This window comes from Kribbella sp. VKM Ac-2566, from assembly GCF_004366005.1.
Classification (GTDB): Bacteria; Actinomycetota; Actinomycetes; order Propionibacteriales; family Kribbellaceae; genus Kribbella; species Kribbella pratensis.
Window position 1 is genome coordinate 113,346 of the sequence record NZ_SODT01000002.1, and the last position, 56,750, is coordinate 170,095.

Consider the following 56,750-nt stretch of genomic DNA (forward strand, 5'->3'; position numbering starts at 1 on the left):
GGCTGGTGCTGGCCGTCGTACTCACAGCGCTCGAGCAGATCCCCGGTGCGGTCGGTGCACTCGCCGGAGCCGTCGCCGGCCGGATCACCACCAAGACCGCCCGCGCACTGCTCCGCTCCGGTCTCGGCGTCGCCGCCGTCACTCCCCTGACCGTCGGCGCCGCCCACGCAAGTCCTGGCGACACCGCCCACGTCAGCCAGTGGACCCAGCCGTCCTCGACCACCCTGTCCACCGACTACCGCGCCACCGACTACCGCGCCACCGAGCCCCGCTCCACGGTCCAGCTCGGCGGCACCGACACGTCGTTCCGCGCCACCGAGCCCGCGTCCACTGTGGAGATCGGTGGCACGGAGACCGCGCTGCACCGCACGAGTGCCGACAGCACGGCTCCCCGTCAGCGCAGCAACGACTACCGTGCGACCGAGCCCCGCTCGGCCGTAGAGCTCGGCGGCTCCAAGAGCGCGCCGCAAACGCCGCAGACGCAGAGCGACTACCGCGCCACCGAGCCGCCCTCCCAGGTCCGCCTGACCAACCTCACGCCAGGCACACCGGCCCGCCCTACCCCCAGCACACCGACACCGACCACCAGCACCCCGACGCCGACACCGACACCGACGAGGCCCATCACCAGCACCCCGAACCATCCGGCCGGCCACGGCAACCCGGCCACCGGCCGCCCCTCCGCCGAGCGGAAGGCCACTGACCGGCCCGCTGGTTCCAGCGGACCCGTGGACGCAGACGCAGGACAGAAGGGTGGGAACGACCTGCCCGCGGGTGGGCGTGCGCGGGTGGGTGTGCCGGATCGGCCGACCGCCGGTGCGCCGACCCGGTACACGAACCTGCGGCCATCCGTGCCGGTGCGGGTCGTCGTACGGAAAGGCGACTCGCTCTGGAGCATCGCCGCCCGCGAACTCGGCCCCCGCGCGACCGCCGATGCGATCGCCGCCCGCTGGCCGGACTGGTACACCACGAACCGCCAAGTGATCGGGAACGACCCCGACCGCATCCTCCCCGGGCAGGTACTCCGCATCCCGCCCGCACCCACCGGCGACCACCTCACGCCCCACCCCGAGGAGCAGTGACATGAGCCAGCCCCACAACTTCCGGCCGGAAGACCTCCCGCTGGAACACCTCCAACCCGCTGCTCCTCTCACCGCCGTCCCCACCCGTACGACGGCCCGCACCGGAGCCCGCGCCGCTCAAGAAGACCCCGCCCCCACCCACCCGGACGCAACGGAGGCTCCCATGGCCGCCCCAACCCCGACCTCACCATCACCCAAGCCGACTCCTCAGCCCGAGCCGAGCACCACGCCGTCAACTCCCACGGGTACGTCGTTCCCGACTGCCGCAGATGCCGCTACGCCGTCAGCGGCCGCCGAAACCCCCGGCACACCCGCAGCTACAGCAGCAGAAACCACACTCGCTAGCACCGCGGCTGCTGGAGCTGTGGCTGCTGGAGCTGCGGTTACTGGGGCTGCGGCTGCTGGCTCCACGGTTGGTGGAGCAGCGGCTGCTGGCTCCACGGTTGGTGAAGCAGCGGCTGCTGACTCCACGGTAGGTGGCTCCGCGGTGGCTGGAGCTGCCGCTGGTGGAGCTGCGGCTGCTGGCTCCACGGTTGGTGAAGCAGCGGTTGCTGGCTTCGCGGTAGCTGGAGCTGCCGCCGGTGGAGCTGCGGCTGCTAGCTCGACGGTTGGTGAAGCAGCGGCTGCTGACTCCACGGTTGGTGAAGCAGCGGCTGCTGACTCCACGGCTGGTGGAGCAGCGGCTGCTGGCTCCACGGCTGGTGGAGCTGCGGTTGGTGGCTCTGCGGTTGGTGGGGTGGATGTCGCGGGGATGTTGGCTGCGGTGGCTCGGCCTCGGTTGGCGTCGGTTGGCGGTGGGTCGGGTGAGCACACTGTGCCGGCCACCGCCCGGTACGCCGGGGAGCTGACGGACGGGGCGTTGGCGCTGCGGCTGCAGGCGATCACGCGGCTGGGCGTGGTGTCCGCGCCGCGGCACCTGTCGAGCATCGACGCCGCTGCCACCCCCCAGCCCCACCCCGCGCCTCCCGCGGACGGTGGAGTGACGAAGGAGAGCCGGAAGCTCAGCGTGGTGCCGCCAGTTGCAGGCGCCACACACACGGTCGCGGCGCCTGGGCAACCTGACGGGGCCCGGGCGTCGCTCAAGGCAGCCAACACCAACCCGACCGACACCACCCCCACCACCACCCCGACCGACACCGCCATGCTGGCCGCAGCGCCGTCCGGCAGCACACCGGCCAGCGTCCGCTCCACCACCACGCCAGCCACCACCGGTGCCGGCACCACGTTGGCTGCAGCCTCGTCCAGCAGCACACCGGCCAAGGTCCGCTCCACCACCACGCCAGCCACCACCCGTGCCAGCACCCCGCTGGCCGCGGCCCCTTCCAGCAGCACACCGGCCAAGGTCCGCTCCACCACCACGCCAGCCACCACCGGTGGCAGCACCACGCTGGGTGCAGCCGCGTCCAGCAGCACGCCGGCCACCGCGGGTGGCGCGGCGGCTGTTGGGAGGCGGGTGGGTGGGCGTGGCGGGGACGGGCGGGTGCAGGGTGGGGTTGGTGGGCGGGAGGGGCGGCCGGGGGCGGCTCCGGTGTTGCCGGAGGTTCGGGTTTGGGGGGCTCGGTTGGCTCAGGCGGTTTCGGAGGTGCTGGCGGGGGATCGACCGATCTCGCAGCTGGTGCGGTTCACCGACGACGTGGTGTTCACGGAGCTGAATCGGCGGGTGCGGATGCTCGGGATGAACTCGACCGCGGGTACGCGTGGGTCGAAAGAGAAGAGCACCGTGCGTTCGGTGCGGGTGTTCATGCCCCAGCCGTGCATCGCCGAGGTCGCCGCGCACGTGCGGCACGGGGAGCGGTCGCGCGCGGTCGCGTTTCGCCTGGAGGTCCGCCGCAACCGCTGGGTCTGCACCGCGCTCGAACTCGGTTAGAGCGAGACGCGGCGAACTCTCGGCCGAGGTTCGGCGTCTCAACAGGCGCAATTCGATTGTGCTGCGTCTGTCACGTAGTTGGAGGCGGGGCGGCGTACGTTGGCCGAGGTCTTCTTGTTCGGGGGAATGGGATGTTGGAGAGTGCAGCCGCCGAGGCGGCGTGGCAGGTCGATGTTCGAGAGTTGACCGCGGCCGAGCGGGCGCGGGTTCTTCCGGCGGTACGTCGCCGGAGGTGGAGCGAACGCGTCCGCCTGCTGTATCCGTTGGCAGTGCGCTACCACCGTGGCGCCAAGCGGCTGGAGTGGATGAGGTCCAGCACGCCGTACGCCGGGACGCGCGACGTCAACGACCTACCGGTGCGCATCAAACGGCACAAGTCGTTGCTGTTGCGGCAGCTCGGTGAGACCGAGATGTGGATGCAGCACAACAAGGTGACGAACCTGAAGCTCGCCTGCGCACAGGTCGACGGGCTGGTGATCCGGCCGGGTGAGACGTTCTCCTTCAACAAGGTGGTCGGCAACGCGACCCGCCGCAAGGGGTACGTGAAGGGCATGCGGCTGTCGAACGGGCAGGCCAAACCGGGCGTCGGCGGCGGTATCTGCCAGCTGGCGAATCTGCTGCACTGGATGGTCCTGCACTCGCCGTTGACCGTGACGCAGCGATCCACGCACAGCTTCGACCCGTTCCCCGACAACGGGCGGGTGCTGCCGTGGGGTGTGGGCTGCAGCATCGTCTACAACTACGTGGACCTGCAGTTCCGCAACGACACCGATCAGACGTTCCAGCTGCATGTGCGCGTCGGCGATCGCTATCTCGAGGGCGAGATCCTGGCCGACGTCCCGGCGGAGTCGTCGTACCGGGTGTTCGCGAAGGAGGAGCGGTTCCTCCGGGTCGGCGCGGACTACTTCCGGCGGAACGAGATCTGGCGGACCGTGATCGATCGCCGCACGGGTACGGCGGTCCGCGACGAGTTGATCCGCGAGAACGTTGCCCTGGTCAAGTACCTGCCGGTCGACGTACCGGTGCTGGACGTCGTACTCCCGGACTGATCACCCGAGCAGCGAGCACCCGTACTTCTCGAACAGCGCCGCCACGTCCCCCGAGAACCCGCCGTGCAACTCGCGCAGCATCGCGTGGGTAGTGGACGACATCACCAGCACATACCGCGCCGGTTCCTCGCTCGGGTTGCCGAACGTGTGCGGCACGCCGCGCGGCCCGACGATCCCGGACCCGGCCGGTACGTCGTAGTCCTCGCCGTCGATCCGCATCCGCATCGTCCCGGACAGCACGTACCACGCCTCGTCGTCGGTGTGATGCACATGCAGCGGTGCCTGCCACGCCACCTCGTCCGACGTACGACCCGCCGCCTCCCACTCGGCGAGGACGAGGCCGGATCCCTCCGGCGCCACCGTCCGCCCGAGCAGCGGAACCCCTGACAGGTCGTCGCGACGTGCCACCAGAATCTCCTTCTCACCGGCGAATTCCCCATCCTGGCCGCGCGAATCCAACGATGCAACAGGAAGCGACGCCACCGAGAAGCAGTGCAACTGGAACTGTCGGCGGGACGTAGCAGACTGGAGGTGTGACTGTGGTCCTCGTCGAGCCGTACCGGGAGCGCCCCGCGCGCATCGCCGGCGCCGACCTCTGGACGCGGACGGCAGCGGGCGGTGAGTACCGGATCCTGCCCGACGGCTGCATGGATCTGCTGCTGATGGACGACGATCTGATCGTCGCCGGACCGGACAGCCGCGCCTGGACGGGCAGCGCGCCGCGGGGCACGCGGTACGCCGGGATCCGCTTCGCGCCAGGCGCCGCGCCGGGCTTCCTCGGCGTACCGGCCCGCGAATTGCTGAACCAGCGGGTCCGCCTCGCCGATCTGTGGTCGCCGAACCGGAGCAGGCGCCTGCTGGATCGGATCCGGTCAGCGCCGGACCGCGCGACAGCACTCGACCTCGAGGTCGCCAAACTGGTCGAGGAACCGACCGACCGCCTGACCGCGCATGTACTGCGCAGCGTCCGCGGCGGCCTGCTCCGCGGCACGGCCGGCGTCTCCCGCCTCGCGGCGACGATCGGCCTCAGCGAGCGGCAGCTGCACCGGCGCTGCCTGGACGCGTTCGGCTACGGCCCGAAGACGCTCGATCGGGTCCTGTGGATGAACGTTGCCCTCGACCACGCGCGTACCGGCGTCCCGCTCGCCGACGTCGCCGTACTCACCGGGTACGCCGACCAGGCCCACTTCACCCGCGATGTGAAAGCTCTCACCGGTCTGCCACCGAAGATCCTCTTGGGCTGACAAACTGCTCCTCATGACCGAGGTCGGTACGACGGCGTTGCGGCACAACCCGCTCAACGCGGTGACGGCGAGCGTCGAGCGGGTGACGTACGCCGACGGCCGGACCGCCGTACGCAAACAACTGCGGCGGCCGAGCGACACCCCAGCAGGAGTTCCAGTGCCGTGGGCCGCCTCGACCGAGCCGCGACACTGGAACTACTGGCGCCGCGAACTCGAGGTCTATCGCGACGACGAGCTCCGCGAACAACTCGCCGACGCCGGACTGGTCCTGCCCACCGCGCAGGTCGACGAGAAGCCCGATGGCGCCGTACTGCTGATGGACGACATCGCCGGTACGCCCGGCACACATTTCAGCCTCGCGGAACATGCAGCCCTCGCACGCGCCTGCGGCCGCTGGCAGGCCCGTCCCGCACCGGAACGACCCTGGACGTCGACGGGCTTCCTGCGCGACTACTCGACGACCCGCGAGGTCCCCTGGCAGCTGATGACCGACGACGCGGCCTGGCAGCAACCGCTGATCCGCGAGACCTGGCCGGCCGAACTGCGCGAGGCCTGGACCGGCCTCCTGGTCCATCGCAACGCGTTGCTTGACCTCGTCGCGTCCCTCCCGCGCGCCCGCTGTCATCTCGACTTCTGGGTGTCGAACGTGATCCAGCGCCCGACCGGCGAGCTCGCGCTGTTCGACTGGTCGTTCCTCGGTGACGGCGCGCTCGGCGAGGACATCGGCAACTACATCCCGGACGCGGTGTTCGACCTGTTCTGGCCGGCCGAGCGCCTTCCTGAGCTGGCCGAGACTTGCATAGCCAACTACCTCGACGGTCTGCAGGAGGCGGGCTGGCGCGGTGACCCGGACCAGGTGCGTCTGGCGGTGATGGCGTCCGGTGTGAAGTACGCCTGGCTCCTGCCCGGCCTGCTGGGCCGGGCCTCGGACACGACGCACAACGCCTACCACCGCCAGGTCGACAGCAGGTACCTGTTCCACCAGCGCGGCCAGGCCCTGCTGTTCGTTGCCCGCTGGTGTGCCGAGGCGTTCAGCCGAGCACGACGGTGAAACCTCCAGGTACGACGAGTGGCTTGCCGCGGGCAACCAACTGCCCGGTGGAGTCGTACGTGTAGGCGTGCCCGCTGGCGGTGGACACGCGCGGACGGGTGTCGACGCTGACCAGCAACGTCGCTGCTCCGATCCGCAGGCTGCTGATGGTCGGGAGCAGCAGTACGGCGTCCAGCTGAGCCGTGCCCGTTGTCTGCGCGTTGAGCGTGGTCGCGTTGGCAGGGAGCGGGTTGGCGAGTGTCAGCGGTTGAAGCGCGCCGGGTGCAGCCGAGATGCCTTGCGGACCGCAGGTATGGACCAGCGTGCCGAGGGTGCGGCCGCCGCTCGTCCAGGTGCTCCGGGCCGGTGTGGGTGTGTCGACGAGGTTGACGACCGGGAGCACCAGCCGCGGCTGTGGTGACGGTGGCACGGTCCACGTCGCCGTACCATCGACGGAGAGGTAGGAGCCGTTCCTCCATTGGGATTCTCCGGTCCATGCGGATGGCGGTGTGACGACCGCACCGCCGGTGGCCGTCTCCGCCTCGACGATCTGGAGCCCGTCGTACGCCGATGCGCCTGACAGGCGGGCGATGTCCGGGTGGGCGTCGAGGGCGAGCATCGAGAGTTGCCCGTGGATCGTGGACTCGGCACCGGAGTTGCGGTTGATCACACCGTCGCCGGAGATGCCGTCGTACGTGCGGCCGGTGGTGGCGTCGTACATGGGTTGACCGGCGCGGTTGGCGCCGAAGTACCAGGTGGCGACGAAGGCTGCGAGATGTTTCTGGCCGGGGCGATCGATCGCGAGGAGTGCCTGCAGGCGGGCGTCGACGCCGTACGCGATCTGGGAGCGGTCGATCGGCGTCGGGAGCCAGCCGTTGTCGGGGCCTCCGGCGGTCAGCAGGAGCGGCGTGAAGCCGGCGGTGTCACCGATCGCCGCAGTCAGGAAAACGGTTTCGTCGAGCGCGGCCGAGGCGGCGGCGAGGGCCGAGGGCATCTGGGCGCCCCAGGCGTGCCAGTCGGAGATCGACTCGCCCCAAGGCATGAGCGCACGGAAAGGCCACTCACGGGTCGAGCCCGCGGGCATCTGGGCGATGCCCTCGGCGAACCGCGTGAGGGCTCGACGGGCTCGGGGCGATCCGCCGGCGTCGACGTACGCCGAGAGCCCGAGGACTGCTTCCGACGTCGCGTCCGCGCCGTTCACGATCAGCCACGCGGGGAGACGGCGGCCGTCGACGACGTTGTACTGGCCGTAGCGGATCAGGACCTGGCGCTCGAGCGCAGCGATCGCCAACTCGAGGCGGTCGCGGAGGAACGCGGCGAAGGCGCGGTCCGTCCGGCGGAAAACGCTGTACCCCTCCCCGAGCGCCCAGACGGTGCGGGCCAACCAGTACGACGGCCCGGAGTCGGAGGGGTCAGGGAGCTCGACCGGCTCGGCGCTCGGGTTGAGCGTTCCGTCGGGCTGCATCCAGAGCACGACGTTTCCGTTGGGCGACTGCAGGAACGTGAGCGCTCGCAGCAGGTCGCGGGCGGTCTGCAAAGAGGTCGCCTGGTGGAAGAGTTTCCAGTGCCGCAGGTAGACGACGGCCGCCCGCGCGATGTCGTCGGCGTTGTAGGCGCCCTGCCCATAGGTGTTCGTTGCCGGGTCGTAGGACCCACCACCGATTCTCCGGTACGAGCCGTCCGCCTGATGGTCGGCGTACGTCCACAGAACGCCCAGCGGGCCGGACCCGAAGGTGGTGTGGCCCGCGGCGGCAGGAGGTGAGACCGAAGCCCGGAGGAAGTCGAGGTGGGCGAGATTGGACAGGCGGCTGGAGGCAGCAGCGGGAAGGGCGACCGTGGAGGCGGCGGCCACCGCGAGTGCTCCGCCGAGGACGGTGCGGCGGGTCGGGTTCATGGCAGGCGGTCCAATCTGGCCACGCCGATCGCGGCGTCGGCCATGCCGTAGAAGACGTAGTGCACGCCTTCGACCTCTTCGATGGCGGTCGGGAAAACGACGTTTCCTACCGTTCCGACTTTTTCCTCCTCGGTTTCCGGGACCATCAGAGGTTCGGTGGTCCGGGCGACGACCCGGGTGACGTCGTCGGGGTCGAGGATCAGCGCGCCGGCCGCGTAGCAGACCTTCTGGGTGGTGGGGTCGAAGCCTTCCGGCTGCTCGCCGGTGACGCCGTGGTGGATGACGAGCCAGCCTTCGGGGACCCGCAGCGGCGCCGGACCGGCGCCGATCTTCAACTCCTCGAAGGGGTACTCCGACATCGCGACCAGCCGGTGCTGACGCAGGTGGACGAGGTTCCGCAGGTCGTCCTCGACGGCGGCCACCGGGACGAACGACACCCAGATCCCCGGCCGGTCGTCGGTGACACCCGCCGGCAGATGCACGCCCTCGCCCTCGCGGAACCATCCGAGATCCCACATCGGCCGGTGCAGCATCGCGTACGACAGTTCGCCGTCCGGACCCCGCACCGGTTCGGGGAAGAAAACGGTGTCCTTGTTCGGGAACAGGTTCAGGTCGGTGTCCAGGTCCGGCTGGTACTCGAAGTGCAGCGGCCCCAGCCGGCGCCAGTACCGAAGATCCGACGACACGGCGAGCGCCGGCTTCGGACCGAGCGGACCGTAGGCGACGTACGTCATCACGTGCAGCCCGAGCGACGGGACGAACGTGACCCGTGGATCCTCCACGCCCGCGTTGTTCTTGCCCCGCTCCCAGCCCTCGTCCGGCGCGAGCACGACACCTTCCCGCCGGACGCCGACCGGTACGCCGTCCGCCAGCTCGACAGCGGCCAGGCCGACCCGCGACACGTTGCCGTCAGCAACCAGCCGGGGCAGCAGGTACAACTGCCCGTCGGGCGTGTGTCCGGTCGCGGGGTTCAGCACCCCCTCCGCCTCGAGTTCGTTGCCCGGCTCGGCCGTCATCAGGACGCCGACGCGAGTAAGGGTGTAAGGAACAGTCACGGAAAAAGCCCTTCAGAGATTAGCCTTTGACGCCCGACGACAGGTTCGTCGAGATGAAGCGGCGCTGGAAGACGATGAACAAGGTCACCGCGGGCGCGGCCAGCACACACGCGCCGGCGAGCACGGCGCCGAACGGGTTCGCGGCCCGTGCCGAGACGGTGGTGAGGTAGTTGGACAGCGAGACCGCGAGCGGCTGCAGGTCCTGCTGCTTGGTGATCAGGAAAGGCCACAGAAACTCGTTCCACGGCCCGATGAACGTGAGCAGAACGCCGGTCAGCAGAGCCGGCCGCACCAGCGGTACGGCGATCCGCCACAGGATGCTCAGCTCCGACGCCCCGTCGATCCGGGCCGCGTCGAACAACTCGGCCGGCAACTGCAGGAAATACTGCCGGAAAACGAAGACCGCGGTCGAGTTGATCAGGAACGGCAGGATCATTCCGAGGTAGCTGTCGGCGAGCCCGTAGCTGCGCACGATCAGCACGTACAGCGGGATCGTCAGCAACTGGAACGGCACGACCTGGATCAATAGCATCAGGTTGAACACCAGCCCGCGCCCGCGGAACTGCAACCGCGCCAGCGCGTACCCGGCGAGCACCCCGAACACGAGCGTCCCGAGGATCACGCCGCCGGTGAAGATCCCGGAGTTGAGCAACGAGCGGCCGAGATGGATCGACTGGTTGATCTCGGCGTAGTTGTGGCCGGTGAGGTTCCCCGGCGACGGAAACGCGCCCCCGACCGACGGATCCGGCTCGGCCTGCAGCGAGCCGATCAGCATGTAGTAGAAGGGAAACAGGAAAACGAAGGCCCCGATCAGCAGGCCGACGAACTTGAGCTTCACGACTCCTCCCTCCCCACGAAACGCCTTTCGATCAACGCGAGCGCCAGCACTCCGATCACGAGCAGGACGCCGATCGCCGAACCCACATCGGGGTTCCCCTGCTCGATCCCGCGCTGGTACATGATCAGAACCGGAGACGCAGAGGCTCCGTCCGGCCCGCCGCCACCGGTCAGCAGGTAGGGCTCGGTGAAGAGATTCGCGCCGGTCACCGTGGCGACCAGGACGACGAGCGTCGTCGCCGGCCGCACACCGGGAACTGTCACGTTCAGAAACGACTTCCATCGCCCGGCACCGTCCATCGAGGCGGCCTCGTACAGATCCTTGGAGACGTTCTGCAGCGCGGCCAGGTAGAGCAGGATGAAGAAGCCGAGCTGCTTCCAAGTGACGTAGATGGCAACTGTCGGCATGGCCAGCGACGAGTTCACCAACCACGACGGATCGGGCGCGAGCGGGCCCAGGACGGAGTTGACCAGGCCGTTGGAGTTGAACAGGAACAGCCAGACCCCGACGACCGCGACCGAGGCCGTGACATACGGGACGTAGTACGAGACCCGGAAGAACGTCCGCCACCGGATCGCCGCGTTCAGCGCGTTCGCGAGCAGCAGCGACAGGACGACCGTCAACGGAACATTGATGACCAGAAACACCAGAACGTTTCCGAACGCCCGCCGTACGGCCGGATCCGACAACACCGTCACGTAGTTGTCGAACCCGACGAACGGCCGCTCCACGATCGCACCCGGCGCCGCGAAGAAGTAGTCGTGGAACGACATGTACACCGCGAACCCGAGCGGATACGCGAACACCGCGGCCAGGAAAACGACGTACGGCGTGACGAACGCGGTCCCGACCGGATGCTCACCGAGAACCCTGGCCACGAATCCGCGTCTCATCGGATAGCCCGCTCGGCGGACCTGTCGTGCGCGGTGAGAGGTAACCACGACACCCTCCCTTGCGAGATTGGGAACTGTCGGTGCCGACTGATTGGATCTGATGCATGTCCAGGTTCCGGATGTACCCGACTCCGCAGCAGGAAGCCGCGTTGCTGGAGCACTGCGGACACGCGCGGTACGTGTGGAACCTGGCGCTGGAGCAATGGTCGATGTGGACACGCGACAAGGGACCGACGCCCAGGTATCTCGAGCAAGCCCGGCAACTGACCGAGGCGAGAGCGGTATTCAGTTGGCTGCGGGCGGGGTCGCAAACCGTGCAGCAACAAGCGCTTCGGGACTTCGACCAAGCCACCAGGAACTTCTACGCAGGCACCCATCGACGTCCGACCTGGCGGAGGGCTGGGCAGCACGAGGGATTCCGCATCGTCGGCGGCCAGGCGACCCGGGTCGTGAAGCTGAACCGAAAGTGGGCGGCAGCGTGCGTACCCAAAATCGGATGGGTCCGGTTCAGGCAGTCCCGCGCCGTACCTGACGCGAAGTCTTACCGGATCACCTGCGACCGCGTAGGCCGCTGGCACATCGCCTTCGCCTCCATCCCACCGCTGGTCCCCGCGCCGGCAACAGGTGAGGTCGTCGGCGTCGACCGCGGCGTCGCCGTGTCGGCAGCCTTGTCGACCGGTGAGCTCTTGCTCTGTCCTCGTCCGCGGACGACCGAGCAGCGGCGCCTCAAACAACTGCAACGGCGTATGGCCCGCTGCCACCGGGGTTCCAACCGTCGACGTCGTGTGAAGGCCGCGATCGCGAAGCTGTACGCGCGCGCTCGTGACCGGCGCAGAGACTGGGTGGAGAAGGTCAGCACCGACCTGGCCCGCCGATTCGACATAATCCGCGTAGAGGACCTCCGCGTTGCTCAGATGACCAAGCGCCCGAAGCCGAAGCCCGACCCCGGGCGGCCGAGTAGGTACTTGCCGAATGGTCGCAGAGCCAAAACTGGGCTGCACCGGAGCATTCTGATCAATGCTTGGGGCGCCTTGGTACGTCGCCTGGCGGAGAAGGCCCCAGGGCGCGTCGAGAAGGTCCATGCTGCGTACACATCCCTGACCTGCAGCTCCTGTGGGCATTGCGCACCGGAAAACCGCGAGAGCCAAGCGGTATTCCGATGCGTTGCCTGCGGTTATCAGGCCAACGCGGACGTGAACGCAGCGGTCAACATCGCGGCCGGACGGGCCGTCAGCGCACGCCGAGAGACGTCTCCATGGGTCTCGCTGAAGCGTGAACCTCAACTCCCTACCTCCGCGTAGAAGTTGGAATCCCCGTGCGTCATCGTGCGGGGAGGACGTCAAGACTGCTTGGCGAGTTGGTCGACCTTCTGGGCGGCGCCGTCGAGGGCTGTGCCGATGTCTTCCTGCCCGAAGATCACCGACTTGGAGTAGGCGTCGCGGAACGTCTGCCAGATCGTGATCGAGTTCGGCACGTTCGGAACCTCGACGGTCCGCGACGCCTGGTCCGCGAACGTCTTGTACTCGGGGTTCTTCGCGAAGTAGTCGGCGTACGTCGACGCGACGTCCTTGCGCAGCGGCATCTGCCCGGTCGCGGCCAGGAACTTTCCGTCCTGTTCCTTGCTGGTCGCGAACTTCAGCACGTCCGACGCGGTGCCGCGGTTCTTGCAGGCGGAGTACATCGCAACGTTCTTCGCGTCACTGAACGTGTGGATCTCCTCGGGAGCCTTACCCGACGACGTCGGCACCGGTACGACGCCCCAGTCGACCTTGCCCTTGTACGTCGCGATCGCCCACGGACCGACCACGGCCATCGCCGCCGTACCGTCCACGAACGCGTCCCCGGTGTACTTCTCCGGCGAGGCGAGCTTGTCGGCGTACATCGTCCGCCAGAACTGCGCGACCTTCTTGCCCTCGTCGGACGCGAACGTCGCCTTGCCATCGGCAACCAGCTGCTTGCCGCCGGTCTCGGCCGCGTACAACGGGTAGAAGTCGAACCAGGACTGGTAGAACTCGTTGCTCGGCGCCGGGTAGATCGCGAACTTCGCCGCCTTCGACGCCACCACCTTGCGCGATGCGGCGAGGAACTCGTCGTACGTCTTCAGCGAGGGATCGGTGATGCCCGCCTTCGCGAAGATCTTCTTGTTGTAGAAGATCATCACCGGGTTCGACTTCCACGGCAGCTGGTAGTACTTGCCGTCCGGCGACTTGTACTGCTGCGCGACGTCGCCGGACCGCTCCTCGATGTAGGACGCGTCCAGCGGCACCAGACCGCCCTGCTTCTGGAACTGCGAGACCGACGCCGGCGAGGTGTTGAAGATCAGGCAGGGTGCGTTGCCCGCGGTGATCGCCGCGCCGATGACCTCCTCCGACGACTTCCCGGTCGGGATCTCCTGGGCGGTGACCTTCTGGTCGGCGTGCTCGGCGTTCCAGGCCGCGACCATCTGCTTGCCCCAGGCCACTTCCTCGGCGTTGTTCGAGTACCAGATCGTGATCGGTCCGCGGGCCTGCGCCGCGGCGTCGGCGTCACCAGAGCCGCCACCGCCGCTCCCGCACGCGGCGAGCGAGCCGGCCAGAACCACGGCCAGCAGTCCAGCTTGCAACTTCATCAGAGTTCCTCCTACAAAGGGGGTGCGGCGGTGGAGCGCCGTACGACGAGTTCGGCGGGCGGCAGCTCGACGTCGGGTACGTCGGTGTCGCCGTCGACGACCCTGTTGAGGGTCCGGGCCGCCGCCTCGCCGAAGCGGAACGGGTCGGCGCGGACCGTGGTCAGACCGGGATGCACGTACTCGGCGAGCTCGCTGTCGTCGAAGCCGGCGATGCTCAGGTCGTCCGGCACGTTCAGGCCCGCGGCCTGGGCGGCGCCGAGACCCGCGATCGCCATCCGGTCGTTCGCGTAGAAGATCGCGGTCGGCGGCTCGGGCAGCGCGAGCAGCCGCCGGGTGGCCTCGATCCCGCCGGCCGCCGTGAAGTCGCCGGTCTCGACCGCGACCGGTTCCAGGCCCGCGGCGGCCAGCGTGTCGGTGAAGGCTGTGGACCGCGCTGTGGCGTGCACGAACGCGGGCGGACCGGCGACCTGCGCGATCCGGGTGTGTCCGAGTCCGACGAGGTGCTCGACGACCGCCACCGTGCCCGGCCGGTCGTCGAGGGTTACAGCCGGGAACGGCGAGTCGCCGTCCGGACGGTTCAGGGTGACCGCGGGCAGGCCGAGCTCGACCAGCAGGCCGATCCGCGGATCGTCGTGCCGGAGGTCGGACAGGAACACCCCGTCGACCCGGGCGTCCTGCGCGAGCCGCCGGTACCCGTCCTCCTCCGACTCCCCTGCCGTCACCACCTGCAGGACCAGAGCCTGCCCCCGCGTCGACAACACGCTCTCGACCCCGGCGATGAACGCCGGGAAGAACGGGTCCGACGACAGCACGGCCGGGTCACGGGTGATCACCAGGCCGAGCGCGAACGCCTTCGAGACCGACAGCGACCGCGCGCGATTGCTCGGTCGCCAGCCGAGCTCGTCGGCGGCCGCGAGGATCTTGTCCACGGTCGACTGCGCCAGCCCGGGGCGCCCGTTGAGCGCGAACGACACCGAGCCCTTGGACACGCCGGCCCGGCGCGCCACATCCGCGATCGTCGGCCGTTTGGTCACTCGAACTCCTCATTAAACCGGTTTAAAGAGGAGTTAAACCGGTTTAAACCGCGCCTGTCAAGATCTCGCGGTGTGCGCAGTACCGCAATCTCCGGCGAGTTCCGCGCACTCGTTTGCAGCCGATCGCTTGACGGGCCCGGTCGGCGGTGGCTTAACTGGTCGGCAGTGACGCACCCAGCCGGTACCAGGCCGACGGCCTGAAGTCCGGTTTCCCGGCGCCAGGGCGGTGAGAAGCCCGAGGCGGGGTCGCGTCCCCGGGACCGATGGAGCCGATCGTGTCCAGACTCGTCCGCCGCCTGCTGGTAGCAGCCGCGGCCATTCTCACGCCAGCCCTCGCAGTCACCACCTCCACCCTCACCCGAAATCCCGCCGACGCGGCTGTCACGCTCCCGCCGTCGCACGCGAAGTTCGACTACCAGATCGGCGGCGCGTACACCCCGCCCGCCGGTGTCCAGGTGGTCACCCGCGACCGGACCGCCGCTCCGGCGTCCGGGCTCTACAACATCTGCTACGTCAACGCCTTCCAGGTCCAACCCGGCGAACAGGGCCAGTGGGACTCCGACCTGCTGCTCCGCGATGCCAAGGGCAACCTTGTGATCGACGAGGACTGGGGCGAACCGCTGCTCGACCTCCGGACGGCGGACAAACGGAACCGGATCGCCGCCAAGGTCAACGGCTGGATCGACGGCTGCGCGACCAAGGGCTACAAGGCGATCGAGCCCGACAACTACGACAGCTACACCCGCTCGAAGAACCTTCTCACCGCCGGCCAGGCGAAGGCGTACCTGACCCTGCTGGCCACGCACGCACACAGCAAGAGCCTCGCCATCGGCCAGAAGAACACGGTCGAACTGGCCGGCCAACGCACCTCGGTCGGCCTGGACTTCGCGGTCGCCGAGGAGTGCGGCCAGTACGACGAGTGCGGTGACTACGTGGATGCCTTCGGCAACAACGTGATCGTGATCGAGTACACCGACAAGGGCCGGCGTACGGCGTGTTCGCAGTACGGCGGAACGCTCTCGATCGTGCAGCGCGATGTGGACGTCTCCGTCCCGGGCGACCCCGGGTACGTCCGCAAGACCTGCTGAAACTCCTTCCTCCAACCTCTCCGGAGACCGCCATGTCTCAGCATGCTCGAAACCTGTCCCGTCGTGACATCCTCCGCGCGGCCGCCGCCGTCGCGGCCGTAGGCACCCTGGGCGCCTGCGGGAAGAACGACGACGAAGGGGCAGATCCGAACGGCGTCGTGACGCTGGATCTGTGGCACGGCCAGGTGGATACAGGCAAGGCCGCGATCGACTCCCTGATCACCGCGTTCAACCAGTCGCACCCGAAGATCAAGGTGGTCGGCGGCGGTGGCGGTGTGACCGCGGACAGCATGCTGCAGAAGGTCACCGCGGGTCTGGCGGCGGGGTCCTACCCAGACATCGCGTACATCTTCGGCTCGGACCTCGCCAGCCTGACCAAGTCTCCCAAGGTCGCCGATCTCACCGGCCAGCTGAAGATCGACGACTACTGGCCGGCGGCGAAGGACGCGGTCAGTGTGAAGGGCAAGGTCCGGGCCGCTCCGGCGCTGCTCGACTCGCTGTGCGTCGTCTACAACAAGAAGCTGTTCGCCGCCGCCGGTGTGGCCCCGCCGAAGGCCGGCTGGACCTGGGACGATTTCGTGGCCACGTCCAAGCAACTGACCAACCCGGCCAAGGGCATCTTCGGCACCGGCTGGCCGGGCGTCGGCGACGAGGACACGGTCTGGCGGATCTGGCCGATGATCTGGGACCTCGGCGGCGACGTGGTGAGCGGCGACGGTAAGAAGGCCGGGTTCGACTCGGTCGGCACGAAAGCCCTGGAAACGCTGGACCGGCTGCGCACCGACAAGTCGCTGTACGTCGACCCGAAGCCGGGCAGCGAGCAGCTGTACCAGGTGTTCCTCGGCGGCCGGATGGGAATGGTTGCCACCGGCCCCTGGCAGCTCCCTGAGCTGCAGGACAACGGCATCGAGTACGGCGTGGTGCCGCTGCCGTCGTACTCCGGGAAGCCGATGACGATCTCGGGGCCGGACACCTGGACGATCTTCGACAACGGCAAGGCCAAGGTGAAGGCGGCCACCGAGTTCGTCACCTGGCTGGCGGACCCGGCGCAGGACATCCAGTGGGACATCAAGGGCGGCAGCCTCCCGATCACCAAGGCGACGGCCGAGTTGCCGCAGTGGAAGAAGCACTCGACGCAGACCAACGGGCTCGAGGTGTTCGTGACGGCCCTCGACACCGCGAAGGTGCGACCGACGATCTCGACGTACCCGAAGATCTCGGAGCACATGGGTGCGGCGATCGCCGCCGTACTGCTCGGGAAGCAGAGTCCCGCGGACGCGTTGAAGCAGGCCGTCGACCAGTGCAACCAGGTGCTGGCGGTGCCGAACTGATGGCCAGCGTGGTCGGGACGTTCACCGTCGATCCACGCTCCCGGGCCGCCAAGCGGCGGGCTCGCGGTGAGGGTGCGACCGGGTGGGCCTTCGTCAGTCCGTCGGTCGTGATCATTCTCGGGCTGAGCGTCGTACCGGTGCTGTGGTCGTTGCTGTTGTCGTTCCAGGTGAACGATCTGGTGTCGCCGAGCGAGTGGGTCGGGCTGGCGAACTACAAGGCGTTGGTGAAAGACCCGGCGTTCGGTTCGGCGGTCTCGCACACGCTGATCTACACGGCGTTGTACGTGCCGTTGAGCGTGGTCGCCGGGTTGGGGATCGCGATCGCGCTGGACCGGAAGATCGCGCTGATCGGGCTGTACCGGACGTTGGTGTTCGTGCCTTTCGTGGTGTCGGCGGCGGCGCAGGGTGTGCTGTTCTCGTTCGTGCTCGATCCGGAGTTCGGTGTCGCGAACTCCTTGCTGCACAAGTTCGGTCTGCCGGCGCAGGGGTTCTTCAGCGATCCGGGTCAAGCGCTGTACCTGTTGGTCGCGATCTCTTTGTGGAGCGGCACCGGGTTCTGCGTGATCGTCTATCTCGCCGGTCTGCAAGGGGTTTCGGCCGAGCTGGTCGAGGCGGCGCGGATCGACGGCGCCGGCCGTTGGGGTGTGCTGCGGCACGTGACACTGCCCGCGCTGGCGCCGGTCACGATCTTCCTGCTGCTGTTCCAGACCATCAACGCGTTGCAGGTGTTCGACCTGGTGTTCGTCACCACGAAGGGCGGACCGCTCGGCTCGACGACGGTGATCGTGTACTTCATCTGGGAGAAGGCCTTCAAGACGTTCACGGCCGGCTACAGCGCGGCAGCGGCGTACACGCTGGCCGTCGCGTTGCTGGTGGTCGGCGCCGCCTTGCAGATCTACCGGCGGAGGGTGGCTGCTCGATGAAGAGATTGCCTTTCAGCGGTTGGCATCTGGTGCTCGCGCCGCTGGCATTGCTGTTCGCGCTGCCGTTGGTGTGGCTGCTCGTCAGCTCGGTGATGAGCAACGTGGAAATCAACCGTTTTCCGCCGGCGCTGTGGCCGCACGGGATCAAGCTCGACGGCTACCGGTACGTGCTCGGAAACGCATTGTTTCCGCGGTGGTTCCTGAATTCCTTCATCGTTTCCGCGGTGGCGGTGACGGCGAACCTGGTCCTCGGGTCGCTCGGCGGGTACGCGTTCGCGCGGATCCGGTTCGCCGGGTCGAAGCTCGTCCTCGGGCTGATGCTGGCGACGATGGTGATCCCGTTCCAGCTGACGATGATCCCGACGTTCCTGGTCATGAAGCAGCTCGGCCTGATCGACACCCTCGGCGCGCTGATCGTGCCGTCGCTGGTGACACCGCTTTCGGTGTTTCTGTTCCGGCAGTTCTTCGTCTCGCTGCCCCGCGAGCTCGAGGAGGCAGCCTGGATCGACGGCTGCGGGCGACTCCGGATCCTGGTGTCGATCGTGCTGCCGCTCGCGCGGCCGGCGTTGAGCACTGTCGCCGTACTGACCTTCCTCGCGACCTGGAACGACCTGACCTGGCCGTTGATCGCGATCAACAGCGACTCCACCTACACCCTCCAGCTGGGACTCACCACGTTCCAGGGACAGCACCACACCCAGTGGTCGGCTGTGATGGCCGGCAACGTCATCACCGTGCTGCCCGTCCTGCTGGGGTTCCTCCTGGCCCAGAAGGCATTCATCCGCTCTCTGGCCTCCACCGGACTCAAAGGCTGACTATGGACCTGCTTGTCATTGGCGACGCCAACCCTGATGTGGTGATCGGGCCGGTTGACCAACCGATCCTGTTCGGTCAGCGGGAGCGTCTGGTTCCGGCCGGGTCGCTGGTTCTCGGCGGCTCCGCGTCGATCATGGCGTGCGGCGCGGCCCGGCTCGGGCTCAGCGTCGCGTTCGCCGGTCGCGTCGGCGACGACCCCGCGGGCGACTTCGTCCGTACGTCGCTTGCCGACCGGGGCGTGAACGTCGACGCGCTGGTGGTCGACTCCTCGCTGCCGACGCCCCTCACCACGATCCTCACCTCGGGCGACGATCGCGCGATCCTCACGTCTCCGGGATGTCTGCCCAGTATCACCGCGGACGACGTCCCGCTGGACCTGGTGCGGTCGGTGCGGCACGTGCATGCGGCGTCGTTCTACCTGTTGCCGGAGTTGGCTGCTGGGCTGGCCGGGATCTTCAAGGAGGCGAAGGCTGCGAAGGCGACCACCTCGCTGGATCCGAACGACGATCCCGCCGGGCGCTGGGACCGGTCGATCCTCGACCCGATCCTGCGGGTCACCGACTACTTCCTGCCCAATGCCGCCGAGGTCCTGGCCCTGACCGGCCATCACCAGGTCGAGGACGCCGCCGGCATCCTCGCCCGCCGCGGCCCCCTCGTCGTGGTCAAGAACGGTGTCGACGGCGCCATTGCCCACAACGGGTCGAAAGTCGTCACCGCACCGGCACTCAAGGTGGACACGATCGACGCCGTCGGAGCAGGCGACAGCTTCGACGCCGGCTGGGTGGCCGCCGTACTCAACGGATCCCGCCCTGACCGCGCCCTGGCGATCGCCGCGGCCTGCGGTTCGCTCTCAACCCGCGCCGCAGGCGGCACCGCGGCGCAAGCCAACTGGAACGAGGCAGTGGAAAGCGTGACCTCATGACCAGGATTGCGTTCATCGGCGCGGGCAGCGTGGTGTTTACGCAGGGTCTGCTCGCCGACCTGTTCGCGCTCGAGCTCGGGCCGGTGGAGATCGCTCTGCACGACATCGACCCCGAGCGGCTCGAGACGGCTGCGGCCGCGGCGGCGTACATCGCCCGGGAGCGTGGCGTCGTACCGCGGATCAGCAAGCATCTCGAGCGCCGGGCAGCGTTGGACGGCGCAGACTTCGTCATCAACATCGTGCAGGTCGGGATGAACGCGGCGACCCACGTCGACTTCGAGATCCCCGCCCGGTACGGGATTCGGCAGACGATCGGCGACACGCTCGGCGTCGGCGGGGTGTTCCGGGCGCTGCGGACGTTCCCGGTACTGCGGGGGCTCGCGAAGGACATCGCCGACGTCTGCCCGGACGCCTGGCTGCTCAACTACACCAATCCGATGGTGATGAACGTCTGGTACCTCAAGGCGCTCGGGGTCCGGAACGTCGTCGGGCTCTGCCACTCGGTGTACTGGACGATGCAAGGGCTGTCCGAGCTGGTCGGCGTACCGTACGACGACGTCACCTACCTGGCCGCCGGGGTGAACCATCAGTCGTGGGTACTGCGGTTCGAGCGCGGAGCCGAGAACCTGTACGACCGGTTGGACGAGGCGATCGCGGCGGATCCGGAGCTGCTGCGCCGGGTCCGGGTGGACATGTACCGCCGGCTCGGGTTCTACCCGACCGAGACGAGCGAACACTCCTCGGAGTACGTGCCGTGGTACCTCGGGCACGCGCGCGAGATCGAGCGACTCCGGCTCCCGATCGGCGCGTACCTCGACATCGTCGCGGAGAACCTCGCGTCGTACGAGCAGACCCGCAACGCGTTGAAGGCGGGCGAGCAGGTCGAGGTCGACCCCACGATGGAGTACGCCCCGCAGATCATCCACAGCATCGTCACCGGAACGCCCCGGACGGTCTACGGGAACGTGCCGAACACCGGCCTGATCCCCAACCTTCAGTCCGGGGCAGTCGTCGAGGTCCCCTGTCTGGTGGACGCATCAGGTGTCCGGCCGACCGCGGTCGGAGCACTCCCGGCGCAGTGCGCGGCGCTCAACCGTTCGTACCTGAACGTGGCCGAACTCGCCGTACAGGCAGCGATCGAGGAGGATCCGCGGGCGATCCGCCAGGCCGTCATGGTCGACCCGGCGACCGCGGCCGCCCTACCCGTCGAGCAGATCTGGGAGCTGTGCAACGACCTGGTGCTTGCTCACCGCAACTACTTGGACCCGTCGTTGAGGGCGGCGCTCAGATAGTCGCGGTACGTCGCGAAACCGGCGAGGACCTCTGCCGCTGTGGGTTGACCGGTCAGTGCGCCGACGCCCTGGCCCGCGTAGATGGACGCGCGGGCCGGGTCGGCGGTCTTGGACCCTTCGACCCAGAGGGCGTGGGCCGAGTCCTCGGTCTTCAGTTCCTCCTCGCGTCCTTCCCAGGTGTCGAAGAAGGCGTTGCGAAGGGCGCGACCACCGAACTCGTCCGGCCAGCCGGCGCGTGAGGCGGCGTCGAACACTGTTCCGTAGACGGTGTCGGTTTCGTCTGCCTCGATGATGCGCTGCCGCGCCGGTTCCTTCGTCTGCGCCTCGACGCAGGTGAGGAACGCCGTACCGATCCAACCGCCGACTGCGCCGGCGGCCATCACGGCAGCCAGGCCGCGTGGGCCGGAGATGCCGCCACCCGCCAGCACGGGCAGGTCGGTCGTGTCGAGGATCGCCTGCAGCAGCGGGAGCGTGGCGACGGCGTTCCTGCCGTGTCCACCCGCTTCGGCGCCGCGGGCAACGATCACGTCCACGCCGGCGTCCACGGCCTCCCGCGCATCCGCGACCGTGCCGGCCTGCGTCGCTACGACGATCCCAGCCTCCTGCAGCGGAGCGACGTACGGCGTGTAATCCCCGAAGCTCAGCGAGACCAGCGCGGGCCGCAGCTCCAGCACCGCTTCCAGGTGCTCAGGATGATCCTTCAGCGACCACGCCATCAACCCGATCCCGTACGGCGTACCAGCTGCCGCCGCGATCGCTCCCTCGGTCCGGATCCAGTCAGCCGTGACGGCCGAGCCCGCCCCGAGCATCCCCAACCCGCCCGCGGCGGAGATCGCCGCGGTCAACTCCCCGCCGCTGACATAAGCCATCGGCGCCCCGACCACCGGCACCCGAACCCCAAACCTCTCCCGCAGCCACATACCCCAAGCGGACCACACCCCCACCTCACCCCGCCATGGCCCGCACCACACCCGCCCCCCAGTACCGGTTCAAACGCACCAACGGCCGGCCCCTGCAGAGGGGGACCGGCCGTTGGCGAGTGGTGATTAGAACTTGTAGACGTCCGACTGCGGGTCGCCGTGGCAGCGCTTGTACTTCTTGCCGGAGCCGCAGGGGCAGGCGGCGTTGCGCGGTGTGCCGGCGTACTCCAGGGTGCCTTCCTCGACGGCGTCCTGGTGCATCGCGACCTCGTCGTCACCGTCGATCGTCGGCGCCGAGTACGTGAGCCGCTGCGGACGCGGCTCGTTGGTGAGGCCCTTGGCCCGCAGGCGCGGCGTGTCCCGCGGCCGCGGGGTGTCCTGCGGTCGCTCCTCGTCGTCCGCCCCGGCGAGCTCGGCAGCCGCCGGGCCGGAGCTGAGGATGTCCTGGATCCGGCGGCCCTGGAGGTTGTCCTCGTCCGCGAGCGCAGCCTCGCTCGCCAGCTCCATCTCGGCGCGCATCGCCTCGACGTCCACCTCGACGTTGAAGATGAAGCCGACCGACTCCTCCTTGATCGACTCCATCATCGAGGCGAACATGTCGTAGCCCTCGCGCTGGTACTCGACCAGAGGATCGCGCTGTGCCATCGCCCGCAGGCCGATGCCCTCACGCAGGTAGTCCATCTCGTACAGGTGCTCGCGCCACTTGCGGTCCAGCACGCTCAGTACGACGCGGCGCTCCAGCTCGCGCATCGCCTCCTCGCCGAGCAGTTCCTCACGACGGTCGTACGCCGCGGTCGCGTCCTCGAGGAAGCGCTCGATCAGGAAGTCCTGGGTCAGGCCCGCCTTCTCGCCGCCGGCCTCCTCGATCAGCTGCTCCTCGGTGAGCTCGGTCTGGTACAGCGTCTTCATCGCGGTGAACAGCGCGTCCAGGTCCCAGTCCTCGGCGAACCCGTCCGCGGTCGCGCCCTGCACGTATCCGGTGACGGTCTCCTCGAGCATGTCCTGCACCTGGTCGCGCAGGTCGGCGCCCTCGAGCACGCGGCGGCGCTCGTCGTACACGACGTGTCGCTGACGGTTCATCACGTCGTCGTACTTGAGGATGTTCTTCCGGGTCTCGAAGTTCTGCGCCTCGACCTGACCCTGCGCCGACGCGATCGCCTTCGTGACGACCTTGTTCTCCAGCGGCTGGCTGTCGTCGTTGTTCCGCGACATCGCCCAGTCGACCATCTCGCGCTTGAACAGCCGCATCAGGTCGTCCTCGAGCGACAGGTAGAACCGCGACTTGCCCGGGTCGCCCTGCCGGCCGGCGCGACCGCGCAGCTGGTTGTCGATCCGGCGGGACTCGTGCCGCTCGGTGCCGAGGACGTAGAGGCCGCCGAGCTCGCGGACCTCCTCCTGCTCCTCCTTCACCTGCTTCTCGAACCGCTCGAGCATCGCCGGGTACTCGGCCTCGTACTGCTCGATGTCCTCGGCCGGGTCGATGCCGCGCGCGCGCAGCTCCTTGTCGGCCAGGAACTCCGGGTTGCCGCCGAGGATGATGTCGGTACCACGACCGGCCATGTTGGTGGCCACCGTGACCGCGCCCTTGCGGCCGGCCTCGGCGACGATCGCCGCCTCCCGCGCGTGCTGCTTCGCGTTCAGCACCTCGTGCTTGATGTTCTCCTTGAGCAGCATCCGGGACAGCCGCTCGGACTTCTCCACCGAGGTCGTGCCGACCAGGATCGGCTGGCCGGTCGCGTGCACCTCGACGATGTCCTTGACCACCGCGTCGAACTTGGCGTCCTCGGTGCGGTAGATCAGGTCCCGCTCCTCGACCCGGATCATCGGCTTGTTGGTCGGGATCGGCACCACGCCGAGCTTGTAGACCTTGGAGAACTCGTTCGCCTCGGTCATCGCCGTACCGGTCATGCCGGCCAGCTTGGTGTAGAGGCGGAAGTAGTTCTGCAGCGTGATCGTCGCGAGGGTCTGGTACTCCTCCTTGATCTCGACGCCTTCCTTGGCCTCGATCGCCTGGTGCAGGCCCTCGTTGTAGCGGCGGCCGTGCAGCGTCCGGCCGGTGTGCTCGTCGACGATCAGGACCTCGCCGTCGTCGACCACCACGTAGTCCTTGTCCCGGTGGAACAGGTCCTTGGCCTTCAGCGCGTTGTTCAGGTAGCTGATCAGCGGGGTGTTGGCCGACTCGTACAGGTTGTCGATGCCGAGCCGGTCCTCGACCTTCTCGATCCCGCGCTCGAGGATCGCGACCGTGCGCTTCTTCTCGTCCACGTCGTAGTCGGCGACCCTGCGCTTGGTCTCGTCGATCTCGAGGTCGGTGATCCGCGGGTTCTTCCGCTTCAGCTCCGCCTCGTCGGCCAGCGTCCAGGCCTTCAGCGAGTTCGCGATCCGGGCCATCTCGACGTACCAGCGCTGGCTGTCCTCGGCCGGGCCGGAGATGATCAGCGGGGTCCGGGCCTCGTCGACCAGGATCGAGTCCACCTCGTCCACGATCGCGTAGTTGCGCTCGCGCTGGACGCAGTCCTCGATACTGCCCGCCATGTTGTCGCGCAGGTAGTCGAAGCCGAACTCGTTGTTGGTGCCGTAGGTGATGTCCTTGGCGTAGGCGATCCGGCGCTCGGCCGGGGTCATCTCCGGCAGGATCACGCCGTAGTCGAGGCCGAGGAAGTGGTACACCCGGCCCATCCACTCGGCCTGGTACTTGGCCAGGTAGTCGTTCACCGTGACCACGTGCACGCCCTTGCCGGACAGCGCGTTCAGGTACGTCGGGAGCGTGCCGACCAGGGTCTTGCCCTCACCGGTCTTCATCTCCGCGATGTTGCCCAGGTGCAGCGCGGCCCCACCCATGATCTGGACGTCGTAGTGCCGCTGGTGCAGCGTCCGCTTGGCGGCCTCCCGGACCACCGCGAAGGCCTCCGGGAGCAGCGCGTCCAGGGATTCCCCGTTCTCGTGACGCTCCTTGAACTCCGCGGTCTGCGCGCGCAGCTCCTCGTCGGTCATGTTGACGAAGTCGTCCTCGATGGAGTTGACCATCTTCGCGATGCCCTGCAACTGGCGGAGGATCTTGCCCTCGCCGATCCGCAGAACCTTGTCGACAACCTTCATGGTGGGGAGTTCACTCCTTGCTGCTGAAGCCTGGGTTGCGGCCGAACGCCGACAGGGCACGGCCGACCCACCGGGAAGGCGTGCGTCCCCCATCGTACGGGGCCGGGTGTGCCAAGCCACGCCGGCAGCGTGCCTCAAGCCCTACCTCACCCACGTCCGGGCGGGCCCGAAAGTTCCCAGGCGGTCCTCAGGAACCGCGCAGAGCGTCACTGAGCGCTGGCGACAGGTCACCGCCGCCGGCCACCCGGACCTGGTCCAGCCCGAGCCATCCGGCCAGCTGGACGAGCTCCGCGGCCAGTTCCTCGGCGGTCTCCACGGGCGCCTTCGGCTCCGCGTGCGCCGCCTGGACGAGCAGCACACCGCCGGGGCGGTCGGCCTTGAGATCGACCCGGGCGACCAGCCGGTCCCCGAGCAGGAAGGGCAGCACGTAGTAGCCGTGGATGCGTTTCTCCGCCGGGACGTAGATCTCGATCCGGTACCGGAAGTCGAAGAGGACCTCGGTCCGGGTGCGCTCGAACACCAGCGAGTCGAACGGGCTGACCAGAGCCCGCGTGTTCACCCGGCGCGGCAGCCGCGCGTCGCGATGCAGGTACGCCGGGCGTTTCCAGCCGTCGATCCGGACCGGGAGCAGCTCGCCGTCCTCGACCAGCTCGGAGATCGCCTGCTGCGTCGGCGCGGGCGCGGTCCGGAAGTAGTCCCGCAGGCACTGCGCGGTAGCCACCCCGTGGGCCCGGGCCGCGATCGACACCAGCCCGCGGTGCGCCTCGTCGAGCGTCGGGGTCGGCGTCTCGACGACCGCGCTGGGCAGCACCCTTTCCGGTACGTCGTACAGCCGCTCGAACTGCTGGTTGCGGCGGGCGACCGTGATCTCGCCCGCGAAGAACAGGAACTCGAGGGCGCGCTTGACGTCGGACCAGTTCCAGCCCCAGTTGTCCCTGGCCCGCTCGACGTCGTCGTCGATCTCGCGGGCGGTCAGCGGACCGTGGTTGCGGACGTCGGAGAGCACCTGCTTGAGCAGGTCCGGCCGCTCCTTCGCGATCGACCGCGGCCCGCCCCACGCCTCGGTCGTTGCCCGGGCCATCCGCCAGCGCATCAACGGGTGCGTCTCGACCGGGATCAGCGACGCCTCGTGAGCCCAGTACTCCACCAGACGGCGCGGGGCCTTCCCGGACGCCCGGTCCAGCAGCTCACGCGGGTACGGACCGAGGCGGGAGTAGAGCGGCAGGTACTGCGTTCTGCTCAGCACGTTGACCGAATCGATCTGGATCAGCCCGATGCGACCCAGCACCCGGGTCAGGGCCCGCATGTCGGGGACGCCCTTGGGCCGCGGGTCCGTGAAGCCCTGCGCCGCAAGCGCCACCCGCCGCGCCTGAGCCGTCGACAGCACCTCTGTAGTCACGCCTCGAATTCTGCCTGGCCCCACCGACAAGAACCGTGGGTCATAACTCGGGAGTTACCGAAAGTGGGAGGTGCGCTACGGATGGTGTTCGGGAGAGCCTGCGAGGGAGGCCGTCCGCCCGTGCGGCCCCTACCACCCTGGAGTGAGGCATGACAGGAAACAAGCATGTGGTCCGCGCTGCCCTCGCGGCCGGCGTACTGACCGCGGCGTCCCTCGGTGCGGTGGCCGTAGCAGGCTCCGCATCGGCCGCGCAGTCGCCCGACGGACCCAAGACCCGGATCGTCGGCGGAACCATCGCCCACACCGCCGACACCCCCTGGGCCATCCAGCTCTCGAACAGCGGCTCTCCCGACCCGACCCTCGAGTGGTGCGGCTCGACCCTGGTGGCGGCGAACAAGATCGTCACCGCGGCCCACTGCGCCCAGGAGGCCGCGTCCACCTACACCGCCATCCAAGGTCGCGACGACCTGGCCGACAAGTCCACCGGCAAGGAATCGAAGATCACCAGCATCTGGGTGGACCCGGAGTACGGCAAGTCGCCGGCGCACGACGTCGCCGTGATGACGCTGGCGACGCCGTTCGAGGGTGTCGACACGCTGGCGCTCGAGACCGACAAGGCGGCCGACGCGGCCGGAGCGGCCTCGATCGTCTACGGCTGGGGCGAGACCGAGGGCACCGGCCCGGCGGACACCTTCCAGAAGGTCGACGTACCGGTGCTCGGCGACGCGTACTGCGGGAAGGCGTACGCGAGCGAGGGCTACACCGCCGACGGCGAGATCTGCGCCGGCTACGAGGAAGGCGGCAAGGACTCCTGCCAGGGCGACTCCGGTGGCCCGCTGGTCCTGAACGGCCGCCTGTTCGGCGTCGTGTCGTGGGGCGTCGGCTGCGCGGACGCCGGCAAGCCGGGCGTGTACGCCGAGGTCGCGACGTACGCCGCCGAACTGCAGCAGCAGATCGACAGCTGACGTACCGCGGGACAGCGAAGGGGCCGGGCGAGTTGCCCGGCCCCTTCGTCGTGCACCTCCTGAGGTCTCAGACGGCCAGCCGGATCACGCCGTAGTCGTAGCCGCGACGGCGGTACACGACGCTGGGCTGGTTCTCGTCGGCATCGACGAACAGGTAGAAGTCGTGCCCGACCAGTTCGAGCTCGTAGAGCGCCTGGTCCAGGGTCATCGGCTTGGCGGTGTGGGTCTTCTCGCGCATCACCAGCGGTCCGTCGCCGGTGACCAGGAGAGATCCGTACTTGTGCGTCGCCACCTCGTCCTCGGCGACTGGTTCCTCCACTACAGGTGCGGTGCCGTTCACCGGCTGCTTCGCGTTCACGTGCCGCAAGCCTTCCGGCGCACGCTCACCACGGTGCACCCGACGCCGGTCGGCCGCCTTGCGGACCTGGGACCGGAGCCGGTCCAGGCAGACGTCGAACGCCGCCTGCTTGGTCTCCCCGCACGCCTCTGCGCGGACCACCGGACCCTTGGTGTACATGGTGAGCTCGACACGCATCGCCCGATCGTGCTGTCGCGGGTTCTTTTCCTGGCTGACTTCCACTTCGCACCGCAGTACCCGGTGATCGACCTTCTCGATCCGTTCGAGTTTTTCCTCGACGTACTGCCGGAAGCGGTCACTGACCTCGCAGTGATGACCCTTGACAACGACGTCCACGGAAACCTCCATCGATCGGCGACTTCTTTTACGTGTTCGGACCCCCGTGCTCGTGGTGACGGTGCCCGAAACGAGAACACCCGCTGTCGAACCCGTCGGACCCGGTGGCGAGGAATCCGGCTGATCCGGTCCTCCACCACTCCACTGCCCGACAAGCCCTAGCGGGTGTCATAAGCCAACGCTAGTCGGCTTCGGCGAAAACCGGTAGGGAAGTTCTCATGAACCAGACGTCCGGTGCCGGGCGGTCGCCGCGAGCAGCGCACAGCCGACGACCTGGATTCCCCCGGATTCCAAGGCGCGGCAGGCCTCGGTGAGCGTGGATCCGGTGGTGATCACGTCGTCGACCAGCAGGACCGGTTGATCGATCAGCGTTTCAGCCCAGCGCGAACGCAGCCCGAAGGCCCCGTCCAGGTTCGCGGTACGGCGTTCCGCGGACAGTCCGGCCTGGTCGTCGGGGCGTCCCACGACCCGCAGCGCGGCGGCCGGCCGGGCGTCGATTCCCTGTCTGCGCAGGGATCTGACGGCAGCCTTCGTAATCCGCCCGAGCGGATCGTGCCCGCGCTTGCGGACCGTTGCCCGCGGCGACGGCACCGGACAGATCCACGCCGCCCGCCGCTGGTCGAGGGCCGCCCGTACGACGGTCGCCAGCAGCTCGCCGAGTGGCCTGGCAAGGGCGTACCGCGCGTGCTCCTTGTGCGCGAGGATCAGGTTACGGAGCTCCCCGGCGTACGGCGCGGCGGCGGTCGGGGGCGCGAGACCGGGCGGACTCGGGTCGGGCCATGCACGGAACGGAGTCAGTTCGGTCAGTAGCCGACGGCAACCACCACAGAGAGTGACGCCAGGCTGCGTGCACCCCGCGCACCGCCCGCCCAGCACCAGGTCCACGAACCCGTCCCACCCGCGCACCACCTCACGGTCCACGACGCGCTCCGGCCCCCGCAACCGCGGGAGCCGGAGCCTGTGGACAAACGGGTCAGCCGGGGTAGGTGGGCTTGATGGTGGCCTCGCTGTCGTCGTCGTTCATGGACACCCACCCGAGGTCCTTGCTGAGCCAGTGGATGTGGCCGGCGTCGTCCTGGATCACCGGCAGCGTGTCCTTGTGCGTGTTCGACGCGACGTGTTCGGGGACGAAGCCCGGTGCCGAGCCGGGCAGCAGTTGCAGGCTGGACCCGTCGGTGCTGACCAGCCAGGGCTGTGGCGCGGCCTTGTCGGTCCCGATCACGATGATGCCCTGCTTGTCCCAGGCCGCGTCGGTGATGTTGGTCAGCTGCAGCCGCAGCGGCTGGAACTCCCCCAGCATCATCTGCTTGCCGCCGTTCGTTGTCTGGACGGTCGCCGTCTCGACATAGTTCTGCTTGGCAGCTGCACTGTGCATCACCAGGAGCGCCCGGACTCCGTCCGGCGCCATCCGCAGGGCTACCGGAGTGTCGCCCGCGAAGTCGATCGCGACCGGGCTGAGGCGCCCGTCGTCGTGGCGGACGCGCAGCCGCGGGTGGTCGCTGTCGGCCCTGTCCAGGATCCACAGATTGTCCTGGCCGTCGAAGCTCGGCGACAAGGTTTTCCCATCGACCGGGATCTCGGACGGCTTGCCGGGGTTGTCGGGCGGGTCCAGCTTCCCGTAGACGACACGGCGACCGTCGGCGGTGACGATCGCCCCGGCGTCACCGGCCAGCGTGACCGCGAACGACTGTGCCTTGTGGAGCGCCAACGGGCCCGAGTTCAGCGGCTGGGCGGAGATCTCCGACGCCCCGTCCAGTCCGACGATCCGCTGCGGCTTCTGCCCGAGCAGACCGTACAGCTTGGTCATTGCATCGGCTGTTGCCTGCGGGTCGTACGCGCTGAAGTTGCCGAACGGCAGGACCTCCGGCTCGTCCGGAAGCAGCGGTGCACCGCCGACGGTGATCTTGGCCCGGAGGTTGAGCTGGTTCAGCGTCCAGACGATCTGCGCCGCCAGCAGCCTCCGGTCCTGGTCCCTGAGCGAACCGGCGATGTCGTTCAGTGCCACGGTGGCCACGCCGAGGTCCACGGGGACCGACACCTGGACCTCGGTGCCGGGTGGCGCGATGGAGACCACGCCGTTGCCCAGCCGGCTCGTCGGGCCCTTCAGCAGCTCCTGGATGAGCTGCGTTGCGGCCTGGCCGGACGGGAGGTTCTGCGGCAGCCAGACCTGGTCGGGCACCAGCAGGTTCCTGGACTGGTTGAAGAAGTACAGGTCCCGGGGAGCGAGTTTCAGGTCGACCTGGTTGCTGCCCAGGAACGCGCCGGGAGGCGCTTTGGCGACGCGGAGCTGCCCGTCGACCTTCTTCAGCTTGAAGAAGAAGTCGGCCTTCTCGTTCGGGCCTGCCGGGGTCCACTCGCCGCGCGCGCCGATGGTGGCGATCTTCTGGGCGGTCAGCTGGATCCCGTCGCCCTTCCGGATCAATGACTCGGGAGTCTGGTCGTACACCACCGTCTGCGACTCCGGCTTCCATGCCCCCGCGGCCTCCGGAGTCATGTACTGCCGCGCCACGTCGTAGGCCTGGGAGTCCGACATGGCTTCCAGGAAGCCGCTGACGATCTGCATGTCACCGATGTTCGCCCGCGGTGGCTTGGCCTCGACGCCGACGCCGCCCAGGTCGGGCGCGAGGCCCTGCCGCTCGCCGTTGCGGATGGTGCCCTTGGTCGGCACGGTCGCGCAGCCGCCGAGCAGCGCCACGGCCAGCACGAACCCGACCAGTCTGCGTCTCACCGCTCCTCACCGCCGCTCAGCTTCTGGTAGGGCGCGCCGACATCGACGAGCTCCGTGACGACCCGGGTCGCGTCGGGCGGGCGCGGCGGCAGCGGCGAGCCGGTGAGCGCCACGTCCGGACGGCGCGGCAGCGTCAGCCGGAAGTACGCGCCGTCGCCCGGCGAGCCCCACGCGTCCAGGCGGCCGCCGTGCAGCCGGGCGTCCTCGAGCGCGATCGACAGGCCGAGGCCGGTGCCACCCGTGGTCCGGGCCCGGGCCGGGTCGGCCCGCCAGAACCGGCTGAACACCATCTCCGCCTCCTCGGGCCGGAACCCGACCCCGTGGTCGCGGACGGCCACCGCGGCGGCATCGTCGTCGTACGCCGTGCTGATCCGGATCGGCAGGCCCTCGCTGTGCTCGATCGCGTTGCCGATCAGGTTGCGCAGGATCCGCTCGATCCGGCGGGAGTCGACCTTCGCCCTGCACGGCCGCGGCATGTCCAGCTCGACCGGGCAGCCCTTGCGCTCCAGCAGGGTCTCGTGGTTCTCCAGGACCCGGTTGACGATGTCGCGCAGGTCGACGTCCTCCAGGTCCAGGGCGGCCGCTCCGGCGTCGAACCGGCTGATCTCCAGCAGGTCGGCGAGCAGTTCCTCGAACCGGTTGAGCTCGTTCTGCAGCAGCTCAACCGAGCGCCGGCTGATCGGGTCGAACTGGTCACGGGTCTCGTGCAGCAGGTCGGCGGCCATCCGGACCGTGGTCAGGGGCGTGCGCAGCTCGTGGGAGACGTCCGACACGAAGCGGCGCTGCAGCCGTGACAGCTCCTCCAGCCGGCGGATCTGCCGCTGCAGGTTGGAGGCCATCTTGTTGAACGACACGGCCAGGCGCGCCAGGTCATCGGTGCCGCGGACCTGCATCCGCTCCTCGAGCTTGCCGGCCGCCAGCCGCTCAGCGATCCGCCGTGCCATCCGCACCGGAGTCACGACCTGCCGGGTGACCAGCCAGGCCACAGCGCCGAGCAGGACGATCAGCAACAGACCTGCGGTGAACAGAGCCCGCTGTACGACGTCCAGCGTCTCCTGCTGCGCAGTGAGCGGGAACAGGAAGTAGATCGCGTACTTGTCGCCGGTGGAGTCGATCCGGATCTGCGAACCGATGACGAGCCCCGGGACGCTGGGGCTCTCCCGGTAGTTGATCAGTGTGTACGTGTCCCACAACTTGGAGCCGTCACTCACCACAGAGGAGGCCAGCGGCTGCGGGATCGAGTTGCTGTCGACCAGTCCCGTGTAGCGGATCGCGTTGGACGCCGCTTGGTCGGTCGGCACCAGCAGGACGTCGTACAGGCCCGGGCGGTTGGAGCCGAGGACCAGCTTGGACAGCTCCTGGTTGACGGTGTTGCGGTTGGCGGCGTCGATCGTCACGGACAGCTGCTGGAGCTGCGCGCGGACCTCGGCCTGCGCGCTCTGCCGCCGGGACTCCAGGACACCGTCGGTGACCTGGCTCATCATCACCCAGCCGACCAGGATCAGGACCAGCGTCGACATCAACAGGGTGCCGGTGACGATCCGGGCCTGGATGGACCGCCGCCAGATGTCCGGCCAGTGCTTGGGGTGGGTCCGCCACAGCGGCTGCGGCTGGGCAGACCAGTCCACCGCGGCGACGGTCAGTTCCAGTTCCGTCCCGCGGGACTCGGGCGCCTCCTGCTCGGGCGGTGCCGTCGGCTGCGCGCCCTGGTGGTCGGCGATCTGTCCGGTGTGTACCTCGGTGCCGGGGTCCACACCGGAGTCGTCGGCGGCAGCCTGCGACTCTTGGCCGCGTCCGTACTCGATCAGTCCGCACCCGCCTTGTATCCGACACCGCGGACCGTGACCACGATCTCCGGGTGCTCAGGGTCCTTCTCGATCTTGGAGCGCAGTCGCTGGACGTGCACGTTCACCAGCCGGGTGTCGGCGGCGTGCCGGTAGCCCCAGACCTGCTCCAGCAGCACCTCGCGGGTGAACACCTGCCAGGGCTTCGACGCCAGGCAGACCAGCAGGTCGAACTCCAGCGGCGTCAGCTGGATCGTCTCGCCGGCCCGCTTCACCGAGTGGCCGGCGACGTCGATGGTGAGGTCGCCGATGGTCAGCGACTCCGGACCGGGCTCGTCCATCCGGCGCAGCCGGGCCCGGATCCGGGCCACCAGCTCCTTCGGCTTGAACGGCTTGACCACGTAGTCGTCGGCGCCCGACTCCAGCCCGAGCACCACGTCGACGGTGTCGCTCTTGGCGGTCAGCATCACGATCGGCACGCCGGACTCGGCCCGGATCGCCCGGCAGACGTCGATCCCGTCCATCCCGGGCAGCATCAGGTCGAGCAGCAGCAGATCCGGCTTGAACTCCCGGAACGCCGGTACCGCCTTGTCACCGGTTGCGACCAGATACGTGTCGTAGCCCTCGTTGCGCAGCACGATGCTGAGCATCTCCCACAACGCTGTGTCGTCGTCGACGATGAGGATGCGGCCCCGCATCGTCCGGTTACCGTCTGCCACGCCCTTAGCTCCTTGCCGTCCGCTGCCGACCGATTCGACTGCTCGGGGTGCGCCCGGCGGGTACCAGGCCGTACGCACTACGGATAGTGTCCCATTCCCGCGGTACTGCACACGCCGGATCGCCGTATGACCCCGAGTTGGGCTGTGATCATCCGGGATCATGGTGCACCGCGGGGGTTCACCACAACTCACGTGCCCACTGGTACGACGGTTCACCGGGACATTCATCGGGAGAGGAGGTACGCAGTGGCCGACCAGAGTATGCGCCTGCACGACGACGTGGCGACCGAGCCGCTGCGGCCGTGGCTGCCGGCGGATCTGCTCGACAACGCCGCCCGGACCATCTCCGACAACAAGACCATCATGCTGGGCCTGCCGGTGCTGGCCGGGATCGCCCTGGTCGCGGTGCAGGCCGTTCTGACCGAGGTCGCCGTACCTGGTGGGCTCGGTGGGTTCTTCGGGGCGGAGGATCCGTTCGGGCAGGCGGGTGCGGCTCTTTTGCTCACGTACGGCGTACAGGTGGTGCTGTTCTCGGTGGTGTCGAGCATGCTGGCCGGCATCATCGCGCTGGCCGCGGTGCGGAGTCAGCTCGCCCACCGGGCCGGTCCGCGCGAGCTGATGCGGCTGGTGCGACCTGCGCTCCCCGCACTCGCCGCCGTCGGTCTGGTGCAGTCCCTGTCGTTCATGCTGCTGATCGGCGGCTGGGGGCTCGCAGTGCTCGGCATCGGCGCCGGAGCGGATGCCGCGGTCTCCTCCGAGGCGGCCGGGGCTGCTGCGCTGGCGATGATGTTCGTCGGCGGCGTCCTGGTGCTGATCTTCGGCGTCCGCCTGGTGCTCGCGGGGACCGTGGTGCTGATGGAGGGCCGGCACGCGCCGGACATCGGCCTCTACATTCCGGTCCGAGTGGGCGTCTGGGGTGCGCTGCGGCGGTCCTGGCAGCTCGTGAAGGGCAAGTTCTGGCGGGTGTTCGGGATCCTGCTGTTCGGCGGGCTGGTGGTGAACATCATCGGTTACGCGCTGCAGTTCGGGGTCAGCGCGCTGATCCTCACCGTCGGCTCGTGGGCCGATCTGAGTGACAGCACCGGGGCCGTGGTGGTGACGATCGCGCTGGCCGTGGCAGCGGGGATCGCGACGCTGATGACGCTGATCGCGAGCCTGGCGTTCATGTCCGCCGTACAGGCCCTGATCTACCTCGACCTCCGGGTCCGGCGGGAAGGTCTCGACCTGTGGATGCGGCCGGCCCTGCGGTTCGAGGAGACGGTGTGAGCTTCTTCCCGCTGGAGCCGCCGGTCGACATCGACCGGGACCAGGCTGCCCAGGAGGCGGCCAAGGAGCTGTCCAAGTCCGCGTACCGGGACTCCGGCTCGCTGATCGAGAGGGCCATCCGCAAGGTGGTGGACTGGATCGGAGACCTGCTGGACAGCCTCACCGGCTCGTCGCCCAACGGCCACGCCGGTCTGACCATGCTGATCGGTCTGCTGGTCCTTGTGGTGGTCGTGGTGCTCTGGCGGTCCGGCGTACTACGGACCAGCCGGAGGACGAAGACCCAGGCTGTTTTCGACACTACACGGCCGCAGAGCGCCGCGGAGTACCGCGCACTCGCGGAGCGGGAGGCCGCGTCGGGTGACTTCGCGTTGGCGATCCGCAGCCGTTTCCGGGCGTGCGTAGCGGAGCTGACCGAGCGGACCGTGCTGGACGAACGGGCCGGACGTACGGCGTACGAAGTGGTCGCTGATGCGTCGCGAGCAGCGCCCATACTGCGTGACCCGCTGCAGCCGGCCGCATTGGTGTTCACGGAGGTTGTCTATGGCAACCGCCCGGGAACACCGGAGCGGTACGCCGTTGTGGTGGCTGCTGACGACGCTGCGCGAACTGCGCGGGTGGCTGCATGAGCACGCCGGTCGGGCGGAGTGTTGGCGAGAGCTGGCGTGCGTTGCGGGTACCGCTGCTCGTCACTGGATTCATTGTGCTGGCCGCGATCGTTGTCCTGATCGCTACGTCCGCACGGACGTCAGGACAGTTCAGCCCGGACTCCACCGAGTCGACCGGGGCACGGGCGCTGGCAGCGTTGCTGGAGGACCACAACGTCGACGTACACGGCACGGAGTCGCTCAACGACGCCGTACAGGCAGGAGGCGGCAGTGCGCTCCTCATCGGGCCAGGTGGCTCGCTGGACGACGGAGACTGGCGGCGGATCGCGCAGGCGCAGTGGAGCCACGTCATCCTGATCCGGCCCGGCAGACGCGCTCTGGAGGCCCTGGCGCCTGGTGTGCGGCCCACGGGCACCTCGTTGGCCAGCCGCAGCCGTCAGCCCGGCTGTGAGCTTCCAGCTGCGGTCAAGGCGGGCACGGTCACCGTCAACGGACCGACGTACTCCGCTCCCGAGGGAGCGACCACCTGTTACGGCGACGGCGTCAACAACACCGTGGTCCGGCTGGAGGTCGGCAACCGGCTCGTTGACGTGATCGGTACGCCGGGGTCGTTCATGAACGCCCGCCTCGCTGAGGACGGCAACGCAGCGTTGGCGCTCAACCTGCTGGGCACGCACCGGGATCTGACCTGGTACCTGCCGCAGTGGGAGTCGGACTACCCCGACTCCAGTGGCGAGGGCAGCGCACAGCTGATTCCGCCTGATGTCCGCTACATCGCCTGGGCGCTGGCGTTCGCCGTACTGGTGGTAGCGATCTGGCGTGGGCGGCGGCTCGGCCCCGTGGTGGCAGAGCAGCTGCCGGTGATCGTGCACGCGGCCGAGACCACTGAGGGCAGGGCGCGGCTCTACCGACGCTCACGGGCCCGCGACCGCGCCGCGTCGGCATTGCGCGAGTCAGCGCTCGGCCAGCTGCAGGAGGCCCACGGAATCCCACGGCGGGCCGATCCGTCGGCTGTGGTCGCGACTGTCGCCGCACGGACCGGCCGGGACCCAGCCATGCTGTACGAGCTGCTCTACGGCCTGCCGCCGCTCACTGACGCCGCTCTGATGTCCTTGTCCCAGGAACTCGACGTACTGACGCAGGAGGTACGACACCCGTGACGACTACCGAGGTCACCGCGGACCAGGCCCGGCAGGCGCTGGTCGCGCTCCGGACCGAGATCGGCAAGGCGGTGGTCGGCCAGGACACTGCTGTGACCGCACTGGTGCTCGCGCTGCTCTGCCGCGGACACGTGCTGCTGGAAGGCGTCCCCGGTACGGCGAAGACGCTGATGGTCCGGGCACTGTCGACAGCTATGCGGCTGAACACCAAACGTGTGCAGTTCACCCCCGACCTAATGCCGGGTGATGTGACCGGGTCACTGGTGTACGACGCGAAGACGAGCGAGTTCGAGTTCCGGCCGGGACCTGTGTTCACGAACATCCTGCTGGCGGACGAGATCAACCGGACGCCGCCGAAGACACAGGCGGCGTTGCTGGAGGCAATGGAGGAGCGGCAGGTCACTGTGGACGGCGAGCCGCGCAAGCTGCCGGTGCCGTTCGTCGTGGCCGCTACCCAGAACCCGGTGGAGTACGAGGGCACGTACCCGCTGCCCGAGGCGCAGCTGGACCGGTTCCTGCTGAAGGTGACGCTGGACATCCCGCCGCGCGACGCGGAGATCGCCGTACTCGCCCGGCACGCGCAGGGCTTCGATCCGCGGGACCTGGAGGCAGCTGGGTTGCGCCCGGTGGCCGGCCCGGAGGACTTGCTGGCCGGACAGAACGCCGTACGCCGGGTTGCGGTCCGGGAGGACGTCCTGGCCTACGTCGTCGACCTGTGCCGCGCCACCCGCCAGTCGCCTTCGCTGCAACTGGGCGTGTCCCCACGTGGCGCCACGGCGTTGCTGGCGGTCTCCCGTGCGTGGGCATGGCTGTCCGGCCGCGACTACGTCATTCCGGACGATGTGAAGGCGATGGCGCGTCCTTGCCTTCGGCATCGAGTACAGGTGCGGCCGGAGGCTGAGCTGGAGGGTGTCAGCGCGGACGCGGTGCTGGAGAGCGTGCTCGCGACGGTGCCGGTGCCACGCTGATGGTCCTGACTGGCCGAGCCGGCATCCTGGCCGCAGCCGGAGTGGTGTTCGTCGCTCTGGTGATGCCGTCGTGGGCCGGTGTCGGTGTGGTCGTTGCTGCGGTGCTGGTGGTGTGTCTGGTCGACATACTGCTGGCGGGATCGCCGCGTCGGCTGCAGTTCAGCCGGGAAGGCGACAACGCCGTACGGCTCGGTGAGCAGGCCATGGTGAATCTCCTGATCACCAACCCGGGACGGCGAGTGCGCGGGCTGCTGCGGGACGCGTGGCCGCCTTCAGCCGGCGTACTGGATCCGCCGCACAAGCTGGATCTGCCGTCCGGCGAGCGGCGTCGGCTGACCACACACCTGGTCCCGACGCGCAGGGGTGACCGGCAAGCGTTCCGGGTGACCGTGCGATCCATTGGCCCGTTGGGGTTCGCCGGACGCCAGGGGTCGCATCAGGTCGCCTGGACGGTGCGGGCGCTGCCGCCGTTCAAGAGCCGGAAGCACCTGCCGTCGCGGCTGGCCCGGTTGCGGGAGCTTGACGGACGTACGGCGTTGCTGGTGCGGGGGCAGGGGACGGAGTTCGACTCGCTGCGCGACTACGTGCCCGGTGACGACGTACGGAGCATCGACTGGCGCGCGACGGCGCGGCGCGGGAACGTCGTACTGCGGACCTGGCGACCGGAGCGGGACCGGCAGGTCGTGATCGTGATCGACTCCGGACGGCTGTCCGCGGGGCGCGTCGGCGACGCGCCACGGCTCGACCATGCGATGGACGCGGCGCTGCTGCTGGCCGCCTTGGCCACACGGGCTGGGGACCGCGTGTCCTTGCTGGCCTGCGATTCCGCGGTGCGTGCCGACGTACGGCGTCCTGCTCCGGAGGACGTGCTGCCGTCCTTCGTGAACGCTCTGGCTAACGTCGAGGCCGAGCTCGTCCAGACCGACTTCCGCATCGTCGTGTCACAGGTGCTGGAACGGTTGCGGCAACGCTCCCTCGTCGTCCTCCTCACGGGCCTCGACCCAGCCGTGATCGAGGAGTCCCTGCTGCCCGTCATCGGCCCGCTGCTGCGACGGCACGTCGTACTGCTGGCGTCCGTGGCCGACCCGCGCCTGACCGAGCTCGAGGCCGCCCGCGGAGACCTCCTGGACGTGTACGGCGCTGCTTCGGCCGCACGCACGCGCCTGGACCGGGACCGCCTGACCGCCACCCTCACGCGAGCCGGCGCCACCGTCGTCGACGAACCCCCGGACCACATCGCGCCCGCACTCGCGGACACATATCTCGCGTTGAAGAAGGCTGGGCGTCTCTAGGCCAGTGCCGCCTCGAAGATGTCGCGGTTGGCGGTGGCGAAGGCGTGCTCACGGTGGGACCAGGCGATGCGCTCGGCAGCTTCCGGACAGGGTCTCTGCGTCCAGAAGTCGACGTTCTGGATCAGGCGGGACAGGACGGCCGGGATCAGGCCGGGACGATCTGTCGCGGGCAGGTCGTAGCCGTCGGCCAGGACGCGGACCTGGTGGGCCTGGCGGGCGGGGTCGTTGTGTTTGGACGCGATGCACCAGGTCCAGACGGCGTACCCGAGGTCTTCCAGGGGATCCCCCGGGGCGGCCAGGTCGAAGTCGATGAGGGCGGCCGGGAGATCGTCGGTGAAGACGAAGTTGGTCGGCGCGGGATCGTGGTGGCAGACGACCGGTTGGCCGGCGGTGAGCGCACTGTCGCGGGTGGCGTCGTGGAAGCGACGGAGCAGTGCGCCCGCGGCGGCGATCTGCTGGTCGGACCAGCGCTGGTACCTGGACGGCACCCAACCGTCCAGGTACGTGAGGATGTCGCGGCCGGTCTCGTCCTGACCCAGGTACTTCGGGGCGGCGGTGAAACCGCGCGCGTCCAGCAGGCGCAGGAGGTTCGCGGTGAACGCCGAGTTGTCCGAGCCGGGGCGGCGTACCGTGTCGGCGACACGAACCACCCCGGGCGTCAGACGGCCTCCGGCCAGCGGGTGCTCGGTCACGCCATCGTGGGACGGGCTTGGGCGAACGTCCAGCGGTGGCCCTCCAGGTCCTCGGCTTCGTAGCAACGGTATCCGTGCTGGTGGATGTCCGAGAGGATCTTCGCGCCGTTCTCCTGACTGTGCGCGAAATGGGCATCGAGATCGTCGACGTACACCCAGACGCTGTGGTCCAGCTGCACGGTGCGCTTCTCCGTGAGCTTGAAGAGCAGGATCGCGCGGGTGCCGACCTGCAGCTCGATCCAGGACGGGTCTGTTCCCTCGGCCGGGATCTTGTCCCACGAGTCGAGGCCGAAGACCGTGTGCAGCCAGCGAGCCGCGGCGGCGGGATCCTCGTAGTACAAGGCGATCGCGAGCCGGTCCAGCTCACGCGGTGTCCGTGACGCGTGATCGCGCCGTTCGACCCAGGCCGGGAGCCAGTGAATGACGTTCGGCCAGAAGTAGAAGGCCTTCTCGCCGCGGGGGACGAGCGACTGTACGACGGTCACGCGGGTGCCGCCGTCGTACGCCTCGAAGTCGATGCGGATCTCGGTGTCGTCGACCGAACTGCGATAGGCGAACAGCACACCCGGTGTCCAGTCGGTGATCTTGCCGAGCTCGAGGACGTCGTCGGGCGGGGCGTACACCTCGAGGATGCGACCGCCGACGCCAGGCTCGATCTGCATCGCGGTGGCGCGGGCGGCGTCGAAGAAGTTGATCGGTCCCCGCACCCACCACAGGTCGATCTCCTCGGTGAAGATCTCGAACGCAGTTGCCGGATCAACGGCAACCTCGACCGATGCGGTCGCGGACGGTTCAGTCATCGGACTTGCCCTTCTGCTCGACATGGCGTTTGAAGGAGCCCAGCTGGTCGCGCCAGTGCGCCTGGACCTGGTCGAGCCAGGCTTGCACGGCCACGACGGGCTCGGGGTTGAGGCGGAAGACGCGGACCCTGGCGTCGTCCGGGACGCGCTCGTCGGCGACCAGTCCGGCTTCGAGCAGGATCCGCAGGTGCCGGCTCATCGCGGGCGACGACGCCCCGGTCGCCGCGGCTAGCTGCCCGGCCCGCTGCGGTCCTTCGCCCAGCAGTTGCACAACCTGCCGACGCGTCGGATCAGCCAGCACCTCGAAGAACCGATCCACCTGATGTTCCGCCATACCGCAATAGTTCTATCACTTGTTAACTATTGTCAATGGGTGGAAGAACCTGAGGGCTGATTGGATTGCGGTATGAGTGAGAGAGATGTCGAGAAGGACTACTCGGTCAGCGAGTTCGCCGCCAAGCTGCGGCGGTTGGCGGACGCGCTGGAGGCGGGGAAGCCGTTCCGGATCCAGGTCGCCGGTGAGCGCTTCACGGTGCCGGCGGGCGCGCGGATCAGTGTCGAGCACGAACGCGGGGAGGACGAGGAAGAGGTCGAGTTCCAACTGACCTGGGCGCTGGCCGACGCCGATCAGGAACCTGAGCAGGACGCTGAGGTCTGACTGATGTGGTGACTGGAGACATGCAATAGCAGGTCTCCAGTCACTATTTCCTGTCCCGACCCACCAGGTCGGCTACGTGGCAGGAGACTTGGGGATCGGTGGTGGCGGGGAGGACTTGCAGGGGCTGGGTCGTGCAGGCTTCGGTGCCTTTGCCCGCGGCGACGAGTTGGCAGCGGGGGTGGAAGCGGCAGCCGGTGGGGATGCGGGTCGGGTCCGGAGGTTCGCCGGTCAGGACGATGCGGTTCGGGGACTCGGGGAGAACGCTCAGAAGGGCTTGCGTATAAGGGTGTTGCGGATCCTTCAGGACGTCCTCCGTGGGGCCCGACTCGACGATGCGGCCGAGGTACATGACCGCGACCCGGTCGGCGATGTTCCAGGCCAGGCCGAGATCGTGGGTGACGACGAGCGCGGACAGCCCGAGGTCGTCGCGGAGCCGGAGCAGGAGCGAGAGGATCTCGCCACGGACCGAGGCGTCGAGGGACGCGACGGGTTCGTCGGCGATCAGCACCTTGGGGTCGAGCGCCAGGGCGCCGGCGATGACGACGCGTTGACGCTGGCCACCACTCAACTCGTGCGGAAAACGCTGGAAAAACCGTTCCGGCGGTCGCAGCCCGGCACGCGCGAGGGCGTCGGCTACCACCGCTTCCTCGTCGGGCAGACGGTGGATCCGGGGGCCTTCGGCAACCGCCTCGTAGACGGTATGGCGAGGATTCAGCGATCCCATCGGGTCTTGCAGCACGAGTTGGACCTCGCGGCGGAAGGCCCGCAGCGCGCGGCCGGAGTAGCTCAGCGATGTTCCGTCGTACGAGATCTGGCCGGACGTGGGACGTTCCAGCCCGAGGAGCGTGCGCGCGAGCGTGGTCTTGCCGCAGCCCGACTCGCCGACGAGGGCGACGATCTCGCCGGCCCCGACGGACAGGTTCACGCCGTCGACCGCCCGCGCCCGGCGTCCGCCACGGCCGGAGAACTCCACGTGCAGATCAGTTGCCTCTAGCAAGAGTCACTCCTCCCCTACCAGGACGCAGGCGGCGGCCCGGTCGGCACCGGACGCCCGCAGTTGTACGTCGGAAGTCGCACAGGACTCGAGTGCGACCGGGCAACGCGGGTGGAACGCACAACCACCCGGCAACTGTTGTGGATCCGGCGGATCGCCGGGCAGCCCGCGCGGGGCGAGGCGGGACGCGGGATCGCCGACGGTCGGGAAAGCGGCCGCCAGTGCTTGGCTGTACGGGTGCTGGAACTGCCCGGACGAAGGGCCGACCTCGACCAGCCGCCCGGCGTACATCACGGCCAGCCGATCGCACACGTCCGCGAGGACCGACAGGTCGTGCGAGATCATCAGCAACGAGATGCCGTGGTCCGCGATCAACCTGCGGATCAGCGTCAGGACCTGCGCCTGCACCATCAGGTCGAGCGCGGTCGTGGGCTCGTCGGCGATGATCAGCTGCGGCTCGCACGCCAGGGCCATGGCGATCATCACTCGTTGCCGTTGGCCACCACTCAGCTCGTGCGGGTAACTCCGGGCGCGCCACGCCGGCAACCCGACCTGCGCCAGCAGTTCTCGTACTCGCTTGGACGCGTCCGCGCCAGACGCCTGCCGATGGACGAGCAGAGGTTCCGCGATCTGATCGCCGATCCGCTGCACCGGGTTCAGCCCGTGTTGCGCGCCCTGGAACACGATCGACGCCGACGACCACCGGACAGCCCGCAGCCGGCCCCACTTCATCGCCAGCACGTCCTCGCCGTCCAGCATCACCCGCCCACCGACGACGGCGGAGCGCGGCAGCAGCCGCAGCAGCGCGAGCGCGACCGAGGACTTCCCCGATCCCGACTCCCCCGCCAGCCCGAGCGCCTCGCCGGCCGCCAGCTGCAGCGAAACTCCCCGTACGGCGGGCACGTCGGACGACTCGAGCCGGTACGTCACGGACAACTCGTCGAGCTCAAGCATGGGCACGCGTCCGCAGCCGGGGATTGAGCACAGTCTCCAAAGCCCTTCCACACAAGGTGAACGCCATCACCACCGTCACGATGCACAGACCGGGCACGAGGATGTACCACCAGGCGCCGGCGGTCGCCGCACCCCAGTCGTACGAACCGCGCAGCATCGTGCCCCACGAGGTCTTGTTCGCACTCACGCCGAGGAACGCCAGCGTCGACTCGGTGACGATCGCACTCGCGACCTCCAGCGTCGTACTTGCCAGCAGCAACGGTGCGACGTTCGGCAGCACGTGCCGCGTCGTGATGTGCCAATGGCCGGCGCCGAGCGCCAAGGAGCGTTCGATGTACGGGCGTGCCTCCACGGCTAACGTTTGCGCACGGATCAGGCGCGCCGTCGACGGCCAGGACGTCACGCCGATCGCAACAATGATCGTCGCGGTGGAACCGCCCAGGATCGCCGCCAGTACGAGCGCGGTGACCAGCGACGGGAGCACCAGGAACCAGTCGGTCACCCGCAGGATCACCGCACCGATCCAGCCCCGGAAATGCCCGGCCGCGATCCCGAGCACGGTCCCGATCACCATGCTGAGCAGTGCGGCGAGGAACCCGATCAGCAGCGAGGTCCGGGAGCCCCACCAGATCATCAGCAACACCGACCGGCCCGACTCGTCCGTCCCCAACGGATCGTCGAGACTCGGCGGCGCCATCTTCGCGCCGGTGCCGCTCACCACGTTCGTCACGCTGGAGTCGATGAAGAGCGGCGCCAGCAGTGCCAGGACAACGGCCACGGCGAGAATCACCAACCCGGCGACACCGGCCCGGTGCGTGCGGAAATCCGCCCAGAACCGTCCGATGGCGCGCCGACGGCGTACCCAGGTCACGTTGCTCATGCCGACCTCACTCGCGGATCCAGCAGGTGGTACACGACGTCCGCCAACGTGTTCATCAGGATCACCGACACCGTGATCAGCAGGAACGTGCCCTGCATCAACGTGAAGTCCGGCACCCGGATCGCTTCGTAGAACAGCTGCCCGAGCCCCGGCCAGCTGAAGATCGCCTCGACCGTCACGGCACCCCCGACCACGAACCCGATCCGCATGAACACCAGCGTCACGGTCGGCAGCAGCGCGTTCGGTACGGCGTGCTTGCGCCGTATGTCGTCGTCGCGCAAACCCTTCGCCCGCGCGGTCGTGATGTAGTCCTGCCCGACCTCGTCGATCACCGACGACCGCATCACCAGCAGGTACTGCGCGTAGACGACAGCGACCAGTGTCAGGCACGGCAGCACCATGTGCTGCGCGACATCCAGTACGCCGGCGAACCCGTCCGGCTTGTCGACGCTCGAGCTCCCGCGGGTCGGGAAGATCCCCGGAATGGGCCCGATTCCGGCCGCGAACACCATCAACAGCAGCAGCCCGAGCCAGAACGTCGGCACCGACCACAGCACCAGCGAGATGGCGGTCGACACCTTGTCGAACTTGCTGCCGGGCTTCCATCCGGCCCGTGCTCCTTGCCAGAGACCGAGGCTCACCGCCAGCACCAGCGCCGTACCGGTGAGCAGCAGCGTCGACCCGATCCGCTCGCCGATCAGGTCGAGGACGGGCCGCTTGTACTCGTACGACACCCCGAGGTCGAACCGCAGCGTCTGACCCACGAAGTGCAGGAACTGCTCGGGAATCGATTTGTCCAACCCGAGCCGCGCGCGCTCCAGGTCGAGCTGCTCCGGCGTCATGTTCCGGCCCTGCGCGAGCGCCCGGACCGGATCGCCCGGCAGCAACCGGAACAGGAAGAACGTCGCGACGATCACCATCGCGATGCTGAGCAACGCGCCACCCGCCTTGGTCGCCGCATAACGCAACAAACCATGACGGACAGGCGTCTGCTCCAGCTCCTCGACCGCGGTGGTCATGGAGCCTCCCGTCGCGGGAGGCGCGGCCATGACAGCGTCATTCGCGTTCGTCAGCCGCGCCGCTGCGGCGGCGCAGGACGAAGAAGCCGGCAAGGGCGAGTACGACGACCCCGGCCGCGATGCCCGCGATCACGCCGGTGCTCGATCCGCCTCCGTCGGCCGACGCGCCGTCCTCCGACACTGCCTCGAGCGTGTAGAACGGCCAGTACCCGGAACCGCCGTACAGCAGGCCCTTGTCCTCCGGGATCGGCGTGATGCCGGCGATCCGGTCCTTGCGGTAGCCCTCGAGATCGTTCGGGTAGTAGAGCGCGATCACCGGAGCGTCGGTGTAGAGCCTTTCCTCCATTTTCTTGATCGTTTCCGCGCGCTTTCCGCGGTCGAGTTCCTTCTGCTGCTCCAGGTACAGGCTCTCGTACGTCGGGTCGCAGTAGAACGACTCGGTGCCGCCGCCGTCACCGGACGCGGTCGGGCGCCGGCTGCACAGGTGCGTGCCGAGCACCTCCTCCGGGTCGGGGTTCACCGACCACCCGCTGATCGCGATGTCGAAGAGTGCCGTCGTACCGGTCTCCTCGGTGAACTTGCTGGAGTCGAGCCGCTTGGTGGTCAGCGTGATGCCGACCTCCTTGAACCAGCCGGTCAGGTACTCGGCGAGCTTGTCCTCGACCGGGGCGTCGGTGTGGATGCTGAACCGGAACTGCAGTTTCCGCGACCCGTCCGGCATCGCCCGGACGCCGTCAGCGCCCTTCTTGTACCCCGCGTCGTCGAGGATCTTGTTCGCCTTCGCGAGGTCGAACGTGACCTTCTCGGCGCCGCTCGCCTCCCAGAAGAAGTCCTTGTACAGCGGCGGAATGATCGACCCGTCGGCCGGTTTCGCCAGTCCGCCCTGGACCTCGTCGACCAGCTTCTGCTTGTCGATCGCGTAGTGCAGGGCGGTCCGCACCTTCGGGTCCTTCAGCGCCGGATGCCCGTCGCCGATCGGCTTGTTGTCGCTGGTCGTCGCACCGTGGTTGACCTGCAGGTACGTCGCCCGCCGACCCTGCGTGTTCCACTGGACGATGTTGTCGTCGCCCTTCAGCGACTCGAAGTCCGACGGGTTCAGCCGGCCGATCAGGTCGATGTCACCCTTCTTCAGGCCGACGATCGAAGCCGCGGGGTTGTCATAGAAGATGATCTGCAGCTCGTCGATCTTCGGCCGGCCGCGCCAGTAGTCGGGGTTCGCCTCCAGCCGGACGAACTGGTCCTTCTTGTGCTCCACCGCGACGTACGGTCCGCTGCCGACGGTCGGGTAGACCTCGGCGTCGTACTTGCCGATGTCCTTGACCTTCTCCCAGACGTGCTTGGGCATGATCGGCACCGGGTTGTCCAGCATCGACGCCTGCGGCGCCTTCAGCTTGATGGTCAGCTCCTGGCCGTTCGCGGTGACGCTCGCGAAGTTCTCCACCGCCGGCCCGTTGCCAGTCTTGGCGGCGTCGTCGGTCATCATCTTGTTGAACGTCCAGGCCGCGTCGTCGGCGGTGATCGGCTGCCCGTCCGACCACTTCGCCTGGCGGATCTTGAACGTCCAGGTCAGCCCGTCCGGCGACGTCGTCCAGGACTCGGCCAGATCCGGGCTGGGCTGCAGCGTCTTCGAGTCCGGCACCGTGAGGAAGCCGTAGATCATCCGCTGGATGGATCCCGTCACCAGCCGTACGGCGAGGAACGGGTTCATGGAGTCGACCGCCTGGGTGACCCCGATCTTGATGACCTTCTTCGGCGCCGGATCGGCCGCCATCGCCGTACCCGGCACCGCCGCCAGCACGCACAACGCCGCCAGCACCGCCAACAACTTCCTCATCGGGCCGCCCCACCTTCAGCTGGTGTTGGTGTTTGGGGAAGAACCCACACCAGCAACCACCCCGCTGTCAACAAGGTACGAAGCTTTGTCACACCGAAGTAACCTTCTTACCGGCCAGGCCCGGCAAATCCAGGGGACAGAACAAGCTCGCGACGGTAGCCTCACCACGTCATGGAGATGCCTGAGGTCACCCGTGCGATCGCGGCTGCGACGTCCATTGCCGGATCGCTCGGCCTGACTGCGAACGACGCGATCGTCCTCCACAACTCGAACAAGCTGGCGTTGCGGCTGACGCCGTGCGACGTTTTCGCCCGGGTCGCCCCGGTGGGGCAAGAGGTCGCACAGTTCGAGGTCGAGCTCGCACAACGCCTCGCCGAAGTCGGATCCCCGGTGGCCGCCTTGGAGCCTCGGGTGGATCCGCTTGTGTACACGCGCGACGGCTTCGCGGTGACGCTGTGGACCTACTACGAGCCCGCGGCACCTCACGTCTCACCAGTCGACTACGCCAATGCGCTGGAGCAGCTGCACGTCGGCATGCGCAAGGTCGAGATGGCGAGTCCACACTTCTCGGATCGAATCACCGAGGCGGAGAAGATCGTCGCCGACCCGAGCCTCTCCCCGGAGCTCCCCGACGCGGACCGCACGTTCCTCAGCAGCAGGCTACGAAGCGTACGTCGGGCGATCGACGAGCGTGGCGCCGAGGAGCAGCTGCTCCACGGCGAGCCGCATCCAGGCAACGTGCTCAGCACGACGTACGGCGCGTTGTTCATCGACCTCGAGACGTGCTGCCGTGGACCCGTCGAGTTGGATCTCGCCCACGTACCCGAGGCGGTCTGCGCGCAGTACCCAGGCGTCGACCAAGAACTGCTGGACGACTGCCGGCAACTCGTTCTTGCGATGGTCGCAGCGTGGCGCTGGGACGTCGGCGACCAATTCCCGAACGGGCGGCGCTGGGGAAACGACTTCCTCCGCGTCCTGCGCGAGGGCCCTCCCTGGCCAACCCTCGACACGATGGCCGGCCGACTGGACGGTCAGTAGAAACCCCACCCACCACTTCCTGTCTCCACCGACCGGGGACACCCATGGGCTTGACTACACGATCGTGTAGTAGTTTGCTTTTGTGTGTAGGGAGAGGAGTTGGGAATGGAGCGCCCGGCGGATGACTTGACGGCTCGGGCCCGGATTCGGGATGCGGCGATCCGGTTGTTCGGGGAGCGGGGGATCGAGGGAGCCTCGATCCGGGACATCGCGGCCGAGGCGGGGGTGTCGTCGGGGCTGGTGCGGCATCACTTCGGCTCGAAGGAGTCGTTGCGCGAGGCGTGTGACCGCTATGCGAAGGAGCGGATGCTCCAGATCGGCGCCGAGCTCACCCAGGACCACGACCTCAGCGGGCTCGATCCGCTGGCGCTGCACCCGGTCGCGTTCCCGCTGCAGCTCTACATCGTGCGTTCGATGATGGACGGTTCGGAGACCGCGACCGCGCTCTTCCTCGAGGGTGTCGACGCGGTCGAGGAGTGGACCACCAGCTACGGGATCAACCCCAAGGACCGGCGCGGGTACGCCGCCGCGCTGGCCGCGATCAAGCTCAGCGTGTTCGTGTTCCGCGACCAGGTCTCGAAGGCGCTCGGCGAGGACATCACCACAGCGGCGGGTTACAACCGGATCGGCCAAGCCTTGATGGAGGTCTTCACGATCCCGCTGCTCACCCAGGAACAAGTCGACAACATGCGGAATCAGGAGAAGTGATCATGCCGGCTGCGATCAGCACGGAAGGTCTGGTCAAGTCGTTCGGACGGACCTATGCCCTGGACGGTCTCGACCTCGCGGTGCGAACCGGTGAGGTGCACGGGTTCCTCGGCCCGAACGGCGCGGGGAAGACCACCACCATTCGCATCCTGCTCGGAATGACCCGGGCGGACGAGGGTACGGCGCGGGTCCTGGACGGCGACCCGTGGTCAGACGCGACCGAGCTGCACCGGCGGCTCGCGTACGTGCCGGGTGACGTGACGCTGTGGCCGAACCTGTCCGGCGGCGAGGCGATCGACCTGCTCGGCCGGATGCGCGGCGGTGTGGACAAGAAGCGCAAGGCCGAGCTGCTCGAGCGTTTCGACCTCGATCCGCGGAAGAAGGCGCGCGCCTACTCGAAGGGCAACCGGCAGAAGGTCGCGCTGGTCGCCGCGTTCGCGTCCGATGTCGAACTGCTGCTGCTCGACGAGCCGACGAGTGGGCTGGATCCGTTGATGGAGGAGGTCTTCCGCGAGGTCGTGCAGGAGATCAGCGACCGCGAAGGCCGGACCGTGTTGCTGTCCAGCCACATCCTGTCCGAGGTCGAGGCGCTGTGTGATCGCGTCACGATCATCCGGGCCGGCCGCGCCGTCGAGAGCGGCACGCTGAACGAGCTGCGCCACCTCACCCGTACGTCGATCCAGGCCGAGCTGGTCGGCCCGATGGACGGTCTGGCGCAGCTGAACGGCGTCCACGATCTGCAGGTCGACGACGGCCGCGTCCGCTTCGACGTCGACACGGACGAGATCAACCCGGTACTGCGGCGTTTGACCGAGATCGGCGTACGGAGTCTCGTCAGCCAGCCGCCGTCGCTGGAGGAACTGTTCCTGCGGCTGTACGAACCCGAGGCCGTGAAATGAAGTCGCTGGCGGGTACCGGCGGCCTGATCCGGCTGATCCTGCGCCGCGACCGCGTCGTACTGCCGCTGTGGATCGTACTGCTCGTGGCGATCTCGGTGAGCTACGTGCAGGAGTACGGCGACCTGTTCCCGACACCGGAGTCGCGGGTCAAGTACGCGGGCAACGCCGGCTTCATCACCCTGTACGGCGAACTTTCCGGGCCGAGCCTTGGCGAGTTCGTCACCTGGCGACTCGGCTTCGTGCCGGTGATGATCGGTCTGATCAGCCTGCTCACGGTCATCCGGCACACCCGCGTCGAGGAGGAGTCCGGGCGGCGTGAGTTGCTTGGGGCAACTGTCGTCGGGCGGCATGCGCAGCTCGCGGCAGCCCTCACCACGGTCCTCGGTGCGAACCTCGTGCTCGCCGTACTGCTTGCCCTCGGCATGCACAGTCAGGACCTGCCACTGTCCGGGTCGGTTGCCATCGGCCTCGTCTATGCGGGCACCGGGTGGTTCTTCGCGGCGGTTGGTGCGGTCGCGGCGCAGTTGACTGCGAGCGCTGGTACTGCGCGTGGGATCGCGATCGGTGTGCTCGGAGGGGCTTATGTACTGCGGGCCGCTGGGGACACCAGCGCGCATACGGATGGCCCGCTCGCGTGGTTGTCCTACGTGTCGCCGATCGGTTGGGCGCAGCGGATCCACCCATATGCCCAGAACCGCTGGTGGTTGGCGGTCGTCCTACTGGCGGTCACCGTTCTGCTGGTGGCTGTTGCGGTGAGTCTCGCTGTGCGGCGGGATGTGGGGGCCGGGATTCTGGCGGATCGGCTCGGTCCTGCGGATGGCACGCTCGGGTCGCCGCTCGGGTTGGCGTGGCGTCTGCACCGTGGACTGCTCGCCGCGTGGACGGTCGGATTCGCCTTGCTGGGCTTGCTTTTCGGCGGGGTCGCCGAGGGCGTCGGCGACATGATGCGCGACGACCCGGGCATCCAGGAGATGTTCCAGCGGCTGGGCGGCGCGGCCGGGTTGATCGACTCGTTCCTGGCCGGCGTGATGACGCTCGTCGGCCTGATCGCCTCGGCGTACGCCGTCCAGGCGACGTTGCGGATGCGGGTCGAGGAGAGCAGCGGGCGCGTCGAGCCGGTCCTGGCGACTGCGACCAGTCGCTGGCAATGGGCCGCGAGCCATCTTGTGTTCAGCCTGCTGGGTCCGGCTGTCGCGCTGCTCGCCGCCGGCGTGGCCGAAGGGCTTGCGTACGGCGTGGCGGTCGGTGATGTGGGTGGACAGTTGCCGCGACTGATCGGTGCGGCGCTCGCGCAGTTGCCGGCCGTCTGGGTACTGGCCGCGATCGCGGTCGCGATCATCGGGTTCTTCCCGCAGGCCTCGATGGCGTCCTGGGCCGGACCGACGGTGTGCATCCTGATCGGCCTGGTGAGCGCCGGCGTCAGCACCGCCGACTGGATCCGCGACATCTCGCCGTTCACCCATCTTCCGTCACTACCGGGCGGCTCGGTGTCGGCCGGTCCGTTCCTCGTCCTGCTCGCGATCGCGCTCCTCGTCGGCGTCGCCGGCCTGGTCGGGCTTCGTCGACGGGATCTGCCGGCGTAGCGTGTCGAGAGTCGGCGGCCGGCTCCGACGTACCCGATATGAGACGAGCCATTGCCGACACAACTGCCCTTCCGCCGGTCGTCGACCGGGAGACGTTCGACGCGGGACTCCAGGCACTGAGGGCCCGCGAGAAGGCACACACCCGCGAGGGCGATGCGATCGCCGCGGAACGCAGGCGGCTGCCGATGGTCGAGGTCGATGCGAGCGTCACGGTGACCGGTCCGGACGGGCCGGTCACCCTGCTCGACGCGTTCGACGGCCGTAAGCAGCTGCTCGCGTACTACTACATGTGGCACACAGGTCACCCAGCCGCGGAGCAGTGCCAGGGGTGCACGTGGTGCACCGGGCAGGTCCAGGAGATCTCGTACCTGCACTCACGGGACATCACCTTCGCAGTCTTCTGCCAAGGCCCGTACGCCGAGAGCCGTGCGTACCGCGACTTCATGGGCTGGACCATGCCGTGGTACTCCGCTCTCGGCTCGCTGGACCAACTGCTGACCGGACGCAACATCGGACAGATGTACCTCATCTCGTACGTGCGCCAGGCCGACCGCGTCTACGAGACGTACTGGACGACCATGCGTGGCGTCGAGGTGATGGACAACAACTACGCGCTGATGGACCTGACGGTCTACGGGCGGCAGGAGCCGTACGAAGACTCTCCGGACGGCTGGCCGCAGCAGTGGGCCACCGAGGAGCCCAAGCTCCCGAAGACCATCCACGGCCGTCCGATCGCCCAGTGGTCGCGGATCGAGGCCGGCCGCGACGACGATCTCAGCGGCGGGCGTTCCGGGACCAGCTGAAGCAGTAGACGCCGAAGGCTGCGATGCCGGCCGCCAGTACGGTCAGCAGGACCGGGCCGGACGGTTGGTCCTTGATCGTGTGCAGCGCCGTGTCGAGACCGCCGGCCTTCTGCGGGTCGTAGTCGATCGCCGCCCAGCCGAACAGCACACCGACCACGACGAACGCGATCCCCTTCGCGAAGTACCCGATCCGGCCCAGCAGGACGGTCACCTCCGAGACACCGCCGACCAGGTCCTCGGTGAACTTCTTCGTAATCGCCTTGTACCCCTGATAGCAGCCGATCCCGATGATCGCGACCCCGACGGCGACGATCAGGACCCGGCCCCCGCCGTGCGCCATCAGCCGGGCGGAAACCGTACGCTCCTGGCCGCTGCTCGAACTGCCGGAGCCGACAGCGACCTTCACCGCGCTCACACCGAGCACGAGGTAGACGATCGCGCGGCCCACCGAGGACACCTTCTTGTGCAGGTCCAGATATCCCCACCCGAGCTCCAGAACCCGCCACACGACCAGTGCGAACAGTCCGATCGCGACGATCCACAACAGCACACCGCCCAGTGGTTTGCCGGCCAGCTCCCGCAGAGCGCCCTGCTGCGAGGCCTCCTGCGACGATTTGCCGAAGGCGAGTTGCAGGGCGATCCAGGCGACCAGCAGGTGTACGACGCCGTACGCGACCAGGCCGGTCGTGATCGCCATGCCATACGTCTTGCTGTAGCGGACTTCTTGGGCGTTGTTCACGCTCTGACCGGTGCCCAGTGCAGAAACGGTCGGGCAGAAACGGTCAGGTGGAGACGGGCGCGGTGGCCTCGCGGTCCGATTCGTCGATGTCGCCGTACTCGCCCTGGCGGTGAGCTCGACGGCCGAGGGTCCAGACGTAGGTGAAGAACGCCAGCTCGGCGAGGATGCCGATGGTGATGCGGACCGGGCCGGGCAGGAACGGTGTGACGAACGCTTCGATCAGCCCGGTGACGAGGAGGACCGCGGCGAGGCCGATCGCCATACCGACGGTGGCGCGGCCGGTCTGCGCGACGGACTGCATGCGGGTACGTGGCCCCGGTACGACCCAGGACCAGCCGAGACGCAGGCCGGCCGCGGTCGCGACGAACACCGTGGTCAGCTCGAGGAGACCGTGCGGGGTGATCAGGCTGAAGAACAGACCGCCCTTGTCGTGGCTGATCATCAGCCCAGCGCTGAGGCCGAGGTTGAGCGCGTTGTCCCAGAGGATGAAGACGGACGGAATCAGCAGGATGCCGAGTGCCAGTACGGCGGCACTGATCGTGGCGTTGTTGATCCAGACACGGAGTGCGAAGTCCTGTGCGGGGTTCTCCGAGTAGTACGACTCGAAGTCGTGCTCGACGAGCTGCTTGATCTGGTCCGGCGTACCGATCGAGTCCACCACCTCCGGGTGCGCCAGCACCCGCCACGCGGTCCAGGCCGCGACCAGGTAGAAGAGCAGACCGATGGTGACCCACCAGCGTCTGGACGCGTAGAGCGCGGCCGGGAAGCTGACCAGGAAGTACTTCGAGATGTCACGCCAGACGGGTGCCTGCGCACCTGTCACGGCACCTCGCGCGTCGGCGATCAGCCCGGACAGGCGACCGATCGACACCGGATCCGCTCCGGCTGCTCGCAGCGCGGCCAGGTGGGTGCCGACGCGCTGGTAGAGCACTACGAGCTCTTCGGCCTCCGCACCGGACAGGCGGCGCTGGCGACGGGTCAGGTAGGCCAGGCGGTCCCACTGCGGCTGGTGCACCGAGACAAACGCTTCTACGTCCACCGCCACACCTCCTCCACCCGACTGGTGGCAGACTAACCGGACCGAGTGTCTACCGTGTCTACAGGGGGAGGGGGCGGCGAAGTGTCTCAGCTGGTCACCGGCGAAGCGGTTGTCCTCCAGGTGCGGATCGCCCGGATGCCGACGCGGGCCCTGGCGTGTGCGATCGACATGGCGCTACAGGGCATCGTGCTGACCGTACTGCTCGCGTTGCTGGCCGGGTTCCTGTTCGGGAGCGAGTCCAGTGAGGCGTTGGCGGTGGCGCTGATCTTCATCGTCGTACTGCTCGTGGTGGTCGGCTATCGGGTCGTGATGGAGACGCTCACCCGGGGGCGGACGCTGGGCAAGATGGTGCTCGGGCTGAAGGTGGTGCGCGACGACGGCAGCTCGATCCGGTTCCGGCACGCGCTGGTGCGGACGCTGATGTGGTTCTTCGTCGACTTCGCGCCGTGGTTCGCGGCCTGCCCGGGAATCGTGGCGAGCCTGATGAACAAGCAGGGCAAGCGGATCGGGGACATGGTCGCCGGTACGGTCGTCATTCGCGAACGGCACCAGTCGATGGCGTCACCGCCGCTGTTCGTCCCCGGCCACCTGGTCCAGTGGGCGCAATCGCTCGAACTGTCCCGGCTGTCCGACGAACTCGCCAACGCGGCCCGCGACTACCTGTCCCGGTACGCCGAGCTCCTGCCCGGCGCACAACACGCCCTCGGCGAGGCACTGGCCGCCCGCGTAGCCGCGGTCATCGCCCCCGCACCGCCGACCCAGATCATCGCGCCCGCCTACCTCTCCGCCGTACTCGCCGAACGCCGCCGCCGCGAACTCAACCGCCTCTCCACTCAACGCCCCACCCCAACCGGCCCCTTCGCCCCCAACCCGTACGCCGCCCCAGCCGCCCCCGCTCCGTCGTACGCAGTACCCGCCGGCCCGTTCGCCCCGCCCAGCCCGTACGGCGTCCTCCCGCCACCCCCACCCACCGCGGGCCCGTTCGCCCCGCCCGCCCCACCGTCAGCAACCCGCCCCGCGACGGTGAACGCCCAAGGCTGGGCCGCCCCAGGCAGCAACGAGTCAGGTCGGTGGTCCTGAACGCAAGCAAAACCCCCTCCAAACGGCCATTTCCGACCGTTGGGAGGGGGTTTTGTCTGCGTAGCGGTCCGCTCAGTAGCGGTAAGCCTCAGCCTTGTACGGCCCCTCGACCGGAACGCCGAGGTACGCCGCCTGCTCCTTGGTCAGCTCGGTGAGCTTGACGCCGAGGGCGTCGAGGTGGAGCCGGGCGACCATCTCGTCGAGGTGCTTCGGCAGCACGTACACGTCGGTCGGGTACTCCGCGGTCCGCACGAACAGCTCGATCTGCGCCAGCACCTGGTTGGTGAACGAGTTCGACATCACGAACGACGGGTGCCCGGTGGCGTTGCCCAGGTTCAGCAGCCGGCCCTCGGACAGGACGATGATCGTGTGGCCGTCCGGGAACCGGAACTCGTCGACCTGCGGCTTGATGTTGACCCGCTCGACGCCCGGCGTCTTGTACAGCCCGGCCATGTCGATCTCGTTGTCGAAGTGGCCGATGTTGCCGACGATCGCCTGGTGCTTCATCGCGGCCATGTGGTCGGCGGTGATGACGTCCTTGTTGCCGGTGGTGGTGACGAAGATGTCGGCGATCCCGACCACGTCGTCCACCGTCGTCACCTGGTATCCGTCCATCGCCGCCTGCAGCGCGCAGATCGGGTCGATCTCGGTGACGATGACCCGGGCGCCCTGGCCACGCAGGGACTCGGCGCAGCCCTTGCCGACGTCGCCGTACCCGCAGACGACCGCGACCTTGCCGCCGATCAGTACGTCGGTGGCGCGGTTGATGCCGTCGATCAGCGAGTGCCGGCAGCCGTACTTGTTGTCGAACTTCGACTTGGTCACCGAGTCGTTGACGTTGATCGCCGGGAACAGCAGCGCGCCGGCCTTGTGCATCTCGTACAGCCGGTGCACGCCGGTGGTGGTCTCCTCGGTGACACCCTTGATGCCCTGGCCGATGGTCGTCCACAGCTGCGGGTCCTCCTGCAGCGTGCGGGTCAGCAGCTTCAGGACGACGCCGTACTCCTCGGAGTCAGCGGTCGACGGGTCCGGTACGGCGCCCGCCTTCTCGAACTCGGTGCCCTTGTGCACGAGCATCGTGGCGTCACCGCCGTCGTCGAGGATCATGTTCGGGCCGTCACCGCCCGGCCACTTCAGCGCCTGCTCGGTGCACCACCAGTACTCCTCCAGCGTCTCGCCCTTCCAGGCGAACACGGGCACGCCGGCGGGGTTCTCGGCGGAACCGTCCGGGCCGACGACGACCGCGGCGGCGGCGTGGTCCTGCGTGGAGAAGATGTTGCACGAGACCCAGCGCACCTCGGCACCGAGCGCGGTCAGCGTCTCGATCAGCACCGCGGTCTGGATCGTCATGTGCAGCGAGCCCATGATCCGCGCGCCGGCCAGCGGCTTGCTCTCGCCGTACTGCGCGCGCATCGCCATCAGGCCGGGCATCTCGTGCTCGGCCAGCCGGATCTCCTTGCGCCCGAACTCGGCCAGGCCGAGGTCCGCCACCTTGTAGTCGAAGGTCATGCCGCTCCCCTGAAGACAGTGATTGATTCGTGCTGAGCCTAGAGGGCCGAGCCACGCGGTTTGATCGCTCCAGGCGCATTTTTGACACCGAAATGTCAGGATTGATGCTATGCGCATCACCGAGGCCGCTCGCCAACTGGGTACCACTCCGCGCATGCTGCGCTACCGGGAGGCACTGGGGCTGCTCCCCCGTTCCCGTTCCGAACACACGGCGCAGCGCCAGTACGACGAACGCGACCTGGCCGCCGTCCAGCTCGCGCTCGACCTCGAACGCCGGTACGACGTGACGCCGGCCGCGCTCGCCTTCGCACTGAGAGCGCTCGCCGAACCGTCCGTGGCCGCGGACATCCGCAATCTCGGGTACCGCACCGGGCGTCTCACCGCCCCACCCACCCAGGCCCAGATCGACCGCGACCGCGCACTCAGATGGCTGGGTCGTTCCGGCGTACTGCCCCCGAAACCGCGTTAACTGCAGACCGTTGCGGATTTGCGAAGCCGCAGGGCGAACAGCAACGTCAAGACGATCCCCGCACCGATCACGAACACGGTGGTACGGATCCCCTCCGCGGCCGCCGTACGCAGCTCTTCACCGACGAGTCCAGATGTGTGCGCGTTTGCTACCAGCACCAGTACGGCGAGCCCCACCGACGCACCGATCCCCGAGCTGGTCGACACCAGGCCCGACGCGACCCCCTGCTTCCGGTCGGGCACCCCGGTGGCCGCGGCGATGAACATCATCGTGAACACCGCGCCGTCCCCGATACTCACCAGCACGAGGCCCGGGACGAGCACGACGTACGACCCATCGGCCGACAGGCCGAGCCCCAGGACCACCGCTCCGGCAGCTCCGACCGCCAGCGCAGTGAGCAACGTACGGCGCAACCCGAAACGAGTTACCGCCTGCCCGGCGATCGTCGACCCGGCCACGACCACTGCGGTGGGGAGCAGAAATCCCA

The 56,750-nt window shown here is 68.4% G+C and carries 54 protein-coding genes (2 of these 54 cut by a window edge); 27 read left to right on the forward strand and 27 right to left on the reverse strand.

Annotated elements, in window-relative coordinates; translation table 11 throughout:
• The 4 genes from EV647_RS42445 to EV647_RS02085 all read left to right on the forward strand — a co-directional run.
• Positions 1-1,082 carry the 3' portion of a LysM peptidoglycan-binding domain-containing protein gene (locus EV647_RS42445; RefSeq protein WP_202876009.1) on the forward strand. The gene continues 172 nt to the left of window position 1, outside the view, so the window shows 1,082 of its 1,254 coding nt (coding positions 173-1,254); its start codon lies beyond the left edge, outside the window; its stop codon occupies positions 1,080-1,082.
• 269 nt (positions 1,083-1,351) lie between these two features.
• A complete protein-coding gene (locus EV647_RS02075) occupies positions 1,352-1,558 on the forward strand; it encodes a hypothetical protein (RefSeq protein ID WP_133997523.1) in 207 nt (68 codons plus the stop codon).
• A 338-nt stretch (positions 1,559-1,896) separates the two neighbouring features.
• Positions 1,897-2,949, forward strand: coding sequence for an Rv3235 family protein (locus EV647_RS41835; RefSeq protein WP_166680188.1), 1,053 nt, complete (start codon positions 1,897-1,899; stop codon positions 2,947-2,949).
• A gap of 131 nt (positions 2,950-3,080) precedes the next feature.
• A complete protein-coding gene (locus EV647_RS02085; protein WP_133997526.1) occupies positions 3,081-3,998 on the forward strand; it encodes a VanW family protein in 918 nt (305 codons plus the stop codon).
• On the opposite strand, the gene EV647_RS02090 is transcribed toward EV647_RS02085, so the two are convergent.
• Entirely contained in the window at positions 3,999-4,406 is a 408-nt protein-coding gene (locus EV647_RS02090; protein ID WP_166679866.1) for a cupin domain-containing protein, read from the reverse strand.
• Positions 4,407-4,531: 125 nt separating this feature from the next.
• Between EV647_RS02090 and EV647_RS02095 the strand changes: the two genes are divergently transcribed.
• Positions 4,532-5,242, forward strand: a complete 711-nt coding sequence (locus tag EV647_RS02095; RefSeq protein ID WP_238157455.1) for a helix-turn-helix domain-containing protein — start codon at positions 4,532-4,534, stop codon at positions 5,240-5,242.
• Positions 5,243-5,255: 13 nt separating this feature from the next.
• Positions 5,256-6,293 carry an aminoglycoside phosphotransferase gene (locus tag EV647_RS02100; RefSeq protein ID WP_133997529.1) on the forward strand — a complete coding sequence of 346 codons (1,038 nt, stop codon included), beginning with the start codon at positions 5,256-5,258 and terminating at the stop codon, positions 6,291-6,293.
• On the opposite strand, the gene EV647_RS02105 is transcribed toward EV647_RS02100, so the two are convergent.
• The 4 genes from EV647_RS02105 to EV647_RS02120 are packed head-to-tail and all read right to left on the reverse strand — an operon-like array spanning position 6,274 to position 10,952.
• The gene (locus tag EV647_RS02105) at positions 6,274-8,166 is read right to left on the reverse strand and encodes a hypothetical protein (protein WP_133997532.1); all 1,893 of its coding nucleotides are present in this window, start codon (positions 8,164-8,166) and stop codon (positions 6,274-6,276) included. The genes EV647_RS02100 and EV647_RS02105 overlap by 20 nt on opposite strands.
• Complete coding sequence (locus EV647_RS02110; RefSeq protein ID WP_238176972.1) at positions 8,163-9,221, reverse strand: glycosidase; 1,059 nt, start codon at positions 9,219-9,221, stop codon at positions 8,163-8,165. The genes EV647_RS02105 and EV647_RS02110 overlap by 4 nt, the downstream gene beginning before the upstream one ends.
• Positions 9,222-9,240: 19 nt before the next feature.
• Complete coding sequence (locus tag EV647_RS02115) at positions 9,241-10,059, reverse strand: carbohydrate ABC transporter permease (protein WP_133997535.1); 819 nt, start codon at positions 10,057-10,059, stop codon at positions 9,241-9,243.
• Complete coding sequence (locus EV647_RS02120) at positions 10,056-10,952, reverse strand: carbohydrate ABC transporter permease (protein WP_133997538.1); 897 nt, start codon at positions 10,950-10,952, stop codon at positions 10,056-10,058. The genes EV647_RS02115 and EV647_RS02120 overlap by 4 nt, the downstream gene beginning before the upstream one ends.
• Before the next feature lie 119 nt (positions 10,953-11,071).
• Here EV647_RS02120 and EV647_RS02125 point away from each other — a divergent pair, with 119 nt between their 5' ends.
• A complete protein-coding gene (locus EV647_RS02125; RefSeq protein WP_238176985.1) occupies positions 11,072-12,253 on the forward strand; it encodes a transposase in 1,182 nt (393 codons plus the stop codon).
• A 38-nt stretch (positions 12,254-12,291) separates the two neighbouring features.
• Here EV647_RS02125 and EV647_RS02130 read toward each other — a convergent pair whose 3' ends face one another.
• A complete protein-coding gene (locus EV647_RS02130; protein WP_133997544.1) occupies positions 12,292-13,560 on the reverse strand; it encodes an extracellular solute-binding protein in 1,269 nt (422 codons plus the stop codon).
• Between the two features lie 11 nt (positions 13,561-13,571).
• Positions 13,572-14,594, reverse strand: coding sequence for a LacI family DNA-binding transcriptional regulator (locus EV647_RS02135; RefSeq protein ID WP_133997548.1), 1,023 nt, complete (start codon positions 14,592-14,594; stop codon positions 13,572-13,574).
• Between the two features lie 275 nt (positions 14,595-14,869).
• Here EV647_RS02135 and EV647_RS02140 point away from each other — a divergent pair, with 275 nt between their 5' ends.
• The 6 genes from EV647_RS02140 to EV647_RS02165 are packed head-to-tail and all read left to right on the forward strand — an operon-like array spanning position 14,870 to position 20,966.
• Positions 14,870-15,682, forward strand: coding sequence for an endo alpha-1,4 polygalactosaminidase (locus tag EV647_RS02140; protein ID WP_238176973.1), 813 nt, complete (start codon positions 14,870-14,872; stop codon positions 15,680-15,682).
• Between the two features lie 32 nt (positions 15,683-15,714).
• Complete coding sequence (locus tag EV647_RS02145) at positions 15,715-17,013, forward strand: ABC transporter substrate-binding protein (protein ID WP_133997555.1); 1,299 nt, start codon at positions 15,715-15,717, stop codon at positions 17,011-17,013.
• On the forward strand, positions 17,013-17,936 hold the full coding sequence (locus tag EV647_RS02150) for a carbohydrate ABC transporter permease (protein WP_133997558.1): 924 nt from the start codon (positions 17,013-17,015) through the stop codon (positions 17,934-17,936). Before EV647_RS02145 ends, EV647_RS02150 begins: the two co-directional genes overlap by 1 nt.
• Positions 17,933-18,751 carry a carbohydrate ABC transporter permease gene (locus EV647_RS02155; RefSeq protein ID WP_133997561.1) on the forward strand — a complete coding sequence of 273 codons (819 nt, stop codon included), beginning with the start codon at positions 17,933-17,935 and terminating at the stop codon, positions 18,749-18,751. The genes EV647_RS02150 and EV647_RS02155 overlap by 4 nt, the downstream gene beginning before the upstream one ends.
• 2 nt (positions 18,752-18,753) lie before the next feature.
• Complete coding sequence (locus EV647_RS02160; RefSeq protein ID WP_133997564.1) at positions 18,754-19,674, forward strand: carbohydrate kinase family protein; 921 nt, start codon at positions 18,754-18,756, stop codon at positions 19,672-19,674.
• Positions 19,671-20,966 (forward strand): alpha-glucosidase/alpha-galactosidase, encoded by a 1,296-nt coding sequence (locus EV647_RS02165; protein ID WP_133997567.1) that lies wholly within the window; start codon positions 19,671-19,673, stop codon positions 20,964-20,966. The genes EV647_RS02160 and EV647_RS02165 overlap by 4 nt, the downstream gene beginning before the upstream one ends.
• On the opposite strand, the gene EV647_RS02170 is transcribed toward EV647_RS02165, so the two are convergent.
• The 3 genes from EV647_RS02170 to EV647_RS02180 all read right to left on the reverse strand — a co-directional run bounded on the left by EV647_RS02170 (position 20,930) and on the right by EV647_RS02180 (position 26,384).
• Complete coding sequence (locus tag EV647_RS02170) at positions 20,930-21,856, reverse strand: nitronate monooxygenase family protein (protein ID WP_238176974.1); 927 nt, start codon at positions 21,854-21,856, stop codon at positions 20,930-20,932. The two genes, EV647_RS02165 and EV647_RS02170, sit on opposite strands and share 37 nt — an antisense overlap.
• A 156-nt stretch (positions 21,857-22,012) precedes the next feature.
• Positions 22,013-24,985: a preprotein translocase subunit SecA gene (gene secA / locus EV647_RS02175; protein WP_133997573.1), complete on the reverse strand. Its 2,973-nt coding sequence runs from the start codon at positions 24,983-24,985 to the stop codon at positions 22,013-22,015.
• Positions 24,986-25,172: 187 nt separating this feature from the next.
• Entirely contained in the window at positions 25,173-26,384 is a 1,212-nt protein-coding gene (locus EV647_RS02180; protein ID WP_238176975.1) for a winged helix-turn-helix domain-containing protein, read from the reverse strand.
• A 149-nt stretch (positions 26,385-26,533) separates the two neighbouring features.
• Here EV647_RS02180 and EV647_RS02185 point away from each other — a divergent pair, with 149 nt between their 5' ends.
• Complete coding sequence (locus EV647_RS02185; protein ID WP_133997579.1) at positions 26,534-27,349, forward strand: trypsin-like serine protease; 816 nt, start codon at positions 26,534-26,536, stop codon at positions 27,347-27,349.
• Positions 27,350-27,416: 67 nt separating this feature from the next.
• Here EV647_RS02185 and hpf read toward each other — a convergent pair whose 3' ends face one another.
• From hpf to mtrA, 5 genes are all read right to left on the reverse strand, one after another.
• Positions 27,417-28,043, reverse strand: coding sequence for a ribosome hibernation-promoting factor, HPF/YfiA family (gene hpf, locus EV647_RS02190; protein ID WP_202870917.1), 627 nt, complete (start codon positions 28,041-28,043; stop codon positions 27,417-27,419).
• 216 nt (positions 28,044-28,259) lie between these two features.
• Positions 28,260-28,964 carry a ComF family protein gene (locus EV647_RS02195; protein WP_238175286.1) on the reverse strand — a complete coding sequence of 235 codons (705 nt, stop codon included), beginning with the start codon at positions 28,962-28,964 and terminating at the stop codon, positions 28,260-28,262.
• 52 nt (positions 28,965-29,016) lie between these two features.
• Positions 29,017-30,771 carry an LpqB family beta-propeller domain-containing protein gene (locus EV647_RS02200; RefSeq protein ID WP_133997585.1) on the reverse strand — a complete coding sequence of 585 codons (1,755 nt, stop codon included), beginning with the start codon at positions 30,769-30,771 and terminating at the stop codon, positions 29,017-29,019.
• On the reverse strand, positions 30,768-32,525 hold the full coding sequence (mtrB, locus tag EV647_RS02205; protein ID WP_238175287.1) for an MtrAB system histidine kinase MtrB: 1,758 nt from the start codon (positions 32,523-32,525) through the stop codon (positions 30,768-30,770). The genes EV647_RS02200 and mtrB overlap by 4 nt, the downstream gene beginning before the upstream one ends.
• Before the next feature lie 50 nt (positions 32,526-32,575).
• Positions 32,576-33,253: an MtrAB system response regulator MtrA gene (mtrA, locus tag EV647_RS02210; RefSeq protein WP_133997738.1), complete on the reverse strand. Its 678-nt coding sequence runs from the start codon at positions 33,251-33,253 to the stop codon at positions 32,576-32,578.
• Between the two features lie 267 nt (positions 33,254-33,520).
• Here mtrA and EV647_RS02215 point away from each other — a divergent pair, with 267 nt between their 5' ends.
• From EV647_RS02215 to EV647_RS02235, 5 genes are read left to right on the forward strand one after another with little or no spacing between them, the layout of a single operon-like run.
• Positions 33,521-34,540, forward strand: coding sequence for a hypothetical protein (locus EV647_RS02215; RefSeq protein WP_238176976.1), 1,020 nt, complete (start codon positions 33,521-33,523; stop codon positions 34,538-34,540).
• Positions 34,537-35,166 (forward strand): DUF4129 domain-containing protein, encoded by a 630-nt coding sequence (locus EV647_RS02220; protein ID WP_133997588.1) that lies wholly within the window; start codon positions 34,537-34,539, stop codon positions 35,164-35,166. Before EV647_RS02215 ends, EV647_RS02220 begins: the two co-directional genes overlap by 4 nt.
• The gene (locus tag EV647_RS02225; RefSeq protein WP_133997592.1) at positions 35,163-36,305 is read left to right on the forward strand and encodes a DUF4350 domain-containing protein; all 1,143 of its coding nucleotides are present in this window, start codon (positions 35,163-35,165) and stop codon (positions 36,303-36,305) included. The genes EV647_RS02220 and EV647_RS02225 overlap by 4 nt, the downstream gene beginning before the upstream one ends.
• Positions 36,302-37,273, forward strand: coding sequence for a MoxR family ATPase (locus tag EV647_RS02230; protein ID WP_133997595.1), 972 nt, complete (start codon positions 36,302-36,304; stop codon positions 37,271-37,273). Before EV647_RS02225 ends, EV647_RS02230 begins: the two co-directional genes overlap by 4 nt.
• On the forward strand, positions 37,273-38,565 hold the full coding sequence (locus EV647_RS02235; RefSeq protein ID WP_133997598.1) for a DUF58 domain-containing protein: 1,293 nt from the start codon (positions 37,273-37,275) through the stop codon (positions 38,563-38,565). Before EV647_RS02230 ends, EV647_RS02235 begins: the two co-directional genes overlap by 1 nt.
• Here the strand turns inward: EV647_RS02235 and EV647_RS02240 are convergent.
• From EV647_RS02240 to EV647_RS02250, 3 genes are read right to left on the reverse strand one after another with little or no spacing between them, the layout of a single operon-like run.
• Positions 38,562-39,257 carry a phosphotransferase gene (locus EV647_RS02240; RefSeq protein WP_133997601.1) on the reverse strand — a complete coding sequence of 232 codons (696 nt, stop codon included), beginning with the start codon at positions 39,255-39,257 and terminating at the stop codon, positions 38,562-38,564. The genes EV647_RS02235 and EV647_RS02240 overlap by 4 nt on opposite strands.
• Entirely contained in the window at positions 39,254-40,057 is an 804-nt protein-coding gene (locus EV647_RS02245) for a VOC family protein (RefSeq protein WP_133997604.1), read from the reverse strand. Before EV647_RS02245 ends, EV647_RS02240 begins: the two co-directional genes overlap by 4 nt.
• Complete coding sequence (locus tag EV647_RS02250; RefSeq protein ID WP_130382441.1) at positions 40,050-40,391, reverse strand: helix-turn-helix transcriptional regulator; 342 nt, start codon at positions 40,389-40,391, stop codon at positions 40,050-40,052. The genes EV647_RS02245 and EV647_RS02250 overlap by 8 nt, the downstream gene beginning before the upstream one ends.
• 72 nt (positions 40,392-40,463) lie before the next feature.
• Between EV647_RS02250 and EV647_RS02255 the strand changes: the two genes are divergently transcribed.
• Positions 40,464-40,715: an amphi-Trp domain-containing protein gene (locus EV647_RS02255; protein WP_131344041.1), complete on the forward strand. Its 252-nt coding sequence runs from the start codon at positions 40,464-40,466 to the stop codon at positions 40,713-40,715.
• Between the two features lie 43 nt (positions 40,716-40,758).
• Here the strand turns inward: EV647_RS02255 and EV647_RS02260 are convergent, their stop codons facing one another.
• The 5 genes from EV647_RS02260 to EV647_RS02280 form a co-directional block, all read right to left on the reverse strand.
• The gene (locus EV647_RS02260; protein ID WP_238176977.1) at positions 40,759-41,640 is read right to left on the reverse strand and encodes an ABC transporter ATP-binding protein; all 882 of its coding nucleotides are present in this window, start codon (positions 41,638-41,640) and stop codon (positions 40,759-40,761) included.
• Between the two features lie 75 nt (positions 41,641-41,715).
• Entirely contained in the window at positions 41,716-42,663 is a 948-nt protein-coding gene (locus tag EV647_RS02265) for an ABC transporter ATP-binding protein (protein WP_238176978.1), read from the reverse strand.
• Positions 42,656-43,543 (reverse strand): ABC transporter permease, encoded by an 888-nt coding sequence (locus EV647_RS02270; RefSeq protein ID WP_133997614.1) that lies wholly within the window; start codon positions 43,541-43,543, stop codon positions 42,656-42,658. The genes EV647_RS02265 and EV647_RS02270 overlap by 8 nt, the downstream gene beginning before the upstream one ends.
• Positions 43,540-44,562: an ABC transporter permease gene (locus tag EV647_RS02275; protein ID WP_133997617.1), complete on the reverse strand. Its 1,023-nt coding sequence runs from the start codon at positions 44,560-44,562 to the stop codon at positions 43,540-43,542. The genes EV647_RS02270 and EV647_RS02275 overlap by 4 nt, the downstream gene beginning before the upstream one ends.
• 37 nt (positions 44,563-44,599) lie before the next feature.
• A complete protein-coding gene (locus EV647_RS02280; RefSeq protein WP_133997620.1) occupies positions 44,600-46,396 on the reverse strand; it encodes an ABC transporter substrate-binding protein in 1,797 nt (598 codons plus the stop codon).
• Between the two features lie 171 nt (positions 46,397-46,567).
• Between EV647_RS02280 and EV647_RS02285 the strand changes: the two genes are divergently transcribed.
• The 5 genes from EV647_RS02285 (at position 46,568) to EV647_RS02305 (ending at position 51,427) form a co-directional block, all read left to right on the forward strand.
• A complete protein-coding gene (locus EV647_RS02285) occupies positions 46,568-47,434 on the forward strand; it encodes a phosphotransferase (protein ID WP_202876010.1) in 867 nt (288 codons plus the stop codon).
• A 105-nt stretch (positions 47,435-47,539) separates the two neighbouring features.
• Entirely contained in the window at positions 47,540-48,142 is a 603-nt protein-coding gene (locus EV647_RS02290; protein WP_133997623.1) for a TetR/AcrR family transcriptional regulator, read from the forward strand.
• Between the two features lie 2 nt (positions 48,143-48,144).
• Positions 48,145-49,041 carry an ABC transporter ATP-binding protein gene (locus tag EV647_RS02295; protein ID WP_133997626.1) on the forward strand — a complete coding sequence of 299 codons (897 nt, stop codon included), beginning with the start codon at positions 48,145-48,147 and terminating at the stop codon, positions 49,039-49,041.
• On the forward strand, positions 49,038-50,624 hold the full coding sequence (locus EV647_RS02300; RefSeq protein ID WP_133997629.1) for an ABC transporter permease: 1,587 nt from the start codon (positions 49,038-49,040) through the stop codon (positions 50,622-50,624). The genes EV647_RS02295 and EV647_RS02300 overlap by 4 nt, the downstream gene beginning before the upstream one ends.
• Positions 50,625-50,662: 38 nt before the next feature.
• Positions 50,663-51,427 carry a DUF899 family protein gene (locus tag EV647_RS02305; protein WP_133997632.1) on the forward strand — a complete coding sequence of 255 codons (765 nt, stop codon included), beginning with the start codon at positions 50,663-50,665 and terminating at the stop codon, positions 51,425-51,427.
• Here the strand turns inward: EV647_RS02305 and EV647_RS02310 are convergent.
• Positions 51,399-52,166 carry a DUF1206 domain-containing protein gene (locus tag EV647_RS02310; RefSeq protein WP_238176979.1) on the reverse strand — a complete coding sequence of 256 codons (768 nt, stop codon included), beginning with the start codon at positions 52,164-52,166 and terminating at the stop codon, positions 51,399-51,401. The two genes, EV647_RS02305 and EV647_RS02310, sit on opposite strands and share 29 nt — an antisense overlap.
• 43 nt (positions 52,167-52,209) lie before the next feature.
• Positions 52,210-53,205 (reverse strand): stage II sporulation protein M, encoded by a 996-nt coding sequence (locus EV647_RS02315; protein ID WP_133997635.1) that lies wholly within the window; start codon positions 53,203-53,205, stop codon positions 52,210-52,212.
• A gap of 81 nt (positions 53,206-53,286) precedes the next feature.
• Between EV647_RS02315 and EV647_RS43475 the strand changes: the two genes are divergently transcribed.
• Entirely contained in the window at positions 53,287-54,285 is a 999-nt protein-coding gene (locus EV647_RS43475) for an RDD family protein (RefSeq protein ID WP_305016636.1), read from the forward strand.
• Between the two features lie 72 nt (positions 54,286-54,357).
• Here the strand turns inward: EV647_RS43475 and ahcY are convergent, their stop codons facing one another.
• Positions 54,358-55,794, reverse strand: coding sequence for an adenosylhomocysteinase (ahcY, locus tag EV647_RS02325; RefSeq protein ID WP_133790292.1), 1,437 nt, complete (start codon positions 55,792-55,794; stop codon positions 54,358-54,360).
• A gap of 109 nt (positions 55,795-55,903) precedes the next feature.
• Here ahcY and EV647_RS02330 point away from each other — a divergent pair, with 109 nt between their 5' ends.
• On the forward strand, positions 55,904-56,263 hold the full coding sequence (locus EV647_RS02330; protein WP_130382469.1) for a MerR family transcriptional regulator: 360 nt from the start codon (positions 55,904-55,906) through the stop codon (positions 56,261-56,263).
• Here EV647_RS02330 and EV647_RS02335 read toward each other — a convergent pair.
• Positions 56,260-56,750 carry the 3' portion of an MFS transporter gene (locus EV647_RS02335; protein ID WP_133997638.1) on the reverse strand. It continues 892 nt past the right edge of the window, so the window shows 491 of its 1,383 coding nt (coding positions 893-1,383); its start codon lies beyond the right edge, outside the window; the stop codon is at positions 56,260-56,262. The genes EV647_RS02330 and EV647_RS02335 overlap by 4 nt on opposite strands.

Excerpts from the sequence above, each read along its gene's own strand:
- EV647_RS02305 (WP_133997632.1), top strand. The coding sequence starts at position 50,663 with ATGAGACGAGCCATTGCCGACACAACTGCCCTTCCGCCGGTCGTCGAC.
- EV647_RS02285 (WP_202876010.1), top strand. The coding sequence starts at position 46,568 with ATGGAGATGCCTGAGGTCACCCGTGCGATCGCGGCTGCGACGTCCATT.
- EV647_RS02235 (WP_133997598.1), top strand. The coding sequence starts at position 37,273 with ATGGTCCTGACTGGCCGAGCCGGCATCCTGGCCGCAGCCGGAGTGGTG.
- EV647_RS02265 (WP_238176978.1), bottom strand. The coding sequence starts at position 42,663 with ATGCTTGAGCTCGACGAGTTGTCCGTGACGTACCGGCTCGAGTCGTCC.
- ahcY (WP_133790292.1), bottom strand. The coding sequence starts at position 55,794 with ATGACCTTCGACTACAAGGTGGCGGACCTCGGCCTGGCCGAGTTCGGG.
- EV647_RS02295 (WP_133997626.1), top strand. The coding sequence starts at position 48,145 with ATGCCGGCTGCGATCAGCACGGAAGGTCTGGTCAAGTCGTTCGGACGG.
- EV647_RS02255 (WP_131344041.1), top strand. The coding sequence starts at position 40,464 with ATGAGTGAGAGAGATGTCGAGAAGGACTACTCGGTCAGCGAGTTCGCC.
- EV647_RS02160 (WP_133997564.1), top strand. The coding sequence starts at position 18,754 with ATGGACCTGCTTGTCATTGGCGACGCCAACCCTGATGTGGTGATCGGG.
- EV647_RS02275 (WP_133997617.1), bottom strand. The coding sequence starts at position 44,562 with ATGACCACCGCGGTCGAGGAGCTGGAGCAGACGCCTGTCCGTCATGGT.
- EV647_RS02270 (WP_133997614.1), bottom strand. The coding sequence starts at position 43,543 with ATGAGCAACGTGACCTGGGTACGCCGTCGGCGCGCCATCGGACGGTTC.
- EV647_RS02105 (WP_133997532.1), bottom strand. The coding sequence starts at position 8,166 with ATGAACCCGACCCGCCGCACCGTCCTCGGCGGAGCACTCGCGGTGGCC.
- EV647_RS02245 (WP_133997604.1), bottom strand. The coding sequence starts at position 40,057 with ATGACTGAACCGTCCGCGACCGCATCGGTCGAGGTTGCCGTTGATCCG.
- EV647_RS02330 (WP_130382469.1), top strand. The coding sequence starts at position 55,904 with ATGCGCATCACCGAGGCCGCTCGCCAACTGGGTACCACTCCGCGCATG.
- EV647_RS02130 (WP_133997544.1), bottom strand. The coding sequence starts at position 13,560 with ATGAAGTTGCAAGCTGGACTGCTGGCCGTGGTTCTGGCCGGCTCGCTC.
- EV647_RS02225 (WP_133997592.1), top strand. The coding sequence starts at position 35,163 with ATGAGCACGCCGGTCGGGCGGAGTGTTGGCGAGAGCTGGCGTGCGTTG.
- secA (WP_133997573.1), bottom strand. The coding sequence starts at position 24,985 with ATGAAGGTTGTCGACAAGGTTCTGCGGATCGGCGAGGGCAAGATCCTC.
- mtrA (WP_133997738.1), bottom strand. The coding sequence starts at position 33,253 with ATGCGGGGCCGCATCCTCATCGTCGACGACGACACAGCGTTGTGGGAG.
- EV647_RS02085 (WP_133997526.1), top strand. The coding sequence starts at position 3,081 with ATGTTGGAGAGTGCAGCCGCCGAGGCGGCGTGGCAGGTCGATGTTCGA.
- EV647_RS02100 (WP_133997529.1), top strand. The coding sequence starts at position 5,256 with ATGACCGAGGTCGGTACGACGGCGTTGCGGCACAACCCGCTCAACGCG.
- EV647_RS02145 (WP_133997555.1), top strand. The coding sequence starts at position 15,715 with ATGTCTCAGCATGCTCGAAACCTGTCCCGTCGTGACATCCTCCGCGCG.
- EV647_RS02280 (WP_133997620.1), bottom strand. The coding sequence starts at position 46,396 with ATGAGGAAGTTGTTGGCGGTGCTGGCGGCGTTGTGCGTGCTGGCGGCG.
- EV647_RS02300 (WP_133997629.1), top strand. The coding sequence starts at position 49,038 with ATGAAGTCGCTGGCGGGTACCGGCGGCCTGATCCGGCTGATCCTGCGC.
- EV647_RS02185 (WP_133997579.1), top strand. The coding sequence starts at position 26,534 with ATGACAGGAAACAAGCATGTGGTCCGCGCTGCCCTCGCGGCCGGCGTA.
- EV647_RS02150 (WP_133997558.1), top strand. The coding sequence starts at position 17,013 with ATGGCCAGCGTGGTCGGGACGTTCACCGTCGATCCACGCTCCCGGGCC.
- EV647_RS02165 (WP_133997567.1), top strand. The coding sequence starts at position 19,671 with ATGACCAGGATTGCGTTCATCGGCGCGGGCAGCGTGGTGTTTACGCAG.
- EV647_RS02075 (WP_133997523.1), top strand. The coding sequence starts at position 1,352 with ATGCCGCTACGCCGTCAGCGGCCGCCGAAACCCCCGGCACACCCGCAG.
- EV647_RS02125 (WP_238176985.1), top strand. The coding sequence starts at position 11,072 with ATGTACCCGACTCCGCAGCAGGAAGCCGCGTTGCTGGAGCACTGCGGA.
- EV647_RS02250 (WP_130382441.1), bottom strand. The coding sequence starts at position 40,391 with ATGGCGGAACATCAGGTGGATCGGTTCTTCGAGGTGCTGGCTGATCCG.
- EV647_RS02155 (WP_133997561.1), top strand. The coding sequence starts at position 17,933 with ATGAAGAGATTGCCTTTCAGCGGTTGGCATCTGGTGCTCGCGCCGCTG.
- EV647_RS02290 (WP_133997623.1), top strand. The coding sequence starts at position 47,540 with ATGGAGCGCCCGGCGGATGACTTGACGGCTCGGGCCCGGATTCGGGAT.
- EV647_RS02120 (WP_133997538.1), bottom strand. The coding sequence starts at position 10,952 with ATGAGACGCGGATTCGTGGCCAGGGTTCTCGGTGAGCATCCGGTCGGG.